This is a genomic window from Corynebacterium sp. (assembly GCF_030532195.1).
Taxonomy (GTDB): Bacteria; Actinomycetota; Actinomycetes; order Mycobacteriales; family Mycobacteriaceae; genus Corynebacterium.
In genome coordinates this window covers 1-57671 of the sequence record NZ_JAUNLP010000001.1, presented here as the reverse complement: position 1 = coordinate 57671, position 57671 = coordinate 1, and the positions used below count along the sequence as shown (strand labels likewise).

Annotated in this window: 47 protein-coding genes, 1 tRNA gene and 1 pseudogene (1 of these 49 running past the window's edge); 14 read left to right on the top strand and 35 right to left on the bottom strand. The window is 58.6% G+C overall.

What is annotated here, in order from left to right; translation table 11 throughout:
* Positions 1 to 795: the 3' portion of a 3-methyladenine DNA glycosylase gene (locus Q4E11_RS00245; protein WP_303162652.1), read on the top strand. It extends 93 nt beyond the left edge of the window; 795 of the gene's 888 nt are visible here — the last part of the coding sequence; its start codon lies beyond the left edge, outside the window; the stop codon is at positions 793 to 795.
* A 103-nt stretch (positions 796 to 898) separates the two neighbouring features.
* The gene (locus tag Q4E11_RS00240) at positions 899 to 2473 is read left to right on the top strand and encodes a hypothetical protein (RefSeq protein WP_303162650.1); all 1575 of its coding nucleotides are present in this window, start codon (positions 899 to 901) and stop codon (positions 2471 to 2473) included.
* Positions 2474 to 2589: 116 nt separating this feature from the next.
* On the opposite strand, the gene Q4E11_RS00235 is transcribed toward Q4E11_RS00240, so the two are convergent.
* The 5 genes from Q4E11_RS00235 to secA2 all read right to left on the bottom strand — a co-directional run bounded on the left by Q4E11_RS00235 (position 2590) and on the right by secA2 (position 8029).
* Entirely contained in the window at positions 2590 to 3087 is a 498-nt protein-coding gene (locus Q4E11_RS00235) for a MerR family transcriptional regulator (protein ID WP_303163448.1), read from the bottom strand.
* A 382-nt stretch (positions 3088 to 3469) separates the two neighbouring features.
* The gene (locus Q4E11_RS00230; RefSeq protein ID WP_303162647.1) at positions 3470 to 4078 is read right to left on the bottom strand and encodes a bifunctional nuclease family protein; all 609 of its coding nucleotides are present in this window, start codon (positions 4076 to 4078) and stop codon (positions 3470 to 3472) included.
* 30 nt (positions 4079 to 4108) lie between these two features.
* Positions 4109 to 4867, bottom strand: coding sequence for a MerR family transcriptional regulator (locus Q4E11_RS00225; protein WP_303162645.1), 759 nt, complete (start codon positions 4865 to 4867; stop codon positions 4109 to 4111).
* Between the two features lie 172 nt (positions 4868 to 5039).
* Positions 5040 to 5465, bottom strand: coding sequence for an oxoglutarate dehydrogenase inhibitor Odhl (gene odhI, locus Q4E11_RS00220; RefSeq protein ID WP_303162643.1), 426 nt, complete (start codon positions 5463 to 5465; stop codon positions 5040 to 5042).
* Positions 5466 to 5749: 284 nt separating this feature from the next.
* Complete coding sequence (gene secA2, locus Q4E11_RS00215) at positions 5750 to 8029, bottom strand: accessory Sec system translocase SecA2 (RefSeq protein ID WP_303162641.1); 2280 nt, start codon at positions 8027 to 8029, stop codon at positions 5750 to 5752.
* A 201-nt stretch (positions 8030 to 8230) separates the two neighbouring features.
* On the opposite strand from secA2, the gene rraA reads away from it, so the two are divergent.
* Positions 8231 to 8704 carry a ribonuclease E activity regulator RraA gene (gene rraA, locus Q4E11_RS00210; protein ID WP_303162640.1) on the top strand — a complete coding sequence of 158 codons (474 nt, stop codon included), beginning with the start codon at positions 8231 to 8233 and terminating at the stop codon, positions 8702 to 8704.
* 1 nt (position 8705) lies between these two features.
* Here rraA and Q4E11_RS00205 read toward each other — a convergent pair whose 3' ends face one another.
* The 7 genes from Q4E11_RS00205 to Q4E11_RS00175 all read right to left on the bottom strand — a co-directional run bounded on the left by Q4E11_RS00205 (position 8706) and on the right by Q4E11_RS00175 (position 16471).
* Positions 8706 to 9341 carry a DM13 domain-containing protein gene (locus Q4E11_RS00205; RefSeq protein ID WP_303162639.1) on the bottom strand — a complete coding sequence of 212 codons (636 nt, stop codon included), beginning with the start codon at positions 9339 to 9341 and terminating at the stop codon, positions 8706 to 8708.
* Positions 9342 to 9597: 256 nt separating this feature from the next.
* Positions 9598 to 9674: transfer RNA gene (locus tag Q4E11_RS00200), tRNA-Pro, on the bottom strand.
* Positions 9675 to 9760: 86 nt separating this feature from the next.
* Complete coding sequence (locus tag Q4E11_RS00195) at positions 9761 to 10774, bottom strand: PASTA domain-containing protein (protein ID WP_303162638.1); 1014 nt, start codon at positions 10772 to 10774, stop codon at positions 9761 to 9763.
* A gap of 139 nt (positions 10775 to 10913) precedes the next feature.
* The gene (gene der / locus Q4E11_RS00190; protein WP_303162637.1) at positions 10914 to 13211 is read right to left on the bottom strand and encodes a bifunctional cytidylate kinase/GTPase Der; all 2298 of its coding nucleotides are present in this window, start codon (positions 13209 to 13211) and stop codon (positions 10914 to 10916) included.
* Between the two features lie 51 nt (positions 13212 to 13262).
* A complete protein-coding gene (locus tag Q4E11_RS00185) occupies positions 13263 to 14225 on the bottom strand; it encodes a pseudouridine synthase (protein ID WP_303162636.1) in 963 nt (320 codons plus the stop codon).
* A 180-nt stretch (positions 14226 to 14405) separates the two neighbouring features.
* Positions 14406 to 15095, bottom strand: coding sequence for a dethiobiotin synthase (bioD, locus tag Q4E11_RS00180; RefSeq protein WP_303162635.1), 690 nt, complete (start codon positions 15093 to 15095; stop codon positions 14406 to 14408).
* Between the two features lie 56 nt (positions 15096 to 15151).
* Positions 15152 to 16471, bottom strand: coding sequence for an adenosylmethionine--8-amino-7-oxononanoate transaminase (locus tag Q4E11_RS00175; protein WP_303162634.1), 1320 nt, complete (start codon positions 16469 to 16471; stop codon positions 15152 to 15154).
* Between the two features lie 116 nt (positions 16472 to 16587).
* On the opposite strand from Q4E11_RS00175, the gene Q4E11_RS00170 reads away from it, so the two are divergent.
* Positions 16588 to 18087 carry a peptide MFS transporter gene (locus Q4E11_RS00170; RefSeq protein ID WP_303162633.1) on the top strand — a complete coding sequence of 500 codons (1500 nt, stop codon included), beginning with the start codon at positions 16588 to 16590 and terminating at the stop codon, positions 18085 to 18087.
* A gap of 153 nt (positions 18088 to 18240) precedes the next feature.
* On the opposite strand, the gene scpB is transcribed toward Q4E11_RS00170, so the two are convergent.
* The 6 genes from scpB to Q4E11_RS00140 are packed head-to-tail and all read right to left on the bottom strand — an operon-like array spanning position 18241 to position 23929.
* Entirely contained in the window at positions 18241 to 18840 is a 600-nt protein-coding gene (gene scpB, locus Q4E11_RS00165; RefSeq protein ID WP_303162632.1) for an SMC-Scp complex subunit ScpB, read from the bottom strand.
* A 47-nt stretch (positions 18841 to 18887) separates the two neighbouring features.
* Positions 18888 to 19730 carry a ScpA family protein gene (locus tag Q4E11_RS00160; RefSeq protein WP_303162631.1) on the bottom strand — a complete coding sequence of 281 codons (843 nt, stop codon included), beginning with the start codon at positions 19728 to 19730 and terminating at the stop codon, positions 18888 to 18890.
* 4 nt (positions 19731 to 19734) lie between these two features.
* Positions 19735 to 20610, bottom strand: coding sequence for a ParA family protein (locus Q4E11_RS00155; protein ID WP_303162630.1), 876 nt, complete (start codon positions 20608 to 20610; stop codon positions 19735 to 19737).
* A 60-nt stretch (positions 20611 to 20670) separates the two neighbouring features.
* Positions 20671 to 21600, bottom strand: a complete 930-nt coding sequence (xerD, locus tag Q4E11_RS00150; RefSeq protein WP_303162628.1) for a site-specific tyrosine recombinase XerD — start codon at positions 21598 to 21600, stop codon at positions 20671 to 20673.
* Complete coding sequence (locus Q4E11_RS00145) at positions 21597 to 22250, bottom strand: NUDIX domain-containing protein (RefSeq protein ID WP_303162627.1); 654 nt, start codon at positions 22248 to 22250, stop codon at positions 21597 to 21599. The genes xerD and Q4E11_RS00145 overlap by 4 nt, the downstream gene beginning before the upstream one ends.
* Positions 22251 to 22297: 47 nt before the next feature.
* A complete protein-coding gene (locus Q4E11_RS00140) occupies positions 22298 to 23929 on the bottom strand; it encodes a CTP synthase (RefSeq protein ID WP_303162626.1) in 1632 nt (543 codons plus the stop codon).
* A gap of 203 nt (positions 23930 to 24132) precedes the next feature.
* Between Q4E11_RS00140 and Q4E11_RS00135 the strand changes: the two genes are divergently transcribed.
* Entirely contained in the window at positions 24133 to 24651 is a 519-nt protein-coding gene (locus Q4E11_RS00135; RefSeq protein WP_303162625.1) for a type 1 glutamine amidotransferase domain-containing protein, read from the top strand.
* A 141-nt stretch (positions 24652 to 24792) separates the two neighbouring features.
* On the top strand, positions 24793 to 25896 hold the full coding sequence (locus Q4E11_RS00130; protein ID WP_303162624.1) for an Abi family protein: 1104 nt from the start codon (positions 24793 to 24795) through the stop codon (positions 25894 to 25896).
* 16 nt (positions 25897 to 25912) lie between these two features.
* Here the strand turns inward: Q4E11_RS00130 and Q4E11_RS00125 are convergent, their stop codons facing one another.
* On the bottom strand, positions 25913 to 26668 hold the full coding sequence (locus tag Q4E11_RS00125; RefSeq protein WP_303162623.1) for a GntR family transcriptional regulator: 756 nt from the start codon (positions 26666 to 26668) through the stop codon (positions 25913 to 25915).
* Between the two features lie 321 nt (positions 26669 to 26989).
* Here Q4E11_RS00125 and Q4E11_RS00120 point away from each other — a divergent pair, with 321 nt between their 5' ends.
* The 6 genes from Q4E11_RS00120 to Q4E11_RS00095 all read left to right on the top strand — a co-directional run bounded on the left by Q4E11_RS00120 (position 26990) and on the right by Q4E11_RS00095 (position 33717).
* Positions 26990 to 28126: a TIGR03364 family FAD-dependent oxidoreductase gene (locus Q4E11_RS00120; RefSeq protein WP_303162622.1), complete on the top strand. Its 1137-nt coding sequence runs from the start codon at positions 26990 to 26992 to the stop codon at positions 28124 to 28126.
* Between the two features lie 210 nt (positions 28127 to 28336).
* The gene (locus Q4E11_RS00115) at positions 28337 to 29293 is read left to right on the top strand and encodes a phosphate/phosphite/phosphonate ABC transporter substrate-binding protein (protein ID WP_303162621.1); all 957 of its coding nucleotides are present in this window, start codon (positions 28337 to 28339) and stop codon (positions 29291 to 29293) included.
* Positions 29294 to 29379: 86 nt separating this feature from the next.
* A complete protein-coding gene (gene phnC / locus Q4E11_RS00110; RefSeq protein WP_303162620.1) occupies positions 29380 to 30225 on the top strand; it encodes a phosphonate ABC transporter ATP-binding protein in 846 nt (281 codons plus the stop codon).
* Between the two features lie 4 nt (positions 30226 to 30229).
* Positions 30230 to 31990, top strand: coding sequence for a phosphonate ABC transporter, permease protein PhnE (gene phnE / locus Q4E11_RS00105; protein WP_303162619.1), 1761 nt, complete (start codon positions 30230 to 30232; stop codon positions 31988 to 31990).
* On the top strand, positions 31987 to 32655 hold the full coding sequence (locus Q4E11_RS00100) for an HAD-IA family hydrolase (protein ID WP_303162617.1): 669 nt from the start codon (positions 31987 to 31989) through the stop codon (positions 32653 to 32655). Before phnE ends, Q4E11_RS00100 begins: the two co-directional genes overlap by 4 nt.
* A gap of 15 nt (positions 32656 to 32670) precedes the next feature.
* On the top strand, positions 32671 to 33717 hold the full coding sequence (locus tag Q4E11_RS00095) for a zinc-binding dehydrogenase (protein ID WP_303162616.1): 1047 nt from the start codon (positions 32671 to 32673) through the stop codon (positions 33715 to 33717).
* A 47-nt stretch (positions 33718 to 33764) separates the two neighbouring features.
* On the opposite strand, the gene Q4E11_RS00090 is transcribed toward Q4E11_RS00095, so the two are convergent.
* Positions 33765 to 35435, bottom strand: a complete 1671-nt coding sequence (locus tag Q4E11_RS00090; RefSeq protein WP_303162615.1) for a hypothetical protein — start codon at positions 35433 to 35435, stop codon at positions 33765 to 33767.
* 362 nt (positions 35436 to 35797) lie between these two features.
* Between Q4E11_RS00090 and Q4E11_RS00085 the strand changes: the two genes are divergently transcribed.
* Entirely contained in the window at positions 35798 to 36484 is a 687-nt protein-coding gene (locus Q4E11_RS00085; RefSeq protein WP_303162614.1) for a hypothetical protein, read from the top strand.
* Between the two features lie 55 nt (positions 36485 to 36539).
* On the opposite strand, the pseudogene Q4E11_RS00080 reads toward Q4E11_RS00085, so the two are convergent.
* The 15 genes and pseudogenes from Q4E11_RS00080 to Q4E11_RS00010 all read right to left on the bottom strand — a co-directional run bounded on the left by Q4E11_RS00080 (position 36540) and on the right by Q4E11_RS00010 (position 57080).
* A pseudogene (locus Q4E11_RS00080) lies at positions 36540 to 41546 on the bottom strand (DEAD/DEAH box helicase).
* Between the two features lie 431 nt (positions 41547 to 41977).
* Positions 41978 to 43159 (bottom strand): hypothetical protein, encoded by a 1182-nt coding sequence (locus tag Q4E11_RS00075; protein WP_303162613.1) that lies wholly within the window; start codon positions 43157 to 43159, stop codon positions 41978 to 41980.
* A gap of 626 nt (positions 43160 to 43785) precedes the next feature.
* Entirely contained in the window at positions 43786 to 44784 is a 999-nt protein-coding gene (locus tag Q4E11_RS00070; RefSeq protein WP_303162611.1) for a copper transporter, read from the bottom strand.
* A 21-nt stretch (positions 44785 to 44805) separates the two neighbouring features.
* Positions 44806 to 45990: a putative cytokinetic ring protein SteA gene (gene steA / locus Q4E11_RS00065; protein WP_303162609.1), complete on the bottom strand. Its 1185-nt coding sequence runs from the start codon at positions 45988 to 45990 to the stop codon at positions 44806 to 44808.
* Positions 45991 to 46015: 25 nt separating this feature from the next.
* Entirely contained in the window at positions 46016 to 47755 is a 1740-nt protein-coding gene (recN, locus tag Q4E11_RS00060) for a DNA repair protein RecN (protein WP_303162607.1), read from the bottom strand.
* Positions 47756 to 47787: 32 nt separating this feature from the next.
* Complete coding sequence (locus Q4E11_RS00055; protein WP_303162606.1) at positions 47788 to 48753, bottom strand: NAD kinase; 966 nt, start codon at positions 48751 to 48753, stop codon at positions 47788 to 47790.
* Positions 48746 to 49585, bottom strand: a complete 840-nt coding sequence (locus Q4E11_RS00050; protein WP_303162605.1) for a TlyA family RNA methyltransferase — start codon at positions 49583 to 49585, stop codon at positions 48746 to 48748. The genes Q4E11_RS00055 and Q4E11_RS00050 overlap by 8 nt, the downstream gene beginning before the upstream one ends.
* 5 nt (positions 49586 to 49590) lie before the next feature.
* Positions 49591 to 49854: a hypothetical protein gene (locus Q4E11_RS00045; RefSeq protein ID WP_303162604.1), complete on the bottom strand. Its 264-nt coding sequence runs from the start codon at positions 49852 to 49854 to the stop codon at positions 49591 to 49593.
* 6 nt (positions 49855 to 49860) lie between these two features.
* A complete protein-coding gene (locus Q4E11_RS00040) occupies positions 49861 to 50901 on the bottom strand; it encodes an HAD-IIA family hydrolase (protein ID WP_303162603.1) in 1041 nt (346 codons plus the stop codon).
* A gap of 99 nt (positions 50902 to 51000) precedes the next feature.
* Entirely contained in the window at positions 51001 to 52167 is a 1167-nt protein-coding gene (locus Q4E11_RS00035; protein ID WP_303162602.1) for a tetratricopeptide repeat protein, read from the bottom strand.
* A gap of 105 nt (positions 52168 to 52272) precedes the next feature.
* Positions 52273 to 53190 (bottom strand): ribonuclease H, encoded by a 918-nt coding sequence (locus Q4E11_RS00030; protein ID WP_303162601.1) that lies wholly within the window; start codon positions 53188 to 53190, stop codon positions 52273 to 52275.
* Between the two features lie 80 nt (positions 53191 to 53270).
* The gene (locus Q4E11_RS00025; protein ID WP_303162600.1) at positions 53271 to 54029 is read right to left on the bottom strand and encodes an ABC transporter ATP-binding protein; all 759 of its coding nucleotides are present in this window, start codon (positions 54027 to 54029) and stop codon (positions 53271 to 53273) included.
* A complete protein-coding gene (locus Q4E11_RS00020; RefSeq protein WP_303162599.1) occupies positions 54026 to 55069 on the bottom strand; it encodes an iron chelate uptake ABC transporter family permease subunit in 1044 nt (347 codons plus the stop codon). The genes Q4E11_RS00025 and Q4E11_RS00020 overlap by 4 nt, the downstream gene beginning before the upstream one ends.
* Positions 55062 to 56009: an ABC transporter permease gene (locus Q4E11_RS00015; RefSeq protein ID WP_303162598.1), complete on the bottom strand. Its 948-nt coding sequence runs from the start codon at positions 56007 to 56009 to the stop codon at positions 55062 to 55064. Before Q4E11_RS00015 ends, Q4E11_RS00020 begins: the two co-directional genes overlap by 8 nt.
* Before the next feature lie 63 nt (positions 56010 to 56072).
* Positions 56073 to 57080, bottom strand: coding sequence for a siderophore ABC transporter substrate-binding protein (locus Q4E11_RS00010; RefSeq protein ID WP_303162597.1), 1008 nt, complete (start codon positions 57078 to 57080; stop codon positions 56073 to 56075).
* Between the two features lie 367 nt (positions 57081 to 57447).
* Between Q4E11_RS00010 and Q4E11_RS00005 the strand changes: the two genes are divergently transcribed.
* The gene (locus Q4E11_RS00005) at positions 57448 to 57624 is read left to right on the top strand and encodes a hypothetical protein (protein ID WP_303162596.1); all 177 of its coding nucleotides are present in this window, start codon (positions 57448 to 57450) and stop codon (positions 57622 to 57624) included.
* The last annotated feature ends 47 nt before the right edge of the window (positions 57625 to 57671 follow it).

Genomic DNA, 57671 nt, shown 5'->3' with positions numbered 1-57671 from the left:
GGCCAGCGCCACCCGGTGTGGGACTTCATCTTCGACTACTACCCCATCAAACCCGGTCAGCTGCGCCGCTGGTCACCGGGCATCGGTGTGGATTTGCCGGGTGCCACGGCCGCTGATATCCGTCATCTGAAGTACTTCACGCTCGACAGTCAGGACGCTGTCGCCGACACCGCTACCGCGACGTCGACGGCGCGCATGGATGTTGCGGCGTACGTCGTAAAGCGGGGTAAGACGGTGGCGTACATCGGCAATTTGCTGCGTGCGACGCGTGCGAACCCTGCCCATTTTGACTGCTTTGGCCTGCATGAATGGGCGATGGTGTACCGTCAGCCGGAGCATCGTCATCCGGAGCCGTTGCGCCTAGGGCAGGCAGGCACGGACGAGGTCGTAGACGCTCACACGGTTCGCTGCACGCACTTTGATGCATTCCGCTTCTTCACGCCGGACGCGGTGCCACTCAACGAGTTCGCACCGACGCGTGCCACACAGCCGAACTGTGAGCAGATGGGATGTCTGCACGCCAACATGGATTTGTACAAGTGGGCGTCCAAGCTCGGCGAGGCGGTACCTGGCGAGCTCTGGCTGGATACGTTCGAGCTCGCGTGCGCTGCGCGTGAGTTGGATATGCGGGCGGCTCCCTATGATTTGCGGGATTGGGGTTTTGATCCGATCCGTATCGAGACGCCTGAGGGCAAGGCTGAGTACGTCCGCCAGCAGCGCGAGATCAGTGCGCGCGCCGATGTCCTGCGCGGGCGTCTGCTGCAAGTAGTAGATGCCGTACTCGCCGCGCAGTAGAGTTGGCAGCAACTGCAGGACGCATGTTCGCTTTACGACGAGCACTTGCGAGTTAACCTAGGTGCGCGACACACCTGGGCTTTTAGAGAGGGCTAACACGACCATGGCACGACACGCCTCAGGCGAGAAGAACTATCGAGTGGCCAAAGGGCCTTTCATTGCTGTTTTAGCCGTGATTGTCCTGGTGGGAGCCATTGTTTTGTGGGTCAACCTGCGCAGTGACAACCAGGAGGCAATTGATGCCGACCGCGCGCAGTGTAAAAACGGTGACCTGACGCTGGTGGTGACATCCGATCCGGCTGCGGTGGGCTCTGCGCAGAAGCTGGTGCAGGCCTACGGCGAGTCGAATCCGGTGGTCAAGGACTTCTGTGTGAAGCCGCAAATCACGGTGGCGGGCTCGCAGGAGGTTGTCGGGGCGCTGACTGGCGCTGGTGGCGCTAATGGCGCGGGGCAGAATCCTGGTGAGAACCCCGGCCTGATGACACCTGGCGTGTGGATTCCCGCCGATATCTCTTTTGTCGATCAGGCGAAGGGCTCCGAGAAGGTCAAGGTCAACGACCCGAAGGTTTGGCTGTCTCCGATTAAGTCCGGTGTGGCCTTTAAGTCTGACCGCGCCGAGGAGCTGAAGAATGCCTCCTGGGCAGAGCTCGCAGGCCTGCAGGTTGCCACACCCGGTGGCTCCGATGCCGCACTGTCCTCTGTGGTGAGCGCAAAGATGGGCGGCGGCCCGGATGCGGCGCGCGGTCGCGCTGAGCTCGGCCAGCAGTACACCTCCAACACGCTGATGACGATGCTCGGCCAAGATGCCGCGGGCTTCGACGGGGTCGCTGCCACGCAACCGATGCTGGACATGGCCGGTGAAGGTCTCAAGCTGGTCTCCCCTGCCGATTCCCCTGAGCTGCACGCGCCGGTTGTCACCTTTGGCTCCGGCGGTGCCATCGATGAAAATGTTGCCCGCGCAGCCGAGGACTTCCGCGACTTCGCCGCACAGCACGGTGCCGACGGGCAGGCCGCTGAAAGCAGTTTTAGCCCCGAGGTATCGGAGAACTTTGGAGTGCTCTCGCAGCTAAAGACCGACTCCTTTGCGCTGCCGCCAGAGCTGGAAGGCCCCGATGCGCAGCAGCCCGCAACGCCGGTTGGCTCAGCCATTCTCGTCGCTGATACGGCTGATGGCATCGATGTTCCCGCACTCAGCCAGTCTGTGACCGCCGCAATTGATGCCGCGCCTGGAGGTCGCTACGGTCTGTGGGCCATGGCACCGGAGGCAACGCAGCTGGTCGGTCTGCCAGGTGCAGAGGGCGACAACGGCGCGGAGGCGACCAAGACGGCGTTGGGTCAGCTGCCAGTCGGTGGCGGTGCGCAGTTGTGGCCAGCGCTTATCGATGCCTTCCGGGCAGCCCGCGATGCGTATGCCCCGGATAAGCCGAATCGCATTGTCGTGCTCACCTCCGGCAAGGATACCTCGGGGGCAGACGCCGCCGACGCGGTCAAGCAAATCCAGGATCTCATTGATCCGGTCCGCCCCGTGTCTATTGAGGTCATCGTGCTTCCGGACGGCGACAGCAACAACTCCGAGCTACAAGATGTCGCCAATATGACTAATGGTGCCCTGCGCATCGCCGCTGATTACGGTGAGGGACTTGCCTCCCAGCTGGCCGCTGCGATTGGGCGTGGTTAACGCCCCACAGATACACAAAAACCGCCTCTAGCATGATCGTTCCCCTCCCTCAGTGACCTCGGGAAAGGCACTGAAGGGGCGAAAATCTACTGCTAGAGGCGGTTTTCTTATGCTGCCTAGGAGATGCGGCGACGACGACGCTCAGCCAGCTCGTCCACACCCTCGTGGGTCTGGGTGCCATCAACACGCTCAGACGGGAACGAGGCGATGGTGCCGGTCAGTTCCTTCATGATGCCCGGCACTGCAATACCAAACACACCCTGGCCGCCGTTGAGCAAGTCGATAACCTCTTCATTGGAGCGGCACTGGTAAACGGTACGACCGTCAGAGACCAGAGTAATGGTAGCTAGGTCATCAACACCGAGGTCGCGCAGGCGGTCGACTGCCAGGCGAATATTCTGCAGGGAGATGCCGGTATCCAGCAGGCCGCGGACAATCTTGAGAACCAGGATGTCGCGGAAAGAGTACAGACGCTGAGTACCAGAGCCCTTAGCGGTGCGGATGGATGGCTCCACCAGTCCGGTGCGTGCCCAGTAATCCAGCTGGCGGTACGAGATGCCTGCTACCTGGCATGCAATGGGAACTCGGTAACCAACTTGCTCATCCGGACCCATGTCGAACAGGGATTCTTGGACCGCGCGCGGCTCTTCAGACTGAGCCGGGCGGAGCTCATTGTCACCAAAGAGCGAACCGCTGTTGTCGTCGACCATAAAAATTCTCCCGAGGTAGTTTCACTGCCGTTATTTATCTTTCGCCAAGGTTAATCGGCTGTCAATACATCTAGGGCAGACACGCCGAATGTCTAAACCTAAAGTTTAGGTTTAAAGTTCACTCCTGCGATTTACGCAGCTCAACCACACTACGGGCAATAAAAGCCCAGGATGGAAAAATTTATCCCCATCCGAAAACTACCCCATAAATGGGGAGATGCAAGAAAAGCTATTGACCTCAGGAGCTAACAATTACCCCATCGAGTCACAGTAATTAACTACTGTCTCAGTCATCGCGGTCCGATTTACCATCGGAGTCTCCGCTTGGACCGCCGCTTGAGTCGTCTCCGAAGTCATCCTCCGGTGCACCATGGGACTCCGCGAAGTAATCGGCATCAATACTGTCGAGGAATTGCGCAAACTCCGACACCGAGGCTTCCACCGAATCGCTCTCTGCATCGTCGGCAAGCGAACCGCCGTTCGTCGCGACCAACCGCGCCGGCACTGATGACATATCCAACACATCGCGCGCGATATAAAGCGGAACCTCCAGCTCAGCGGCAATCAACACGAGATCTGACGGACGCATATCAATTTCCGTGCCACCCTCCAGCACCAAGCTGGCGATGAAGCCCCCCTCATGCACACCGGTGATTTGCCCACGCAACGCGCTCTGCCCGACCAAGTCGAGCGTATCCGCGAAGACCTCATGCATACCCGGGCGACGCTGCGTCGTGCCGGTCTCACGGGCGGAGTACTGCGTCGCAGAAGTCACATCAATCCAAATCGGGACGATGCGATTGACCTCTTCGGCGTGCAGTAACAACACTGGATCATCCTCTGGCGGATGCGTCATCCAGTCTAGAAACTTGACTTCAACGAGTTGTTCGTCCATAACAGCGAAGACTATACCGTGCCCGGAAAACTACTTCCCCAGGTCCTTGTTGACCTGGCGCTTGACCAATGTGCCGTGCAGCGTGACCATCAGCGCGGTCATCTCACGGCCCATCTCCACAGCCTTCTGCTTGCCACTTGCCGCACGCGACTTGCTCATCGGGCTGGCGGCGAGCGACACCAAGTCCGCCTCACGGGACGCGGCAGTGCGCACCGTCTTCAAATGGCGAGCATCAAGGCCAAACTCGGAGAGCTTCACAGCAGTCTCTGCAATCAGCAGGTCGTCGCCATCGAACATGTTCAGCGTGTCCGGAGTAATCAGACCAACACGAACCAGCTCAGTGATGAACTGCTCGCTAGCACCTGTGCGCTCTGCCAGCTCGACCTGCGTCAGCGAGACAACCGCGGCCTCACGGAACTGATCTGCCGTGACCAGCGGAGTGACCGATGCCAGGCCGTCCCCGGCTGCATTGCCCGCATCAATTTCATCGAGCTGTTCCTTGATGACCTTCAGCGGCAGGTAATTATCCCGCTGAACAGTCAGAATGTAGCGCAGGCGATCAATGTCCGCTTGGCTGTAGCGGCGATAGCCCGACGAGCTTCGCGACGGGCACAGCAGCCCCTCCGACTCAAGGAAGCGAATCTTCGACAGCGTCACGTCCGGAAATTCAACTTTAACTTCCTTCAGCACAGCACCGATGGTCTTCTTCTTGCCCACCGAGCGCGCCTGCTTCGCACCGCTTTCCGACGACGTCGGCTGCGAAACCGCTGATTTGTGTACTGCTGCCACTGCTTTTCTGAGCCTTTACAAAGATTTAAGGGATTAACTGCCTAAAAGAAAACATACACGGGGAGGCTGAACAATAACACCGTCACAATAAAACTGTCTTTGCAACAATTACTGCTCAGCGCCTTGCCGTGCACGCATTTCTTCCACGTCGGCGAGATACGCCGACAGCCGCTTAGTTAGCGGTCAGGAATACCAGACGGAACTTGCCCACCTGTACTTCATCACCATTGGCCAAAACAGCGGAGTTCTTCGGCTCACGGTTAACGTAGGTGCCGTTCAGCGATCCCACATCAACGACCTCGTATGCGTCACCGTTCTTGCGGAACTCTGCGTGACGACGAGAAACAGTCACATCATCGAGGAAGATGTCGCTGTCCGGGTGACGACCAGCGGTAGTAACTGCCTGATCCAGCAGGAAACGAGAACCGGCATTCGGTCCACGCTTGACGACCAGGAGCGCCGATCCTGCCGGCAGTCCTTCAACACCGGAGACCGCAGAGTCCGCATTTGAGCTGGACTCCATTTCCTTCAGCAAATCTGCACGGAAGACCGAGGTGGTCTCGACCGAAGCCTCTGGCTGGCCGCTATTGCTAGTCATATCTTTCCCTCCGGATAACCTTGGGCGATTTACCTGTTACTTGATAGATAATAGCGCCCCCGTGGGATTGCGTGTTGCCTCGCACACACAACACCCCGGTGACGCAGCTCACATTCCACCTGGTCACAACATGATTGATATGCGTAAACGGGGAGAAATGAGGGCTCTCCTCAGCGGGTGTACCTAAACCACCCCGAGGACAAAAATAATCAAATTGTTATCAATGTCTGGTCGTTTGCCGGCCGAAAACCAAGCTCGGCGTAACAGAACCATTGACCGAACTATTAACGGAACATCGCCACAACAGACCCAATGACCGAGCCACCGCCGTTGCTGAGCGGGTTGTCGTTGACCATGTAGGTCCACGTCGAACTTGGACGCGCCAAGCCAGCGTCTTCCAAGTGTGCCCCGTCTTCGTCGATGTCAACTTCCTGGAAAGTCTCCACAGACTCCGTCACGGCATTGTTCACCAAATTCTTAAAGGCGCCGATAGCCGCGCGGTGGAATTCATCAATGGGGCTTTCCTTGGCCAATGCGCGCAGGTGAATGGACTCGCGCAGGTCATCGAGGTCAGCCAAGTGGTCCGACCAGCCACGGTCCAAGTGGAAGAGCATAATCTCGCGTGCTGCACGTACAGCAACGTCCTCGCCCACTGCTGCTTCGACTTCCTTGGCACGTGCCGATGCCCGCTGCTTGAGCTCCTCCCACGCAGTCTGCGTCGTCAGCAGCTTCTCACGGCGCTCGTCCAAAATCTCGCGCTGATCACCAATCAGCTTGTTGTACTTCCACGTCGTCGCATGAATCGACAGCATGGTCGCCTCTGTCACGCGCTGTGCACGGTCCACAAACTGGTAGGCCTTCTTATCCCGCACGCGACCGTCGTCCTCCGGCAGCACGCTGAGCGTCTCGCCCGCGGCACCTTCGGAAATCACCGGGTCATCCAACGAGACAAAGAACACCGAGGAGCCAGGGTCACCCTGTCGCCCGGCGCGACCGCGCAGCTGATTGTCCAGGCGATCCGTGCGGTGCTTACCCAGGCCAATGACGCACAGTCCGCCGCGCTCCACCACAGCGTCGCGGTCGTGTTCATCCGCACCGCCGAGGCGAATATCGGTACCACGGCCAGCCATCTGTGTGGATACCGTCACGCGCCCGATTGCACCGGCCTCTGCGATGACTTCTGCTTCCAGCTCATCGTTTTTCGCGTTGAGGACCGCCGACTCGATGCCGCGGAGTACCAACGCATCGGCCAACCGTTCCGACTCCGCCACATCACGGGTGCCAACAAGTATCGGCCGACCAGTGCTATTGATCTCCACGACTTCGTCGACAAGCGCGCTAAACGCGTCATCGGTGGTGGCGTAGATGCGGTCGGGTTCGTCGACGCGGATGCACGGCACATTTGGCTCGATGACGGAGACGTGCAGGCCGTAGAATTCGCGGAACTGGTCGCCTGCCGACGTTGCGGTGCCCGTCATGCCGGCGGTGATGTTGTAGCGGCCGATCAGCTGCTGAATGGTCATGGAGTCCAGGATTCGGCCCCCCTCGGAGACCTGCAGGCCCTCCTTGGCCTCTACGGCTGCTTGCAAGCCGTCCGGCCAGCGCTGCAACTCCGCCACGCGGCCACGGGAGGCATCAATCAGGGCTACCTTGCCATCGCGCACAATGTAGTCAACATCTCGCTGCAGCAGCTCATGGGCGTGCAACGCAACGTTGACCTGTACCAGGGTGGAGCCGACATGTTCTTCGTCGTAAAGCGAGCCGATGCCGAGATAGCGTTCTACGCGGGCGGCGCCGCGGTCGGTGAGAAAGACGTTGCGTCGGCCTTCGTCGACGGTGTAGTCATCACCCAGCTGCAGGCGGCGCACCACGTCCGTGATCTGCCCGGTCGGCGCGGTGCCCGGCTCACTGCCGGCGAGCACGAGCGGGACCAGCGCTTCGTCGACCAGCACGGAATCGGCCTCGTCGATAATGACGACGTCCGCCGGCGACTGCACGCGGTCTTCTATTGCTGGGGCGCAGCGGTCGCGCAATACGTCAAAGCCCAGCTCGTTGACAGCGGCGTAGACGATGTTCGCCGCATATGCTTGGCGACGCTCATCCGAACCATCCTGCGGCGAAATAGCCGCGACGGTGAGCCCGAGGAAGCTGAACAACGGCCGCATCCACTGCGCGTCGCGGCCTGCCAGGTAGGAGTTCACAGTCACGCTGTGTACGCGGTGACCGCGCAGCGCGAAACCGGCGGCGGCCAGCGCGCCGGAGAGAGTCTTGCCCTCGCCGGTGGCCATCTGAATAACGTCACCTTCCATCATGGCCAGAGCGCCTTGAAGCTGGACGTCGAAGGGGCGCATATCCAGCGCGCGACAGGACACCTCACGCAGTGCGGCGAGCAGCTCTGGGGCATCATCGGCGTGGTTGCGAGCGTAGTCGGCTAGGTCGGTATCGGATAGCGATTGCAGCGTCGGCTCCAGCTCTTTTGCCTTTGCCACCAGCCCCACGCTGCGCTTCTGGTTGCGCCCCTGCTTGCCGCCCAGAGCTTTCCAGAACCAATTCAACCCAGCCATTTTTTCCTTTCCTACGCACGAGTGGTTGTCGGCGCGTTCTGACTTCCCAGAGTAATCAATGAACCTCACACATCGGAAAGTGATTCGCGGTCAGCGTATTTGCACCATATGCCGTTGGTCACACTCGCGGTCTGAAACAATGGAACACACATAAATGCAGCACCATTTACTGGATATGACTTTTTCGGAAGGACTTTTAGCATGACCATCGAATTCATCCCGACCGCTGACCTTGTCGACGAAATCGGCCCCGACGTCCGCTCCTGCGACACCCAGATGCGCAACCTCGGCGGGCGTATCGAGTTCTGCGGCACAATCTCCACGGTCAAGTGCTTCCAGGACAACGCCCTGCTGAAGAAGGTGCTCTCCGAGCCCTCCGACGGCGGCGTCCTCGTCATCGACGGCGACGCCTCGGTCCACACCGCGCTGGTCGGCGACGTTATTGCAGGCCTGGGGAAAGACAACGGCTGGGCGGGCGTGGTGGTCAACGGCGCCATCCGCGATTCCAAGCTCATCGGCCAGATGGACTTCGGCTGCAAGGCGATTGGTACCAATCCGCGCAAGTCCACCAAGACTGGCGAGGGCGAACGCGATGTCGTCGTCTCCTTCGGCGGCATCGATTTCGTCCCGGGCGAGACTCTTTACGCCGACTCCGACGGCATTGTCGTGCGCTAGGTCAGCTCTGCTGTTTCAGCTCTGCTGCGCCGAAGGACACATTGAAGTCATCGCACCACAGCACCACCGATGTCCACTGCTCTGGTGCGGGCTCTGGTGCGGACTCTGGCATAGCTCCTGTGAGCACTTCGTAGACCTGGTTGCCGCGGTTGCCCTTGATTGCCCCGAGGTCCAGGTGCTCGTGCTTGCCGGCAACAAACCAACCGTCCTTGCCTTCCACGACGGGGGCCTTGCTCAGCCATACATGCACATCCGGGCCATTGGAGGTCTCCAGCCCAGTCAAGACCACCTGGTAGTTACCGGTCTTCTCATCCTTGACCAGCGATGCCGTGCCCTTGGTTGAGTGTTCATGGGAGATGAACTCCCCCTGCTTGACCAAGGTGACCTCATTTCCTTCTTTTCCTTCTTTTCCTTCAGCGGTCTTCTCCATGGCGCGCATCGCCACCACCTGCGGGATGTCCTCATTGACTTCCCGATCAACAAACAGCAGCCACGGCTTGAACACCGCACCGGCAACCGCCACCGCCACAACTGCCACGGCCGCAACACCGGCACCAATCAGGATGCCGCGGCGCTTTTTCTTTGCTGCTGCCTGCACCTGCTGCTCATCGTGGTTGAAAGCTTCGTTTTTCTCCATCGTGCCTGGTCCTTTTCTCTGTAGACATCATGAACCGCCGACGCGAGAACGTGTTCCCGTCGTCAAGCGTCATCTATTGCTACGGACTCCAAGCTCGAATGGATTGGATACTCGCCTTCTGCCCGAGAAAGTGACTAGGCTTATGGCAGTTTCTGCGTGAAAAATTCACTCTAAATTGCTATAAACCTAGTCACTAACCTGGGGCAAAAATAAAAACCGCCGCCCCGGGAAAACCCCGGAAGACGACGGCGGTATGTGGTCGGGCTGACCGGATTTGAACCGACGACCCCCTCACCCCCAGTGAGGTGCGCTACCAAACTGCGCTACAGCCCGGCTGCACCAAAAGTGCAACGAACTATAGGTTACATCATTGGTGTTTGAAGGCGAAAATCGCCTCCGCTAACCCCAACCACACGGTATTACTGCAGGTAAATGGTGACCGGCGTGTCGGTTTCAGCCATCTGACCCTCCGGCGGATCAATCGAGGCAACCTTGCCCATAATCGCCGCAACGGAGTTAGTCGGGTTGCCCTGCGCGTCGACAACTGCGACGTTCTGGTAGCCGTTGGTACGCAACTCCACCTCGACGGTGGCCGGACTCTTGCCCACAACACCCTGCGGAATCGTGCCCCAGCCCGAGCCACGCTCGCCCGGCCCCGGGATCGCCGGCGGCGCCTCGCGGAGGTTGTTCAGCTCATCCTCCAGACGCTGGCGCGTGTCCTCAATAGGCGACGATGTCTCCTCCGTCTCCGTCGGCGTTGGCTCCTCCGAGGTCGTCGACGTTGGGCTCGGGGTCGACGACGTGCTTGACGACGTCGCCTGCGTCGATTCCTTATCCGAATCCGAGCCACCCGATGTGAAGCTGAGCACCAGAGCCACGATTGCGACGACGGCAGCGATGGCGACAATCGCTACGGACTTGCCTCGACCACTCTTCGAGCCGCCATTGTTGTTGCCATTGCCCGAGCCCACGGGACCTCCAGGATTGCCGCTGTTTCCGTAATTGCCATTGCCAGCAGCGCCATACTGCTGAGTCTGGTTGGCCTGCCCCCACGCCTGGGCCTGGTTGGCCTGGTTGTAGCCGCGCTCTTCATCGCTGAGCGGCGCCCAGTACTGGCCACCGCCGTTCGCGTTGCCACCATTGCCCCGCTGTCCGCCCGAACCATTCTGCGGGCCAGCCGATTCAAAGCGAGTCTCTGCGGTGGAATCGCCGAAGTACTGCGTCGGTTCATCGCCTGCAAAGTCGGCATCCGGGTTGTAGCCCTGATTGCCGTCTCGGTAACCACCCTGGTAATCGCCTTGATTACCGCCCTGGTCTCGCGGGATGTAGCGCGTGGCGGAGTCATCGCCAGAAGGGCCAAAGGGGTCGCGCCCGTAGCTATTGTCGCTGCGATCGTTATTAGCCCTGTCACGGTTATTGCCGCGGCTGACCATGGTCAGATCTCCTTATCAGTGGTAGGCAATATCCTTTGGCGGATATTCTCGTTGAAATTCAAAAATGCCAGCAAAAAGCCCAAAATGCAATTGCCGAAATCACATTTTGGGCTGCTAAAGCACTGCAAAAAGCAGTGTGCTAGTGGCGCTTACGCTTCTCACGAACACGCACCGCGATGCGCACTGGCGAGCCTTCGAAACCGAATTCTTCACGCAGCTTGCGCTCCAAGAAGCGACGGTAACCGTGCTCCAGGAAACCGGTGGTGAACAGGACAATCACCGGCGGGCGCGTGGATGCCTGGGTGGCAAACAGCACGCGTGGCTGGCGACCACCGCGCAGCGGCGGTGGGTTCTGCTGCAGGATTGCGCGCAGCCAGGTGTTCAGGCGACCAGTGGAGATGCGCTGATCCCACGAGTGCACAGCCTCCAGCATCGCTGGCTCCAGCTTCTGCACGGCGCGACCAGTCTTGGCCGAGATATTCACTCGACGAGCCCACGGCACGTGCGAGAGCTGCTCTTCAATTTCGCGCTCGAGCATGTCACGGCGGTCTTCGTCCATCAGGTCCCACTTGTTGTAGGCGACAACCAGTGCGCGACCGGAGTCCAGAATCATGCGCAGCACGCGCTGATCCTGCTCACTGATCTGCTCGGAGGCATCGACCAGGAAGATGACAACCTCAGCGTTGTCGATGGTCGCACGCGTGCGAAGCGAGGCGTAGAACTCGTGGCCCTTAGCGGTCTTGGTCTTCTTGCGAATACCCGCAGTATCCACAAAGCGCCACATCGCCTGGTCCATCTGCACCAGCGAGTCCACCGGATCCACCGTGGTACCAGCCACGTCGGAGACCACTGCGCGGGTTTCGCCAGACAGCTTATTCAGCAGCGAGGACTTGCCCACGTTCGGCTTGCCCACCAGCGCCACACGACGCGGCCCTGCCGGCAGCGACTTGGCTCGCGGCACCTCTGGGAAGGCTGCCACGACCTCATCGAGCACGTCGGCATTGCCGCGACCGTGGAGGGCCGAGGTTGGGTGCGGCTCACCGAGCCCGAGGGCCCAGAACTCCGCGACGTCGCCAAGCTGCGAATCCGATTCAAACTTGTTAGCGGCGAGAATGACTGGCTGTTCAGCGCGCTGCAGACGGCGTGCCATGACCTCTTCCGTGGCGGTGATGCCGACGTTGGTGTCCACGACCATGACAATCACGTCGGCGGTCTCCATGGCGGTCTCCGCCTGACGAGCAATCGCCGCGTGCATTCCCTTGGCGTCCGGATCCCAGCCGCCGGTGTCCTGCACCCAGAAGCGCCGTCCGCCCCATTCACCGAGGTAGGAAATGCGGTCGCGGGTGACACCGGGGAAGTCTTCGACAACCGCTTCACGACGGCCAATGAAACGGTTGACCATGGTGGATTTACCAACATTCGGTCGTCCCACAATGGCCACGGTCGGAAGAGCTTCTTCCTCCTCGTCGCTGACACCGAGTGCCGCGAAGGCGTTTTCCAGCTCGTCCCAGTCTGCATCCTCGTCGATGTGGCCGGTCTCGGCACGCGCAATGGCCTCTTCGATGACCGTTTCGTGGTCGGCAATCGTGCGGTCGATCATCTCGTCGGCATGAGCGTAGGAGCCAGCGGTGCCCGGCGCGTTTTCGGCTTCGACATCGCGGGACTGCTCGCCTGCGTCGACGGTGGCAGCGTCTGAGGCTGCGTCGAATTCCTCGTTGTCGACATCGTCCCAGTCCATGGTGGAGCCTGGGTAGCCTGCCTCGACCACATCGAGAACGTGGTCGACGACTTCGTCGATATCCATCTCCGAGGTGTCCAAAATGATGGCATCGTCGGCTGGCTTCAGCGGAGAGGTGGCACGGTTGCTGTCGAGTTCGTCGCGGCGGATGACGTCGGCAAGCACGGTGTCGAAGTCGGCATCACGGCCAGCGGCGATGTCCTGGTCGTAGCGGCGCCGCGCGCGAACCTCGGCAGAGGCGGTCATGAAGATCTTGGCTGGAACGTCCGGCAGCACGACGGTGCCGATGTCGCGGCCTTCGACGACGCAGCGGCCAGCTGAGGTAGCCAGGTCGCGCTGCAGTGCGACCAGATTGGTGCGCACGGCCGGAATTGCGGAGACCGCAGAGACATTGCGGGTGACCTCAGCACCGCGGATCTCACCGGAGACGTCCTCGCCGTCCAGCAGGACTGCGGTGGAATTCGGGTCGTCGGAGACCTCCAGCGGCAGTGCTGCCGTGGCCTTGGCGACGGCCTCTGCGTCTGCCGGGTCGATGCCCTGGCGCAGTACCCACAGGGTGGCCACGCGATACATCGCGCCGGTGTCCAGGTACTTTGCACCCAGCTCGGTGGCGACCATGCGGGAGACAGTGGACTTACCAGTGCCGGAGGGGCCATCGATGGCAACCAACAGCTGGTCGTTATTTTGCGCTTCGCTCATGTGGGCTCCTTCAGCTTCCTTGCTTGGTTCGTTTTTCTTCACTAGTGCCATTTAGAGCCCCACTGCGTTGTAGAGCGAGGTCAGCTCAGAGCGGTTCAGGGCGCGCAGTGCGCCTGGGGTCTGCTCTCCCAGCTGAACGGTGTGAATCTTCGTGCGCACCAGGCGCTCGACTGGGTAGCCGGCGGCCTTGAGCATGCGACGCACGATGTGCTTGCGGCCCTCGTGCAGCTCGATGCGGACGATAGAGCGGCCCTGCCAGATGTCGATGATCTGGGCCATGTCGGCCTTGGCAATGCCGTCGTCAAGCTCGATGCCCTTTTCCAACTCGCGCATGACCTTGCCGTCGACCTCGCCGACAACGGTGGCCATGTAGGTCTTGGTGACCTCGTAGCTTGGGTGCATCAGGCGGTTGGCCAGCTCGCCGTCGTTGGTGAGCAGCAGCAGGCCCTCGGTTGCCGCATCCAGGCGGCCGACGTGGAAGAGACGCTGACCAGCGGTGATCTTCTCGCCGATGATGTCGCCGACGCAGGGGCGGCCCATGTCATCGTGCATGGTCGACTGCACGCCACGCGGCTTGTTCAGCACGAAGTACTGCATTTCCTCGTTGACAATCACGCGGGAGCCATCGACGCGGATGACCGCGTTGTTCGGGTCCACGCGAACGCCCTGGCGAGTGATGACCTTGCCGTCGACCTCAACGCGGCCTTCATCAATCAGCTTTTCCGCCATGCGACGCGATGCCACACCAGCCTGTGCGAGCACCTTCTGCAGGCGAATGCCCTCGCCGGCCTCGCTATGGCCGCGCTTACCGGAGCTACGGCGCTTGTTTTCTACATGCTGGTGACGCGCCGGGCGTGCGTTGGAGACATAGATGTCCTTGGCGTGGACATTGGAGACCTCCACATTCGCCCCGCCGGAACGACGGTTGCGATTGCGCTGCGCGTTTGTGGAGTGGTTGTGATTCTTACGGTTCTTGTGTGCCGGTGTGCCGTCACGGCGAGCGGGTTTAGCCACTTTGACCTACATCCTTATTTCAAGCGTTGGAGAATTGTTCTAAGCCAAGCGTCACGAGACGCCTTCATCTCCCCCGTGGGCCCAGGTGGCCTATGGAAGCAGGGATTGTAAGAGAAAGCCTCGCGCCTTGTCTTCGGGTCACCTTACCATATTTTCCACAAAACGCCAGCTTAACGACGCTTACAGCGCCACAGCCCAGTCGCCCACACCCGGCAGCCATCCTGCGGCACGCGCCACGAATTCCTCCTGGCCGAGCTTGCCCGCGCCAGCCTCCACCGACCCCAGCAGCGGCACTTCCGTAATCCGCGGCAGTTCCTCCAAGTTGGTCTGAACAATCGGGTCTGGGTTCTTAGGCAAGGAGCCGCCCACTAGCGCGGTGACATTTACGCCACGATTGCGGGCGACCTCCACGGTCAACTCCGCTTCATTGAGACACCCCAGGTCCAGCCTGGTGACAACCACCATCTGGTGTCCCGGCAGCACGGCTGCAAGCTCCGGCATGGCCCAGTCCTCGCCGAGTCGCACCAGCAGGCCACCGGCACCTTCGACCAGTACGACGCGCCCAGGACCATCAATCCGCTGAATCTTCTCGGCGATCTCCACCACACTCGGCAGGCGCATGCCCGCACGCTGCGCCGCCGCCACCGGCGCCATCGGCTCGGGGTAGCGTTCAAAACCATGCAGATTCTCAATGCCTGTCAGCTCTGCGACAGTGTCTAGGTCGCCGCCCTCAGGCCCCGGAAAACCGGTCTGAATCGGCTTGACGACGTGCACCTCTTTACCCTGCTTTTCAAGTGCGACCGCCAGGGCTGCCGTGCTGATGGTCTTGCCAATATCGGTGCCCGTTCCGGTGACCAGGACGATGCTCATTGTTGAAAAATGCTCCTTATCGTGTTGTCGGTATTTATGTTGTGGTCTCGACGTGGCTAGCTGCGCTTTTCTTCGGCGGCAACGATGGCGGCGATGGCCGCACAGATGCGGTCTACCTCGTCATTGGTGCTGATGTATGGCGGCATGGTGTAGACCAGCTTGCCGAATGGCCGCAACCACACCCCGGCCTCAACAGCCGCGTCGGTAGCCAGCCCCATATCGACTGGACGTTTCATCTCCACCACACCAATGGCACCGAGGACGCGCACATCGGCCACCGCCTCGCTGTCGGCCAGTGGCGCCAACTGCTTATTCAGTCGCGCCTCGATGCGTGGCACATCGTCGCGCCACTTACCTTCCTCAATCAATTCCAGCTGTGCGCAGGCCACGGCACACGCCAACGGATTGCCCATAAAGGTCGGGCCATGCATGATGCCGCCGCCTGCACCGGAGGAGATTGCCCGTGCTACCTCGCCGGTGGTGAGCGTGGCGGCGAAGCTCATAAAGCCGCCGGTCAGTGCCTTGCCCACACACATAATGTCGGGCACGATACCGGCCGCCTGCGTGGTAAAGAGGTCACCGGCGCGCCCAAAGCCAGTGGCAATCTCGTCTGCCACCAGCAGGATTCCATGGCGGTCACACAGCTCGCGGAGACCAACCAGCAATTCATGGTCGTGGAAGCGCATGCCTCCGGCTCCTTGGACTACCGGCTCGACGATGATGCCGGCGACGGAGTCGTCGATAAGCGATTCGAAGTGTTCGAGATAGCGTGCGCGTTGCCCTGGCGTTGCGCCGCGGGCGGGTGGTTTGTCGGCGAAGACCTGCGGGGTCCACTGGCCTTTCCACATGGCGTGCATGCCGCCTTCGGGGTCGCAGACGCTCATCGGCGCGCGGGTGTCGCCGTGGTATCCGCCGCGCCAGGTGGCCATGCGAGTGCGTTCTGGGTGCCCGATGGCCTGCTGATATTGCAGAGCCATTTTGATGGCGACTTCCACGGAAACCGACCCCGAGTCCGAGTAGAAGATGGCGTCGAAGCGGGGGCCGGCGAGGCCTAGGAGCTTTTCGGCCAGTTCGATGGCTGGGCGATGTGTCAGTCCGCCGAACATGACGTGCGACATGGTAGCGGCTTGTTTTTGTGCGGCTTCGACGAGTTTTGGGTGTGAGTGGCCGTGGCAGGCGGCCCACCAGCTGCTCATGCCGTCGATGAGCGTGCGGCCGTCAGCGAGATGCAGGTTGACGCCCTCGGCGGATTCGACCAGCTGCGGCGTAACTGGCGATGGGATAGGCCCGTAGGGGTGCCAGATGTGGTCGGCGTCGAATTGGGTGAGCGCTTGGATAGCGTCCGGCAAGGTGTGAGTATTTTCCGAGGTTGTCATGATGATTAAGCATAATACCTGCTTAACCCCATGCTTAAACACTGTTCAGGGGTAGTTGTGACGGTTTTACGCCCTCACGCTTTACGTTTGCGCAACCGAAGACCTAGGTTAACTTTATGCAGAAACTTGAACAGCGTTCTAGCGAAGCGCAGGAACACCCAGCCGCCAGACCCCAGAATCCGCGAGTCGCCATCCCCGCGCTCGTCGGCGTGGAAACGTGGGAGCGATTTAGCTACTACGGCATGCAGGCCATCATGGCCTACTACCTCTACGACACCGCGGTACACGGCGGACTCGGGCTGTCCACCTCCACCGCCACCGCGCTCATGGGCGCCTACGGCAGCTTGGTCTACCTCTCCACCATCGCCGGCGGCTGGATTGGCGACCGTCTCCTCGGTGCCGAGAAAACACTCCTCGCCGGCGCATGGCTGCTGGTCATCGGCCACTTGTGCCTGGCGCTTATCGCCGGCGCGCCGGGCGTGGCCATCGGTCTGGTACTCGTCGCGCTCGGTTCCGGCTCGCTGAAAACCTCCGCGCTGACGCTGCTCGGGCACGTCCGCACGCCCGAGGACCGTCGCCGCGATTCCGACTTCCAGCTGTTCTACTTCGGCATCAACATCGGCGCACTCGCAGGCCCGCTGCTGACCGGCTGGCTTGCCGACCGCCTCGGCTACCACATCGGCTTCGGCGCCGCCGCCATCCTCATGATCGCGGGGTTGACACACTACTACCTGCACCGGCGAGGGCTTCACGACGGCTGGGACACCGCCACTCGCCTGCTCGCCGAGCATCCCACAGTGCCTGCTTCACGACGAACCATCGGTGTCCTCGTTGCCGGAATTCTGCTGGTCGTGGCCACTATTGTCGTGGCCGTTGCCTCCGGCGTGGTGGAGCTTTCCAGCCTGGCCACCATCATGTTGGTGCTCACTATCGCTACCACTGCCGGACTTTTCGCCACCATGCTGCGTGACAAGTCACTCACCCGCGCCGAACACGGCCGCGTCCTGGCCTTTATTCCGCTGTTCATTGTCTCTGTCGCGTTCTGGGCCATTTTGAATCAAACCTTCGGCGCGCTGGCTGTCTATGCGGATGTGCGGGTCAACCGTGAGATTGGCGACTTCACCGTGCCGGCAGCCTGGGCACAGTCGCTGAACCCGATATTTATTCTGCTTCTCTCCGTGCCGCTGGCACTGCTGCGCACCAAGCTCGCGGCCCGCATGCCGCAGGCCCCGACGCAGATTGTGGCCGGTACCGCGTTAGCCGGCCTGGGCGCCTGGACTCTATTGCTGCACACCTCCACTGCTGCCGGTTCCGTGCCGATCGGCGCATTAGTGCTGGCCTACGGGGTGATCACCTTCGGCGAATTGCATGTCGGACCTGTGGGAATGTCCACGGCCACGGCCCTTGCCCCGGCGAAGTACGCCACGCGTTTTTCGGCACTGTTCTTCATGACTATGGCCATCGGCACCGCCCTAGCCGGTGTCATGTCCACCAGCTACGACCCGACCAACGCCTCCTCCGAACAGTCTTACTTCCTCACCGTCGGCGGCCTGGCCCTGGGACTTTCCCTGGTTGCGGCGCTATTCCTGCCGTGGATTAACCGCAAAGTTTCCTAATCCCTGCCCGCCGCCCCCGCACTTCACGACACCATTGGCACCTCATGCCACCTCCGCAGCTGGCACAAGGTGACGCTGGTGGCGTGAAGTGGACTCGTGGCCGCTTTATCGCTGGAGCCGCCAACCCACCGACACCCACCAACCCACCGACACCTATGCCAGCGGCTCATCAATCAGATCAACCTCTGGCAGTAGCGGAGCGAGGTCCGGCAACTGATCCAGCGAATCAATCCCCAAAAGCTCCAGGAACAGTGCCGTCGTCACGTACAAATGCGCGCCGGTTGCCGGATCTTCACCGGACTCTGCGATAAGACCGCGGGCGACCAGCGTGCGCATCACGCCATCGACATTGACGCCACGCACACCGGAGACCTGCGCGCGAGTGGCGGGCTGTCGATACGCCACCACCGCCAGCGTCTCCATAGCCGCGCGCGAGAGCTTGGACTGCGAGCCATCCAGCAGGAATCGCTCCACCGCGCTGGCATGTGCCGGTGAGGTGTAAAACCGCCAACCCTCATCGGTCTCGCGAAGCTCAATGCCACTGCGCCGAGCGCGGAACTCATACTCAATCTCGCGCAGTACATCGCGGACATCGCTTGCGGAAACATCCAGCGCCCGCGCCATATCCTCCGCCGCCACCGGCGTATCGACGACCAACAGAATCGACTCCACGCCCGCCCGCAGCGGGTCAATTGGAGGCAACGTGGGCTGAGAATTCTGCTCAATCTGCGAGTCAGGGCTGGTTTCGCTCATGCGCGTCAGATTACGCAACCGCGCGCGCAGGGCGCTAATTGGCCGCGCTACTCCCAGTTCGCAGCCGCCACCACAGCCGGATCCACATCCAGCCCAGTCCAGGAGACGTGGATTTCCTCGAGCGCCTCTTCCTGCTCGGCATCGATAGCCTTGGCACGGTAGAGCTCCAGAAGCGCCAGGAACCGCCCGACAACCTCCATGGACACGCGACATTCGCTGGTCAGCTGCGTGAATGTCAGCCAGGTAGCCTCACCGGCAAGTCGCAGGGCATCCAGAATCTTGCCCGCCTGCTCCGGCACGGATACCGGCACACCGTGAATATGGCCGACACCGACCTGCTCGGGTGGCTTCGGACGCATCACGGCCGCGGCAAACTCCGCAAACTGATTGACATTCATGCCCAGCCGCACCGGCGGGAGCAGATCCTCAAACTGCTTATCAGGCCCTACCGCCCGCGGGTACCGGCGCGGCGCAGTCTTTTGCCACTCCTCGAATTGGTCGGCCACTTTGCCGTAGGCCTGGTACTGCAGCAGACGGGCAAACAGCAGGTCGCGTGCCTCTAGCAGTTCCAGGTCCTCTTCGCTGTCAACGTCGCCACGCGGCAGAAGACGCGCGGTTTTTAGGTCCAGCAGCGTCGCTGCGACGACGAGGAACTCGGTGATTTCGTCGAGGTCACTGACGGCATCGAGGCTGCGCGTGTACGCGATGAACTCGTCCGTCACCGCCGCCAGCGCGACCTCCGTGACGTCCATTTTCTTGCTGCTGATTAGCTGAAGCAGCAGGTCAAAGGGGCCGTTGAAGTTCGCCAGCGCGACGCGGAAGCCGGTGATTTCCTCCTGCACGCCCTCGCTTGACGACGGCTCCGCTGCGTAGCTTTCCGGGGATGTCACTTAACTATTTGCGCCCCTTGCGCTCAATGACCTCACGAGCCAGGTTGCGGTACTGCGCCGCAGCTGGCGAGTTCGGCGCCCAGGAGGTAATCGGCTCACCGGCGACGGAGGTCTCCGGGAAGCGAACCGTGCGCGTGATGACCGTGTCAAAGACCTTGTCACCAAAGACCTCAATGAGGCGCTCCATGACTTCCTTGGCGTGGCGGGTGCGGCGATCAAACATGGTCACCAAAATGCCCGTGACTTCCAGATTGAAGTTCAGGCGGTCACGGACCTTCGTCACCGTGTCGGTCAGCAGCGCCAGACCGCGCAGCGAGAAGTACTCCGCCACCATCGGGATAATGACGCCTTCTGCGATGGTCAGGGCGTTGACGGTCAGCAGACCCAGCGACGGCTGGCAGTCAATGATGATGAAGTCGTAGTCATTCATCACCGGACGCAGCGCGCGACCGAGGGCCTGCTCGCGGCCGACCTCATTTACCAACTGAATCTCAGCGGCCGACAAATCAATGTTGGCTGGCACCAATTCCAGGCCGTTGACCGAGGTGCGGTGAATGGCATCGCGGACATCGGTGGTGTCGTCGACGATGAGGTTGTAGACGGTGAGGTCGAGCTCCTCATGTGGAATACCGAGCCCCGCAGATAGTGCACCTTGCGGGTCTAAGTCAACGAGCAGGACTTTACGGCCGAACTCCGCCAGGGCCGCACCGAGGTTAATAGTCGAGGTGGTCTTGCCCACGCCGCCCTTCTGGTTACACATCGCCAGAATGGTGGCCGGGCCATGACTGGACAGGGGTGCGGGGTCCGGCAGCTCACGCACCGGACGACCGGTGAGACCGAGTTCAACTCGATCGGCCTCAAACAACCCTTCTTCAGCCACAGTCAATCCCTCTTCCTTGAATAATTTCCATATACTTTACTGCGCAACATATTACCGCGCCTAGTCCGCCCGCGGGTGAGCCCCCGCCCAGACACGTCGCATATTCTCCGCAGTAATCATGGTGTAGATCTGCGTTGTGGTCACTGAGGCGTGTCCTAAGAGCTCTTGAACCACTCGCACATCAGCGCCACCTTCAATCAAATGCGTGCCAAAACTGTGCCGCAGCGTGTGCGGGGAAATCTTCTTTTTTATGCCTGCGCGCTCACCGAGTTCGGCCAGGGTATTTCCTGCGGACTGCCGCGACAACCTGCGCCCCAGCGAGTTGATAAACAGAGCTGGGCCGGAATTCGACCGCACCCATGTCGGCCGTCCGCGGGTGAGCCACGCATCCAATGCCGCCATTGCCGGCGACCCCACCGGCACAATGCGCTCCTTGCCACCCTTACCACGCAGGAGTACTAGATTGTGCCCACGGTCGACATCATCAATATCCAGCCCGGTGACCTCCGAGACACGCGCGCCCGTGGAATACAGAAACTCCACCAAGGCACGATTGCGCAGGTCAGTCACCGTTGCGGTCTCATCGTCTGGAATAGACTCAATGAGCTTTGTGACTTCCGGGATACTCAGCGCTTTCGGATACCGCGAGGGCTGCTTCGGCGGGGCCACTCGCTTAGCGACATCCACCTCCAGCACCCGCTCGCCTACCGCAAACTTGTGAAAAGACCGCACGGCCGACAGCGCCCGCGTCACCGATGTCGGCGCCAGCGCGGGCCTGCCCGCGGTCTTGTCTCCGCGCGCAAGATATGCCAGGAATCCCGAGACATCTTGCTCGGTGACGTGCGCCAAATCAGCCCGCCCAATGCCGCGCAGATACTCGCGGTACTTGTCCAAGTCGCGGCGATAGCTGGCCAACGTATTTTGTGACAGCCCCTTTTCCACCGCGAGGTGAGTCAGAAAGTCGCTGACAAGCGCATCAACGGAACTCATGGGACTTGTTTCAGGTCCGCACCAGCGCCCAGCTGTTCTGCGCGCCGCTTCGCCAGCCGTGTCGGACGAATCTCAAACGGCTCCGTAACCTCGCGCGGCGTGGCTCCGTGAACCAGCACCTGCGCCGCCAGCAGCACGCCAGCCAGCCCGATGCCATTGGAAATCTCGCCGCGCATCGCCATCGCCACCGCGTCCTCCACCGCAACCCACGACGCAGTCATGTCCGCTTCCTCATCGCTGGCTTCCGGCTTATCGACGGCTTCGAGACCAGTAGCCAAGTAAATACGAACTGCTTCCTCAGCAAAACCCGGCGAGGAATACATATCGGTCAAGAGCTGCCACTTGTCGGCCTTCAGCCCGGCTTCCTCCACTAGCTCGCGCTTGGCGGCTGTCAGCGGATCTTCATCGGCAATATCCAGGATGCCCGCAGGTAGCTCAACCAGGCGGCGCCCCGCGGCCTGCCGCCACTGATTGAGCAGGTAGAGGCGGTTGTTCTCATCGGCGGCAACGATTGCGACCGCACCGAAATGCTCTACGATCTCGCGGGCAGAGATATTGCCGCCCGGCATGCGCACCTGATCGCGGCGAACCGCGATAATAGGTGCTTCGAGAACGATCTCGGAATCAACTACGTCAAATTCGTGTGCCATGGGCTACACCTTAGTTGTTAGGCCGGATTGAGTTTGTCGGATGCCACCTACTTGCGCTTGAGGGCTGCGGCGATGAGACCGTCGAAAAGCGGATGTGCGTTGGTGGGACGCGACTTCAGCTCTGGGTGCGCCTGCGTGGCCACGAGGTATGGGTGGATGTCCTGCGGGTACTCGACGAATTCGACGAGCTTGCCGTCGGGCGAGGTGCCGGAGATAACCAGACCTGCTTCTTCGAGCTTGTCGCGGTAGGTGTTGTTGACCTCGTAACGGTGGCGATGGCGCTCGGTGACATCGGTGGTGCCGTAGAGGCCCGCGACGACGGATTCTTCCAGCAGCTTCGCCGGGTACGAGCCAAGGCGCATGGAGCCGCCCAGGTCAGCCTCGCCGGAGACCGCCTGGAGCTGCTCTTCCATCGTGGCGATGACGGGCTCTGCGGCGTTTTCGTCGAACTCGGTGGAGGACGCGTTTTCGATGCCCGCGGTGCGCGCGGCCTCGATGACAATGCACTGCATACCCAGGCAAATTCCCAGCAACGGCGTGCCGGTTTCCTTGGCGTATCGGATGGTTGCGATCTTGCCTTCAATGCCGCGCCCGCCGAAGCCACCCGGGATGACGATGGCATCGACACCGGCCATGTTCTTCTTCAGGCCCTCTGGGGTCTCGCAATCGTCAGAGCCGACCCAGCGGATGGTGGTTTTCACGCGGTGCGCGAATCCGGCGGCACGCACGGCCTCCGCGACGGAGAGGTACGCATCCGGCAGGTCAATGTACTTGCCGACCAGCGCAACCGTCACCTCACCTTCCGGGTTATGCACGCGTTCTAGCAGGTCACCCCACACGCTCCAGTCCATGTCGCGGAACGGCAGGTTCAGGCGGCGAATGATAAAGGTATCCAGGTGCTCGTCGTAGAGGACCTTCGGGATGTCGTAGATACTCGGCGCATCCGGGCAGGACACGACACCCTCGCGGTCGATGTCGCACATCAGCGCAATCTTGTTTTTGAGGGCATCGGGCACGTCGCGGTCGCATCGCAAAACGACGGAATCGGGAACCAGACCAATCGAGCGAAGCTCAGCCACCGAGTGCTGCGTGGGCTTGGTTTTCAGTTCCTTGGACGGGCCGAGATACGGAACCAGCGATACGTGCAGGTAGAAGACGTTCTCGCGGCCGACGTCGTGACGCACTTGGCGCGCGGCTTCCAGGAATGGCTGCGATTCGATATCGCCCACGGTGCCGCCGATTTCAGTGATGACTACGTCGGGTTTTTCGCCGTTTGCGTCCGGGGTGCCCATGGCGACGATGCGGGACTTGATTTCGTCGGTGATGTGCGGGATGACCTGCACGGTTTGGCCGAGGAATTCGCCGCGGCGCTCCTTGGCGATGACCGATGAGTAGACCTTGCCGGTGGTGACATTGCCGCCGGCGGAGAGGTTGCGATCTAGAAAGCGCTCATAATGCCCCAGGTCGAGGTCAGTTTCTGCGCCGTCTTCGGTGACGAAGACCTCGCCGTGCTGGAAGGGGTTCATGGTGCCCGGATCGACGTTGAGATACGGATCGAGCTTTTGCATGGTCACTTTGAGACCACGCGAGGTGAGAAGGCGGCCGAGCGAAGCCGCGGTTAAGCCTTTGCCGAGGGAGGAAGCCACGCCTCCCGTAACGATGATGTATTTCGTAACCACGGGACTTCAGAATAACTTGTGCGCGGGTTTACACGCAAGCAGTTTTTCACAATGGCGGATTTAGTTTTACATTTGAGTAACTTTTTGGCCTGTTGTGGTGCCCGGACAGGTGTGAGGAGAGGCATAACCACGTCTCTGCAGGTGTCCATGCAGGTGTCAGCAGAGGAATGCATAACCGCAGAAGTGTCGTTACCCTCGGGGATATGACTGATTTAGCGAATAAGACCATTGCAGTATTGGCCACTAACGGTTTTGAGGACTCCGAGCTGACCAGCCCGGTAGAGGCCGTAAAGAATGCCGGTGCCACGGTGCACATTATTTCCACTAAGGAAGGCACTATTGAGGGCAAGAACGGCACGACGGTCGACGTCGATAAGCTCACCAGCAAGGTTTCTGCCGATGATTACGATGCTCTGATTCTGCCCGGTGGCACCGTAAACGCCGACCAGATTCGCATCGACGAGGATGCCGTTGAATTGGTAAAGGGAATCAACGCAGCTGATAAGCCGATTGGTGTCATCTGCCACGGCGGCTGGATTCTCACCGATGCGGACGTGCTCAAGGGCCGTAAGATGACTTCCTTCATCAGCATCAAGACCGACCTGATCAATGCCGGTGCTAACTGGGTTGACGAGGAAGTTGTCGTTGACGGCAACCTGATCTCCTCTCGTACCCCGGCCGACCTTGAGGTCTTCAACAAGGCTCTGGTGGAGAACTTCTAAGTAACTTGTGCGCGGTTGCGCGGGTGCCCGGGTGCATGACTGAATGCGCACCGGCGCACGTGCGCGCGTACCTGAGCTAGAGTCCCCCAGTGGCGGAGTGAATCTGCGTTACTGGGGGTGTTTTGTAGGTTTTGCAGACTTTTGGGGCGTTCCGCTCTCGCACCATTTTCAAAAGGTGTCATAAGAGCTGGATGGACTTCACTTTCCCAATCGGATAAACTAGCATCAATCGTTCAGCCCGCCCCGATAGTTTTCGGGAGTGGGCTGGATCTCTATTTAGGGGCGGGGATTTTGGTGCCGAATCGACCAGTCAAGCCAGCAACAACAGTTAAAGAGCAGATTGGCATCTTGCGCAGTCGCAACATGACAGTTTCTGATGAAACCGCAACGCAATGGCTCCAAAACGTTAGTTATTACAGATTGTCGGCGTATTGGTATCCGGCGCGGCTACCACTAAATAACGGTACAAGAAGCGATATTTTCGCCGATGGTACATCATTTGAAGATGTAGTTAATTTATACGAAGCCGATCGCAAGCTACGAACACTGGTTCACGATGGTATGGAGCGCGTTGAAATTGCCATGCGCACTCGGATTAGCGAAGTAATCTGCGAAATTGATCCACTCGCTTATACGGACGAACTTAACTTTCGCCCATCATTTAAACACTCTGAATGGGTAAGTACTGCCACTCGACGCATAAAAAGAGCATCTAGAACTAATGATTCTATACGGCACTACCAGCGCGAATATGGAGGACAATACCCATTTTGGGTACTTGCGGAAGTCCTCGATTTTTCTGATATCTCCAAGATTTTCCAGGGCCTAAGTACGGCCAAGCAACGGAGAATCTCTGAGGATCTTGGAATTTTTATCGAGCTGAGCAATCTCAGCAAAAACCAGCAGCAGAAAATCAAAAAGAAATCACCATTAGCGGCTTGGCTCGAACAATTGACGATTGTCCGGAATACGTGCGCACATCATGGTCGACTGTGGAATAACTCATTTATTCCTGTTCCCACAGCCGCTCTTAGAACTCAAGAGAATTTCGCCTTACTACCAGAAGGCCAAAGCGAGAAGCTTTTCGGTGCGCTTTTATTGATGGCACACATCGTCCGAAGAACCTCCCCCGGGACCTCATGGCCAGAAAAGGTCAAACGCCTAATCGCGGAGGATTTTCTAACAAACCCTTTGGTCACGCCTTCCGCCCTAGGAATTCCCTCGGTTTGGGAAGATGGCTCCTAAAGGGGTCGGGGGTTACCTACCGCACCCCATCCCCAGCCTGCAGCGAAATCGGCGACGCATTCCCCCGCGCTGTCGTCACCGAGAAGTTCGCCTTGCTGGCCAGGTAACGGTCATCGGAGGCCTCAACCGGCACACCATCCAGCGTGAACGCACGACGTCGAACACGCAGCAAAGGTGCTCCTACCTGTACCTTTAGCAGTGCCGCATCCTCCTCATTCGCCGGCACCGCATCAATCGTGCGCGTCGCATATGCAATATCAACGCCGCTATCCAGCAGGTGCCTGTAAATGGAACCGGAGTCCGTGTCGAAGGTCAGAATGTGCTTGCCGACGTCCAGAGGGTAATTCAGCCTCTCGACCATAGCGGGATCCCCATCCATAAGCCGCAGCCTAAAAACAGAGACAACCTGATCCGTGTCGGCGATTTCCAAATGCGCCGCCAACTCCGATCCTGCAGGCTGACGGGTTACCCACTGCGTCTTCTGGCCGGGCTCTGCACCAATCTTCTGGCACCACTGAGTAAAGGAAATCACTGCGTCAAAAGAGAAAGTTGGCACGGTATCCAGCACGCGAGTGCGCCGCCCCTGACCAGAGGAAACGAGTCCTTCAGAGCGCAAAGTGGCGATAGCCTGCCGAATTGTGCCACGGGCTACGCCAAACTTCCGGCCCAGTTCTGCCTCTGATGGGATAGCCGAACCAGGAGGCATGGAGCCGTCGCGAATTGCCTTACGCAAGTACGAGGCAATCTCCTGGTGCTGTTGCTTGCGCGCCACGGTGGCAGCATCCTTTCATCTCTTCATCACTTAATCGGGCCAACACTTGACTTGATTCGGCCAATACTTGATCGAACTGATCCACGTTAGATTCGGTTATGTCTAACCAAGTTCGACTCAACTCAGCCTTGATTTTGACCATCTACAGAACATGTAGAAGACCTGATAACTAAGTCTAAACACGACTTCCGCCCAAAATAGCCCTCACAAGCGGAACTTTACCCGTACAAGAAGTTAACTAAACGACAACTTGGCAAACTTTCCGTTAAATACCCCATTCCTGTCTAGACAAGTTGACCGACCGGCCCCACAATGAATGGCATGCAATCAGACATGCACACCGATTTAATCGTCGTCGGCGCAGGCATCCTCGGCCTCGCCACCGCATTCCGCGCACGCCAACAAGGACTGTCCGTTCGAGTCATCGACCGCGCCGAGCGCCCGGTCGGATCTTCCATCATGAACTTCGGCCATGCCTGCTTCACCGGCCAGGCCGATGTCATCCAAGATGTCGCCATGAGCTCCCGCTCTGGCTGGGCTGCAGCCGCCGACAAGACCGGCCTGTGGGCTGCCACTTCGGGAACCTACATCCCGGCCGTCACTGAAACCGAAATGCAGCTGCTTGAAGAGTTCGCCGACCACCGCGGCTCCGCGCAGGTCAAGCTGCTGACCAACACTGAGGTCGCAAACGCCATCGGCAACCCGGACCTCGACTGCGTCGGCGGTGCGCACCTGCCACTGGACATGCGCGTCAATCCGCGCGAAGCCGCCCCACGCTTGGCGAAGTGGCTGGAAGAACACGGTGTCATCTTCAACTGGCGCCACGAGGTGAAGGCCGTCGCTGGCGGACGCGTCGGCACCAACCGTGGAAACTTCCAGGCAGAGCGTGTCATCTGCTGCCCCAACTTCTGGCTCACCAACTTGTTCCCGCAGCTTGCCGACGAACACGAGGTGCGCGTCTGCACCCTGCACATGGCACTCATTGAGCGCCCCACCAACATCCCGAAGGACATCGCTCTTTTCACGGGCACGTCACTGGCGCGTTACGACGGCTTCACCAGCCTCCCAAGTGCAGCAGCTCTCAAGGAGGAGCTGACTCAAAATTCTCCTGAGCTGGTCAACTGCGTGGCAAACGTCATGTCCACTGGAATCGACGAAGGCCTCTTCATCGGCGACTCCCACGCCTACGACCTCTCCCCTGACCCGTTCCTGGAGGAAAAGACCTCCAACCTCCTGTTGGACACCGCCTGCGACTACTTCGGCATCACACAGCCGAAGGTCATTCAGCGCTGGCAGGGCCGCTACTCGGACTCCACCAAGACCAACCTCATCCTCGAGCAGCCGGACTCGCAGACCACTGTCGCCGTCGTCACCTCTGGCATCGGCATGACCTTGTCCTTCGGCATTGCTGAGTTGGCTCTACAAGGCGCAAAGCCGGCTGAACTCGCCGACTTCTAAGGCCGCGCAACAACGCGCCCGCAGGCCACGCAACAAGCCAACAAAGTAAACCCCAAGTGACCTGTATATGAATTTTTCCAACTCGACTAGACAGGTTGCCCGATTGGCTTAACAATCGACTCGGAACTTTTCATTCGGAACCTTTCTATCCGGAATCAACCCAAGCACTCCAGCATCGCCCTCCGCACAGAAAGCCAAGAAAGCTCAGCCATGTTCAACAACCTCAATAACTCCCGCACCCGCCGCAAGATCGCACAGTCCCTCGCCCTCGTCGCTCTGACCACCCCGTTCCTGGCGGCGTGTGGCTCCAGCTCCAACGAAGCTGCTGAAGACACCATCACCGTCGCCGCCGTCCCGGCCGAATCCTCTCAGTCCCTGCAGTCCGACTACGACAACCTGGTCAAGCTGATTGCCAAGGAGACCGGCAAGAAGGTCGAGTTCCAGAACGCCTCTGACTACGCTGCCGTCGTCGAGGGCCAGCGCGCGGGCAAGATCGACATCGCCTCCTACGGTCCGTTCTCCTACGTCATCGCGCACGACTCCGGCGTGCCGATCGAAGCCGTCGCCTCCCCGACCAACGACAAGGAAAAGGCCCCGGCGTACACCTCGCTCGCCTACGTGAAGGAGGGCTCCGACATCAAGTCCCTGAAGGACCTCAAGGGCAAGAAGGTCTGCTTCGTCGACCCAGCCTCCACCTCCGGCTACCTGGTCCCGACCAAGGGACTCATGGATGAGGGCCTGAAGCCGGACACCGACCTCGAGCCGGTCATGGCGGGCGGTCACGACGCATCGCTGCTCACGCTTAACGACGGCGGTTGCGACGTAGCTTTCGCTCATGACTCCATGCTCAAGACCCTGGAAAAGTCCAACCAGGTCAAGCCTGGCGCATTGAAGTCCATCTGGGAATCCGACCCAATCACTGAGGACCCAATCGCACTGAACACCGACACCATTGCACCGGAGGACCTGGACAAGATCAAAAAGGCCCTGACCGAGAAGGCCAACAAGCCGGCACTGGTCAAGGAAGGTATCTGCACCAGCGAGGACGACTGCACCCTGCCGGAGGAAATCGAGTGGGGCTACCTGCCGGTCACCGACGCTGACTTCAATTCCATCCGCGAGATCTGCGAGACCACCAAGGCTGATGCCTGCAACGCGGTCTCCTAAGGCCAAACTGCAAACCCGACTAACCCAAAACCCTACAGGCCGCACCTCAACTCCGGCCCACAATTAAAACCTAAAAGGACTTCGCTATGCCCTCTAACGCTGAGAAAATGACACCGGAACTGCAGCGCGCCATTGACCAGCAGTTCGCAGTGCAATTCCACAATGTCACCAAGAACTTTGGCTCCACGCTCGGTCTCGACAACGTCAAGCTCGGTATCCGCACCGGCGAGATCACTGTCCTTTTGGGACTGTCGGGCTCGGGTAAGACAACTTTGCTCCGCCATATCAATGCGCTGCACACTCCGTCGTCAGGCACGGTACGCGTGCTGGGGCAGAACCTGTCAGACCTGAAGAAGCGCGAGCTGCGTGAGCTGCGCAAAGACATCGGCGTGATTTTCCAGAGCTTCAATCTGGTTGGTCGGATGTCGGTGCTGGAAAATGTCTGTACAGGTGCGCTGGGAGACCTGACAGGACCGCGCATTTCCCTGCTCGCCTACCCGAAGCGCGTCAAGCAGGAGGCGCTGGAAGTTCTCGACCGTGTGGGTCTTGCTCACCGCGCTCATCAGCGCGCCGATACCCTCTCGGGCGGTCAGCAGCAGCGCGTCGCCATTGCGCGTGCGCTGATGCAGCACCCGAAGATTCTGCTTGCCGACGAGCCCGTTGCAGCCCTTGATCCGGTGTCATCTAACCAGGTCATCGGGCTGCTGGAGCAGATTTCGCGCGAGGACAACCTCACTGTGATTTCGTCTCTGCATCAGGTGCAGCTGGCCGTTGACTTTGCGGACCGCATCATTGGTCTGCAGGCAGGTCGCGTGAAGTTCGACCGCGAGACCCGCGGCATGACTGCAGAGACCGCCGCCACCATTTACCAGTCGGTATCGGAAGCTGACGCGGACACCTCCAAAAGCGCATCGATCAAGGCGGAGGCGTAACTAAATGACTGCTCCTGCACTCACGAAGCCGCGCACGCCGGAACCTGAAAAGAAGCCCCGCAATTACAACTCCATCGCCGCGACGGCCGTGCTGATTCTGCTGGCAGCCATCGGCGCGTGGTCGGTTAACTCGATTGGCATCAACCTCGTCACCATCAGCGAGTCCGCCGACAATGCCGTGAACTTTGTCTCGCGCATGTTCCCGCTGGAATTCCCGCCGATGGGCGAGCTGCTCAGCCTCATCGCCGAGACTCTCGCCATCGTTTTCCTCGCCACCGCGCTGTCGGTGATTATCTCGGTGCCGCTGGCCGTCATCGCCGCGCGCACCACCACGTTCTCGCCGACCAGCCGCTGGATCGCCCGCGCGCTCATCGTGCTCGCCCGCGCCATCCCCGACCTGGTGCTGGCCATCGTGTTTATCCGCATGTTCGGCATCGGCGCCATCGGCGGCATTCTGGCCATGGGCTTCCACTCTGTCGGCATGGTCGCCAAGCTCTACGCCGACGCGATCGAAGAGCTTGACGACGGTCCCCGCGAAGCAATCGAGTCGGTCGGCGGTAGCCGCACGCAGCAGATTGTCTCTGCTATCCCGCAGGCGCTGACCCCGCAGCTCATTGCCACTGCCCTGCACCGTTTCGATATCAACCTGCGCACCTCTGTGCTGCTGGGTTATGTCGGTGTCGGCGGCATCGGTATGGCAATTGCGGACTCGCTGCGTACCCTCAACTACCGCGAGGGCATGGCTCTGGCGTTTGTGGTCCTGCTGCTGTGTATCTTCATGGAGCTGCTCTCCGGCTCGCTGCGTGCGCTGATTATGCGCAAGTCCGACTCGTCCCTGCTGGCCGGCACCTGGGTTGACCGCATGTGGGGCACGAAGGTCAAGGACAAGCGCGATGCCAAGCAGACTGCCGCCGCAAAGTCCGACGCTAAGCCATCGATTACCCCGCCGTGGACTGCCTCTCGCGTCTCCCGCGTGCTGACCACCGTGGCACTTGTCATCATCACCATCGCCGCCTTTGCCGAGGCCAAGATCTCCGCCAAGGACTTCTTTACCGGTCTGGCCGACCTGCCGGAAACCATGGCGCTGTTCCTGCCGCCGTCCTCCGGCGGTATCGCAGGCGAGTTTTTCCAGCTGCTTCTCGATACCCTCCAGATCGCCTTCGCCGCCACCTTCCTCGGCGCCATCCTGGCCATCCCGATTGGTATCCTGGCCGCTTCCAACGTGGTCGCCAACAAGTGGGTGCACGGCTTCTTCCGCGTGCTGATCGTGGTCATTCGCGGTATCCCGGAGCTGATTCTGGCCATCATCTTCGTGGTCATCTCCGGTCTCGGCCCGGTCGCCGGTACGCTCGCGCTGGCTCTCGGCGCGGTGGGACTGCTGTCCAAGCTGGTCGCCGACTCCCTGGAGGAAACCGACACTGACGTCCAGGAGGCGCTCCGCACCACCGGTGCCACCGAGTCGCAGATCTTCTTCGCCGCCACCGTCCGCCAGGCCATCCCGGCGTTCATCGCGCACTGCCTCTACCTGCTGGACACCAACATCCGCTCGGCCACGCTGCTCGGCGTCGTCGGCGCTGGCGGCATCGGCTTCCAGCTGCTCAACGCCTCTCGAGTCAACCAGTTCGACGTGGTCACCTACATCCTCATCCTCATGGTCATCGTCGTCCTCGCCGTCGAGGCTCTGTCCATGTGGCTGCGCGCCGCCGTCCGCCAACCCGCTCGCCCTCCAGTCCCCGTCCCTCTACCGAAAAGGAAAACTCCATGACTTACCAGCTCGCTATCTTCGACATGGCTGGCACCACCATCAACGACCGTGACGAGGTCTACCGCGTCCTCCGCGAAGCCACCGAACGCGAAGGCGCCCGCTACTCCAACGAGACCTTCCAGCACTACATGGGCACCGAGAAGTTCTACGCCATCGGCAAACTGCTCCGCGAAGGCGGCATCGAACCGACGCCTGAGGTCCACAACCACGCCTGGGAATTCTTCCGCGCCGAGCTCGCCCGCACCTACAAGGACAATCCCCCGACCCCGCTGCCAGGCGTTGAAGACATGCTGAACGCACTGCACGACAAGGGCATCAAGATCGGCTTGACGACGGGCTTTGCGCGCGAAATCGTCGATATCATTCTGGCCTCCATGGGCTGGGACAACGGCATCATCGACACCGTTGTCGCCGGTGACGAAGTCGAGCACGGCCGACCCGAGCCCGACCTGATTCTGGCCGTCATGGACAAACTCGGTGTCACCGACAAGACGGCCGTGATTAGCTCCGGCGACACCGAATCCGATGTTCGCTCCGCCCAGGCCGCAGGTGTGACCAGCGTCGGTGTGCTGACCGGCCACCTGACCCGCGAGAAGTTCGAATCCCTCAGTGCCGACTACGTCCTGGATTCCGCTGCGGCTCTGCTGGACATTATTGAGAAGTAAAACGAGCCTACTGACATGTGCCCAGCGACCACGAGCCCAGCCACTACCGCCCGCGCCCTGGTGTGGCATGGCGGCGGTGACTTCCGCATCCACGACATTCCCATCCCTGAGCTTCAGGATGGCGAAACGCTTGTCGAACTCACCACCGCCACCATCTGCGGCTCCGACCGACACACCGTGCTTGGCCGCCGCAGCGCACCGTGCCCCAGCATCCTGGGCCACGAGGGAGTCGGAATTGTCCGCGCCACGCGCAACCCCAAGCTGCAGGTTGGCCAGCGCGTCGTTTTCTCCGTCACCGCACCGTGTATGGAATGCGACCGGTGTGTCAAGGGCATGACCGCCAAGTGCCGGAATCTGAAAAAGACTGGCCATGAGGCCTTTGATAGCGACTGGGCACTGTCCGGCACCTACGCCTCCCACATTGTGCTGCGTAACCACCAGCCCGTGGTTGTTGTCCCCGACTCGCTTCCCGATGCCGCCGCCTCCATCGCCACCTGCGCCGGCGCCACCGTCATGGCCGTCATGGAGCAAGCAGGCTCAGTGGCCGGCAAACGAGTCCTGGTCATGGGCATCGGCATGCTCGGCCTCATTGCCGTTGAGGCCGCTGTCCGTGGCGGTGCCACAAAAGTCGTCGCCATTGACCGCGATGAGACACGACTGGAGTGGGCACGACGGTTGGGTGCGGTTGCTGCTGACTCTTCGGCGACTGACATCGATGCCGAGCCAGAGCTTTTCGATGTCACCCTCGAATTCTCCGGCAGCGAATTCGGCGTCACCACCTGCATCGAGAGCCTCGACATTGGTGGCCGAGCCGTCCTCGCTGGCAGCGTCGCCACCTCCCCTGCCTATGCCCTCGATCCCGAGTGGCTTGTCCGTGGCTGGCGCACCATCACCGGCGTCCACAACTACGAGCCTCGTCACCTTCAGCAAGCCGTGGAGTTCCTTGCCGACTCCCAGATTGACTGGAACACGATCGTAGCTGCACCGATTGCACTTGATGAGGTGCCTGCGGAGGCGCAGGCCGCGCGAGGTACTTTCCTGAGAGCTGCGGTGAAGTTCTAGCAAGAACGGTCTCCGAATGTGAACAGTCTGAAGGCGAATTGAAAAACTTATTCTCCGTTCTCGCCATCTCTCGGCATCAACCCGGCATCGCGAAGCGCGGATTTCATTCGCGCATCGTTGCATGTCTGAGAAATAAATTCACCGAGAAATTCATCGAAGGCCTCTGTCTCTTCCACGGTCTCGGCTAGCTCTTTGACGTCTACCAGATGCTCGGCGATGGTCTGTTGATGGTACGACGGGAACAAGCGATATTCACTCTCGATTGACCCTAAACCAAGATTGATGGCTGTAAGCGGCATGCTGTGCTGCAGACGATTGAAAGCTATCCAAGACTGCATGTTATCGAGCTTTGCTGCATCTGATCGGCTAATTAGAGCAGCTCCTCGCTCGGGTTCAGGACCGAACGACTTTAGAATCAACTGGAACAAGAGCAGCTGCTCGCTGTCTAAAACGTCTTTAGCTTGAGAAAGATATGTCGCTTCTTCAGCTGCCGTAATCGAGTTGACTGATGCCACTGCTCTCAGCGATTCCCACGGATAGCGCGGATCAAAAAGTGCTAATGCCATCTCTTCATACAGCGTCTGCGCTTCCTGCGAGTCAGAATCTAAAAGCCATTCCAAAACAGGCTCTGCTGAATAGGTTTCTGCACTGCTCCTGCCGAAAGCGAATAATCCTTGTTCAAAGAAATTACGGATATACGAAATCCGCTCAGTAGTAGAGCTCTTGTGTAGGACTCTGTCGGCCGCCAAATTCCATGCCGCCCGAGGTACGTGCAACATCTGATGTCTGCAAACATCGTCAAGCCCCAACTTCTCGGAAATCGAGATTGTGCGTTCCCAGGTCTCTATCCGATCGTCATTCTGTGCACGAAGCCAATCAACGAGCTGTCGGAGCTGATCATCTCCGAGCAGACTAAAAATCTTATCCAGGGTCAGGAACTCTTGGCCTGGTTTTTCGTTTTCGAGAGTTTCCTCAACCCATCCGACTAACTGTTCTTTCGCCGGGACCGAGCAGGCCTTGACTAAGTCAACCACTGAGTCCCAAGTTGAGTACAGCCGTTCAGAAGGACCAATTTTCTGGATTAGTTTCTGAATATTAGAGGCTGCTTCCATCACAGGCTGCACTAACCGCGGACCATATCCTGCCTGTTGGAATGGTGTGACCACATTAATGAAGTTCTCAACAGCAACAATCAGGGCATCGGAATCTCCGGCAAATCGATCGAAAACTTCTGCTGCGCTTCTGACCGGAGCAAATCGCTCGGTGTCATCAGGACCGTATGGAACGGTCAAAGATTGCTCAGTCTGCTCGCGCAGGCGCAAGGCGATACCCAAAGGAATTGTCGCTTCCAGCTGAGACAAGAGAATCTCACGCAGATCTTGCACCGGTAGCGAGTTGATGATTTCCGTCGGGGATAAACTGTCGAGTTCAGAATCTAATTCAGCTTCCTCTGGCATGCTTCCGCGCCCAAGAACGATGACGGCGACAGCAGCAACATGATCGCAGAAGTGTCTAACCGTGAAGTCGTCACAAGTACATGAAGTGACACCAGGTAACATCATCGCGTCATACTCAATGCTTTCACCGTCGACCTCAGCCAGATAGGTGCCGATACCTTGACCGGTGAGCACAACGTCTAACGCCATCGGAAGACAGCGCCGAACCCTCTCGGCACCAAATACCTCTACCAAATCCTCAAAACTATTCAACGGCTGCATGCAGAAGTCCATAGCCCCATTATGCCTGCGACCAGCCATTTCAATTCCAAAATGAGATATTTGCCTCAATTACTAGCAATTTAGCTGGCTGAGTTGAGCATGAGCGGTGTGGGTTACATTGCGAATCGAAGTCCACATACAGCAGTCCGCATCCAATCCTCTATTTGTGTAAAATTCACTTCCTGTTAGGCACTTAGATGAAAGTTGTTTACGTAAGCTGTCCAAACCAACGGGTACCTCCTACTTTCAGAAGTAATCGCTTATAAACAGCCGACAGTTTCCGTGAAAAGTCCCTCTTGATACTGCTGAATTTGCAATGCTTTCAGTAGGTATTTTTCATTCACTGTTTTAGGGGTTTGATTGTGTCATCCATTCCGATTGGCTCTGTTGGAGAACTCGCCGGTGCAGTGGCATCAATCGTGGCAACGCTCATCAGTTTTTTCGCACTAAAGATGTCAAAAGAGGCCAGCGAAGACGTAAACCGCATTGAGCAGCGAAAACAAGAGTTTGAAACTGACCTTCATAACCAGAAAATGGACTTCGAACGGCAAAGGGCCGAATGGGAGCACCAGGCAACAATCGCAGCTCACGAACAGCAGCAAAGCTTTCAGGAACTTCAAAACCGCTGGCATATCAGCAATGCGAAAAGAGATGAAGATCGCAGAAAACGAGAAGCAGTTGCCGGTGTAACTGCATGGTGGGGTATTAGAGAAATTGGCGCCCACAAGTCTTGGGGCCTTGTAATTGTGAACGAAGGACCCTACGCCGGACCGCTGGGAACTATTTCGATTAAAGCGAAAGGAAAAGGGACGCACAAGGAACCTGTGTCCCTCCAGTTACTTCCTCCAGGCCAATATTTTGTAGAGAGCCAATCAGGCAGCTCAGGTAGTAAAAAGGAAAAATGGGGCAAGCCAGAGCTCATCTCCGCAAATCATGTCATCACGCCTTTGACGTATTCCAAGAATTTTGTAGTGGAAGAGTTCACTTTCCGGGACCACATGGGGCAACAATGGCAGTGGAATTCAAACGACGGGTGGCATAACTGCTAAACGCAATTTGTCACCATGGATGCCCGATTTAACTGATGACCACCTGTAGCTACTTTTATAAGCTATCGGCAATCCGCACCGTCTCCATCGCTACGCGGACCACGCGCCCAATGAGTTCCGCGATGTAGCGTGGGTTGCCTACCTCATCGGCCCAGTCATTCGGGTCATTAATGATTCCTGAGGCCTTGTCCTTCTTTACCTGGTACCGGTCGATCAACCATGCCACTGCAGATCGTGAACCTAGCATGTACTCGTCGGCCTCAGCAGGAATACCGGCGATAGTGACCTTCTTGTTGTAGATGAGCTTGGTCACGTCATTAATGTTTTTACCGGTCTCCGGATCCTTACGTTTAGCCCACTTCATCTTGAGCACACGCCAGGTCTCGCGGTCCTTCTCATCACCCTTGACCTGAACGTCCAGTGGTCACGGTTCCACAGACTCATAGTTCACATGCAGGTCCATGAGCTCCGCACCCGCAGCTGCGAACTTATCGAACTCTACCCGCGAGCTCGGTGTCTCAATGTGCGGGAGCATCTTCTTCAGATCCGCCGCGTACTTCGTGCGGTACGCAGGGTCGTGCAACTTGCCGTAGACAAAGTGGAAGATGTCATCACCCGTGATGTCCTCGCCCAACGTGTCTCGGTAAATCTGTTTAATCTCATCTGTGATGTTGTCCACGCGCACGTAGCCATCGACCACTTCGCCAACCTGGCCGTAAACACTGGGTTCGCCTTGCTTGATTACATCGTCCTCCCCGAACAATCCATTATCCTCTGCCTCGGCGGGCGTCCAGGTGAATCGGGAGAAGAACTGACTCGTCGCAATTATGTGCAAATCCGGCAATAGATTCGTTGCCAGTGTCGCCGTCCCAACTGATTCTCCAGCGCCAACTACTACAAAACCAATGTTGTGATGCGCTGGAGTCGGGAACATCGACGGCAACTGATACTGGCGATCGTTCAAGGACGGCTCGAAATACGCACGCATCGATTTAAAAGGCCGATATAGAGAGGTATAGATTCGCTCAGGTTTGACCACCACGTCCACGTTCTTGACCGCAAGGTTTTTAAGAATAGTCGTCCAAGAAATCTTTGTAGTATCAGCAAATTGTGGGTTATGTTGCAGGAACTTCGTGACATCTGCTTCCCTCGGCTTTGTGATGCCTTGCTCTGAAATCCACTTTTGAAGTGCGACTGTTGCCTCCGTATAGGTTTCAGTGAGCATTGCTAACTGAGCGAGAAGCTGCTCATCAGTTTGTGCATACACCCACGCATCCCGGGCAGTCGAAAGTCCACGTGAGTGAACATCAAAGAACTTCGTGCTGTTGCCCTTCTTTTCACCGATGACCGGCCAGGTTGCGAATTCCTCGGAACGCTGGTTAAGCCAGTCTCCCTCTTTGTTCGGGGTGATGGACTGCCAGTCAATAGATTCGACGGTAGAGGTATCGACAATCTTGAGCTTCTCTTCCGCAGTCAAGTAGTCGCCGATGTCTCGGTAGTGCAATTCAAAGCCGGACTGGGCGGGGTTCTTGATGCCGATGGTGATGGTCACGTTTGTGCGGCTACCTGCTCCGAAGACGTTTCCTCCTTCTTGGCGACGCTGCTCACCGGCGGTTCGCGCATTGCCTCGCAGGTTGAACACGTATAGGTCCGTAAAGTCCTCGGCCATCGACAGACGCACACCATCACCAGTGTTGCCATCAACCCATCCGCCATTGGAGACGAATGCCACGACGCCTTGTTCGCCAATGCGGTCGGTAGCCCAGCGGAAAGCTCGCAAATAAGAGTCGTAAAGCGAGTTTTTATTGGTCGCTGTCGACTTTGCCGCATAGGTCTCGGCAATCCGCTTGTCCAGGCTCGGATATTTCAAGTTCGCATTCAAATCGTTCGCCGACTTCTGCCCCGAAGAGTATGGCGGGTTACCGATGACCACATTGATTGGGGCCGCCTTCTGCCGCTCAATGGTGGCGTTGTTTTCCCGGAAGATGTTGAGATCTGGGATGTCGCCTTCCTCATGAATTTGGAAGGTATCGGCAAGTGCAATGTTGTTGAAAGGGACGTAATCCGGTTTTGGCTCGACATTACGCAGAGCTGCTTCCTCGCGCAGTGCGTTGAAGGTTGTCTCAATGTTGACAGCGGAGACGTAGTAGGCCAGCAGCATAATCTCAGTGGCAAAGAGCTCGCTGGCGTATTTGCGGGCGAGATCCTCCGGCTTGATAATTCCGGACTGCAATAGGCGCACGGTAAACGTGGAGGTGCCGGCGAAAGGATCGAGGATGCACACGCCTTCGTCGGTAAGCCCCTTGCCAAAGTGCTTGCGGGAGACATCATCGGCGGCACGGAGGATGAAGTCGACAATCTCTACTGGCGTATAGACGATGCCGAGGGACTCTGCCTGCTTCTTGAATGCCTTTTGGAAGAAGCGCTCATAGAGCTCCTTAATTACCTGCTGCTTACCGGAAGCTGAGCTCACCTCAGAAGCACGAATCCGGACAGACTCGTAGAACTTCTCCAAGGATTCGGTCTCTGTGTCGAGGTTGGCTTCAGACAGTGCGGAAACCATCTTCTCCATTACCTGTGCCACGGGATTGTGTTGGATGAAGTCGTGATTCTCAAAAAGAGCATTGAACACCGGCGCGGTAATCAAGTGCTGCGAGAGCATCGAGATGGCATCGTCTTCTGTGATGCCTTCATTCAGGTTGTTGCGGAGGCCCTCAACAAAGTCATCGAATTCGCCGCGAAGGTTGGCATCCGCGCCGTCGACAAGCGCCTTGATGCGGATGATTTGGTTCTGGGCGATGGTAGCGACGTCGTCGGCCCAATCTTCCCAGTATGTGCGGGTGCCGACCTTGTCAACGAGCTTGGTGTAGATGGCTTCCTGCCACTCTTCCAAGGAGAACAGTGCGAGCTGCTGAATTACCTCAGTGTTATCAGCCAGTGGCTGCGGACTCTTCGCCGAATCGGCTTCGGCATCGTTAATTGCTTCTGTGGGAGAAGTCTGCTCATCGGTGGTGTCAGCATCAGCGGCTTCGGATTTTTCGTTACCGATGTGGTCGACGTCTATCGACAATTCTTCGGCGGGATTCGTGCCGTTCAGTGCAATGGAGTTGACCTTGGCGTTGAACCGGTCATCATGCGCGCGCAGTGCGTTCAAGATCTGCCAGACAACTTTGAAACGCTTGTTGTCATTGAGCGCCTGCGATGGAGAAACGTCCGGAGCGACTGCGACCGGCAAGATGATGTAGCCGTAATCCTTGCCTTCGGACTTACGCATGACTCGACCAACGGACTGGACCACGTCCACCATGGAGTTGCGGGGGTTGAAGAAGATGACGGCATCGAGTGCCGGAACATCGACACCTTCGGACAGACAACGAGCATTAGTGAGCACACGAGTGTGCTGCTCTACTGCTGGCGACTCCAACCATGAAAGCTTGGTGCCGCGCTCGAGAGCGTTCATGCTGCCGTCGACATGCTGCGCGGAGATGGACACGTCCACGTTGTGTAGTGAAACATCATTGAGAATTGCTTTTTCTTCCAGCAACTCTCGGTGCATGTTAATCAGCTGCGGGAAGGAATCCGCAATAGTCTTTGATGTCTTGATGTCGCGAGCGAATGCGACGGCTCGTTGCATGGGTGCAGCGTCTTTGTCGAAGCCGCCCTTGTGGCCTTGCAGAGAGCCAGAGCGTTTCGCCAGACCATTCCATGCGCCAATCATTGCGGACGCAAGGGTGAGGTCGATCTGATTGTTCTCGCTGCGAGCCATGGCATCGGCGGCTACGGACTCGTCGACGGTCATGACGAGAACCTTGTAGTCGGTGAGGAGCCCCTTCTCTACGGCCTCGCCGAATCCGAGACGGTAGAATTCTGGGCCGTAAATGGCCTCGTCATCCATAGAAGCGAGCTCGGCTGAGTGTTCCTGTGCCTTGCCCTTGACGGAATCGTCATACAAGCGCGGAGTAGCCGTCATGTAAAGACGCTTCGTGGCCTTGATGTAGTCGGCATCGTGGATGCGCACAAAGCTGCTGGAATCTTCCCCGGCGAGGGTAATACCAGTGGTACGGTGCGCCTCGTCGCAGATGACTAGGTCGAAGTCGTCGAGTCCTTGAGCTTGAGCCTCGTGCACTGCCGGAAGTGACTGGTAGGTGGAAAAGACAATGTGCAGGCCTTTGGCTCGTTTGCCTGATTCAAATCGCTTGGCGATTTCGGTGCCGTTAGTTGAGACCGGGACTTCTAGGTCATAGGGCGCGATGTCTTCAGCCTTACGGGAGACCTTTGAGTCCGAGCAAACTGCGAAGGTACGCATGTCGAGGCGTCCCTGTGCTGTCCATTCTTTAAGGGTTTGCGACAGCAACGAGATTGATGGCACGAGGAAAAGGACGCGGGCTTTACCACCGTTTTCTTCAGCAACCCGCTCTGCAAGACGAAGAGCGGTAAAAGTCTTGCCTGTGCCGCAGGCCATGATGAGCTTGCCGCGGTCGTGTGCAGCAAAACCCGCCATGGCACCATCAATGGCCGCCTGCTGATGCGGACGAGGCTCGAAGGTCTCGCGCTGGGAGAGATTGATTTGGATCTCGGAGCCGGGGAATGAGACATCCCAGTTGATTGGAGATTCAGAAATCGCTGCCGTACCAATACGACTGGTAGGAATTAGCTGGTTTGCTAGAGCTTCTTCTGCATGCGAGGACCAGTGGTCAGTCGTGGAGATGATGATGCGACTGGCAAAGTGTTCAGGGCCAGATTCAGTGTTGAAGGCGCGACCAGAGGCTTCAAAAAATGAATCTAGGTCGGCTTTTGCAAGACGGGTGGTAGGCATATAGAACTTGCACTGGATTGCCACCCACGAACCGTCGTCAATGCGACGTGCTACTAGGTCGATGCCGGTGTCGGGTGCTCCCCCGTTGTATTTCCAGTCGGACCAACGATAGACCTCGTCGAACTGAGCTTTCAGAGTTGGATCAGTACGGAAATAGTTGACCATGAGCTTCTCGAAAGCGATGCCGTACTTTGCCTTCGGCTGATTCTCACGTAGCTGCTCAAGGACCTCTGAAAACTTGGACATAGTGGATATTATGCCCTATGAAAGCTGCTGTACATGTCATAACATTCAGCGCGTTCAAGCAATCAGTCTTACTACCAACCCTTCTAACCTACAAAAGGTCCATATGTTTTAAGCGACGCGAGACATATAAAACGCGCACCTCCGCACTCGGCCACCGAACAAATCAGCACCCGCAAATTCAGCAAAATTTTCACGTTGCAGTAATTGGACATCCAGGAGGCACCGAAAATAATACGTTGGTCCGTTAATTTAGGCAAACACTCACTAAAAGGCAATAGCATCCTTTTAGACGAGACAGCTCGAAACAACGGTCATCAAGAATTACAAATAATTACTACAAGAACTTAGCGGTTACAGCATGTTATTCCCTCTACTGCAATTACATTAGGCGTCACACTATTCCAAAAACTCAACGAATACTAAATTCTGTCTTAAATCTGAAACTCGAAACCGCCTTTTATCTCAATCAACCTATATTTATCAAGCATTTTATTACGATTACATAAGGCATTCCATAGCTTACACCAGTCAATCAATGCACCAGGCTTTTCGACATGCAAATCGCGCAATGCAGACACATGAGCCTCATAAATACCATCAAATAAATAAAAACCTGATGATTTATTTATAGTGGAGTGCAGGTCACGCAAGTCCTCTTGATCCAATTCGAAATCAACATTACGTGCACCTCTGCTAAAAATATTTCCTAATATTAAATTTAAAAACACAACCAATCGTAGTAAATCGCCCGTTAACTGTCTGAGCTCAATCTTATTACCATCCAGTGAACATGCACTACTATCAGCTATGTTTTTGGGCAAATCAACCTTAATAATTGACCGAAACCCACAACCCAAATAGTCGAATACTGGCTTTAAAATCTTGCGGATTAAATCTAAGGTTTTCTGTATATCACGGTTAGTACCGATGATCTTATTGGTCCCCACTGCTTCACTTGTGCCAATGTCAATAATTGTGACTTCTCCTATCTTCAAATTTCCAATTGGCAACCCCATGCCGTCAGATAATTTTTCCGGCATTATAGTATCATCAATCGCAATAATAAGATTTCCGCCATGTAAATCGCCATGAATAACGTCTCTTCTATGAAGTTCAGAAATTGATAATAAAACATTTGACGCCACATATAATGATTGGGCAATGGGGGCAGTCATAAATGTAATGTCTCGTTTTCGCGAATTATCACTCCGACATAGAGCATCATATTTTTTATTGCGCTTCATCAACCATTCTTTTAATGTCCAACCATTTTCTGCGACTTCCATAATCGAATAAAAACTATTAACAGGTTGGAAAATATGGCCTGCATCATAAGCTAATGCTACAACTCCTGCTAAATCACGATTCGCGTTTTTTCTAGCCTCCAGAACAGCTTTCTCAAAATCAATTTTAGTAATACTTTTCCAAATTTTCACCGCAACCCTAATTTTCAGTATTGAATGCTCAGCTAAGAAGACTATCCCGTTGGCCCCACTATTACTGATAGGTGTGTTATCAAAACGATACCTGTAAAATGGATAAATTCCTTCTTCACCATAAACTTCATCAGAACCATAAATCAGTCTATCGTTCTTAACAGAAAAATTAGCCATTCCTAAAGCCCGCTCCTCTTTTATTGACATCAATCCGATATCATTTTTCAGATAAATCTACATATGGAATACATTAGATTAGTTTACTACATACTTCCACTCCAAGTGCCATAACAACAACTTCTCACCGATTCTTGGCTATTATTAATTTTTACTCGGAATTCTGAACTTGTCTTGAAAGACTGCGCATTAGGGATAAGTCAATGGTGCTTTACCGTTAGCAATGGATGAATTGTCTGATCAATATTGGTTTATCGAATATTTCGTGAACCACTAATATACAACAAGAATGGCGTTCGCTTTTATAGAAGCTTTGTAATATATTGCCTTTTCGGGACAAATTGACTACGCCGTACAATTACATCTCAATCGACTGCATAGAAGCTCTCTCTCTCCCCCTCCCAGGTTGTGTGTCAACGCCCTCACCTCGGGGCTTTAAAAATAAACAAATGTGGCAGACTTTTAGTTTTAGTCCTGATGGCTGACCAGACTTCAATCTCCTTAAGCCCGCATTTAATATTTTCATCACGATTCCGGGTAGTACAACTAGAAAAGCCACTTATAGTTTTCAAATTGCCCCCCGCCACAGTATTAGGATGATCGAATTAATGTTCCATTATATATAGTTATATATACAGCTGCGTGCCATCCGCGATGACGTTTACAACCTCAACCTGCCCCGCCGAGTCCGAAACTACCCCCACACGCTTGACCGCAGCGGCAGAATCTCCACGCTCCTCAAGCACACCGAACAGCCAATTCTTTGCAGCACCCCCGGTCTGATTAGGCGACGAATCCATAGCATCGTCACCAGCGGCATCATCCCCCTCCGGTGCCCCAGCAACATCAGTCCCCACAACAACATGACCAGCCGCATCCTCACCAGAGCCAAAGCCCTCAGCAAGCGCCACTGCCAGATCCGCAACCAGGCCAGCACCGAATGCCGGGTCCTCACCCTTATCAATCGCAGCCTGCGATACAGTGCCGTGATTACCAACAATTACAATGCGGGCAGCAGGGCGCAGCGTCCCCTCGGCATAGTCAATGAATCCCCCGCCCTTGAGGGCTTCCAACAGCAGCTTTCGGTCAGCAGCGCTGGCCTGCTCTCCCCCATTCTTGTCCAGCTCTAGCACCGGAGCCATCGCCTGGCCAGCCTGGTGGCCCGGCTCGCGACGCTCGGGGTCCAGCTCCACATTGGCGGGCAGAGAAGTCGCGACGGTGTCCTTCAGCTCATCGGCACCGGCAGAGGAGAGGAACTTATCGGTCAGCTTCAGCACACCCGCATCCGGAGCACCGGCAGCGCGCAACGTATCGGAGACACCATCCAGCTGCTTCTCCGTGGCATCGGGAGTGGCGATAACAAGAACGGGCACATCCTTCAGGGTGTCTTTGACGATCTCACCGACGATGGGCTCGATGATGCGGTTGGCTTCATCGGCACGCGCTTGCTGGGCGTCGGCACGTGCAACCGCCGCGTCGCGTTCGGAGGCTGCACCAGTGCCAAAATCAATGCCGGCACCAGCGGGGTTGAGCACATACGCACCCAGCGCGGCACCAGCCGCCACACCGAGGGCAGCGCCCGTCACACCGGCCGTAAACTTTCCGCTCCTGCGCTTCTTCCCCATCGCTCGTACTCCCTAGAAAAATTACTTAAACAGTCCCTGGAACCACAGAGCAATGGAGTTCCAGGTATCAATAAGATTCTCACTGACAGAACCATCACCGGAGGTACCGGCAATAGCGAAGATCACGGCAATCGCCACGAAAATGGCCAGAATCGCCCAGGCCACACCGAAACCACGGCTATTGACCTGGTAGAGGTCGGCGACCATGCGCCCGTCGACAAGCTTCTCGCCGACCTTCAACCGCGACAGTAGCGCAGACGGCAGCCCCGTCTGATCGGTGTCGTGGTAGACGGAGTCAATGTTCTGCGGCGCGCCGACGGAGACAACCATGTCGGCGTTGTGATGCGCGGCGAAGACGAGTGCCAGGTCGGTGGCGGAATCGGACAGCGCCGGGAACGTCATGGCGCCGATGCCGAGGTCCTGGATGCGCTCGAGGCCGACGGCGTGGCCGTCCGGGTCGGCAGGCAGGATGACGCAGCCGGCGCTGCGCAGCGCCTCGGAGTCGATCTTCTCCGGATCACCGATGATGTAATCCGGGTGGTATTTGAGGTCGAACAGCGTGTCGGCACCGGCATCGACACCAATGAGCAGTGGCTCATACTCGCGGATGAAGTTCTTTAGATCCTCGAGAGTCTCGCGATGTCCCTCACCTGGGCTGACCACAACGACCTTGCGGCCGGACAGCGGCTCGGTCTCATCGGGAATGCCCAGGCCATCGATGTAGAGCGGCGATTCCGTCTTGGCGAACTCCACCAAGTTGCCACTCAGCGCCTCCAGGCGGTCGACCATGCTGGTGCGGCCCTCATCAAAGGCATTTTCCAGCTCGGTCTGGTCCACCACGTCGCCATCGGCTACTAGGCGGTCACCGTGGTAGAGCTTGCCGTCGTCAAGTCGTCCTGACTTGCCATCCTTGACCTTGTCAAAGACCTCGTCGCCGACGTTTTGCACCATAACAATGTCCGCGTCGAACATCATCTGCGGCCCGTAGTTCGGGACGAAACCGGTGGTAAACGCGCCGGTGTTCACCACTGCGGCGACCTTGGCGTCAATTAGCTGCTGTGCGAGCGGCAGGGAGATATCCGGGGCGTTGAGCACCACGATATCGCCCTCGCCCATGCGCTTGAGCGTACGCTCCAGACGCGAACCGTCACGCACGGTTCCTGAGATGCCGGGAAGATCTTTTTCGTTCCGAGAGAACAGACTCATGGCACTTAGTCAAACACAACCGCCGTTACTTGGCCGCGAAGGCGCGCCGAGCCTGCGCAAGAAGATCCTGAGCGTGCGCGCGTCCCGAGTCCGAATCATCCAACCCCGCCATCATCCGCGCGAGCTCCTCAATCCGCTGGTCATCGCTAAGACTGGTCACCTTCGACGACACCGCCCCAGAGCGCGCATCCTTGCTGACCACCAAGTGAGTATCCGCAAACGCCGCCACTTGTGGAAGGTGCGTGACGACGATCACCTGGTTATTCGCCGCCAACTGCTTTAGGCGCTTGCCAATTTCCACGGCCGCGCGTCCACCTACACCGGCATCGACCTCATCGAAGACCATCGTGTGCCCGGCCTGTCCTTCGGCAAGGACAACTTCCAGAGCCAGCATGATGCGGGAGAGCTCACCGCCGGATGCGGACGAGGCCAGCGGGCGCGGCTCGGCTCCCTCATGGGCGCGGAGCTTGAATTCAATATTGTCCAGGCCAGCCGGGCCAAAGGTATCGGCCTTGGTGATCTCCACCACCAGCGAGGTGTGCGGCATGGCCAGGCCTTTCAGCTCCTTGGTCACGGCCTGTTCCAGGTGTTTTGCGGCTGCGGCACGCGCCTTGGAGAGCTTGCGTGCGGTGGTGCTGAGCTTTTTCTCCGCGGTTTTGATCTCCGCGGTGAGTTTGTCCAGCGCTTCGCCGGAGACATCCAGCGTAGCCAGCTTGCGTTCCGCCTTATCCCGCCAGGCCAGGACCCCGGCGATGTCCGGGGCGTACTTGCGAGTAAGGTTCTTGATCTCCACCTGGCGCTGCATGAGTTTATCCAGCGACTCAGTTTCCTCCGGCAGGCCGGAGAGAAACGCGCCGAGGCCAGCGGAGATTTCGGAGAGCTGGCTGGTTAAGTCATTGAGCTGGTTAGAGAACTCGGTGAGTTCGTCATCATTGGCGGCGGCAAGTTCGGTCGCGGCGGCGCCGAGGAGTTCGGCGGCACCGCTATTGTCGGCTGCCGCGTCCATGGCTGTGGCATCCACGGCGGCAGCACCATCGATGGCGGCCAGCGCCGCGGCTGCGGCATCGCGCAGACCGTCAAGGTCCTGCATGCGGCGGATTTGCGAGGCCAGCTCCTGGTCCTCATCAGGCTCCGGTGAGACGGTATCGATTTCTTCGATGGCGAAGCTGAGCTGATCGGCGCGCATAGCCAGCTCGCGGCGCTTGGAGGTCTTCTCCTCCAGTTCTTTGACCAGCTCGCGCCAGCGTTTGCGCTGCGTGCGGTAGGTATCCAGAATCGGCGCGATGGTCTTAAAATCCATGCGGTCGATGGCCGCGCGCTGCTGGTCGGCGCTTTGCAGGCGCAGCTGATCATTTTGACCGTGGATAGCGATAATCCTGGTGGAGACATCGGCCAGCGCTGCCGCCGAGGCGCTGCGGCCGCCAACCCACGCCCGTGAGCGTCCCTTTGCAGAGACCTGACGTGCGAGCAGGTACTCGTCGTTCTCATCGCGCTCGCCGCCGAGTTCTGTGACCACCGCATCGATGGTGGCGGACTCATCTGCCGAGAGGTGTTCGGTGGACACGCGGCCTTCCACCAGGGCTTTGTCTGCGCCGGTGCGCACGCGACCGGCATCAGCACGCGCACCACACAGGAGTTTTAAGCTGGTGACCACCATGGTCTTACCCGCACCCGTTTCACCGGTGAGAACGGTCAGACCAGGGCTGAATTCAAGCGTCGCGTCCGGGATAACGCCGAGGTCGCGGATGGAAATCTCAGTGAGCATAGCGCGTGCAATCAGTCCTTCCCTTGATTGGTCTACTCTGCTCCGGCGGGGCCGCGCCACCCGGACGTCGGCAAGCGGAACTTGTGCACCAGACGATCGGCGAACGGCTGATTGTCCAGCCGCACCCAGCGCACCGGCTGCGCGCCGCGCTTAATTTCAATGCGGCTGCCCGCGGGCATCATGATGGGACGGAAACCGTCGAGAACCGCCACCGCGTCGGTGGTTTCGTGGTTGGTCTCAATGGCGATGGTCGAATGCGGCGAGATTACCAGCGGGCGGGAGAACAGCGCGTGGGCGTTGTTGGGAACCACCAGCATGGCATCCAGCTCTGGCCACAGCACCGGCCCACCTGCGGAAAAGGCATAGGCGGTCGAACCGGTTGGTGTCGAGACCAACACACCATCGCAGCCATACGAGCTCACCGGACGCCCATCGACCTCCAGGATTACGTCCAGTACGCCGCGGCGGTTGATATTTTCCAGGCTGACTTCGTTCAGCGCCCAGCCCGAGCCAATCACGCGGCCGGTGGTGTCGCGGACGGTGGCGCGAATGGTCATGCGATCTTCGACTCGCCAGGAGCGCTCGATGACGCGGCTAATCGCCTCGGTCATGGACTCCTGCTCCCACTCGGCCAAAAAGCCCACGTGCCCCATGTTGATACCGAGCACCGGCAGATCCGCCGAGTGCGCGATATCAGCGGCGCGCAGGAAGGTACCGTCACCGCCGAGGACAAGGACAAGTTCGCATCCCGACGCAGCTTGCGGCGAGTGCCAATACCGTGGGTATTTGCCCAGCGTGGGGTGCGCGGCCAGCGCCTCCGGGTTCTTGCCAGCCAGCACGCGGATATTAATGCCCGCAGCTTCCAGCAGCTCCGCGGCCTCGGCTGCCATCTCCAGGTTGGCGCTGCGGCCGGTGTGCGGGACCAGCAGGATCTCGCGTTTTCCGGCCGTGGTCTCCGACGGTTTGCGTGCCTGATTGGTCGGTGACTGATTAGTCATTGTGAGGGCCCTCCTCGACAGCCTTTGCAATGGTCGCAGCCATGGCCTCATCCCCAATATCGCTGGCGCCACCATCCTTGACCAGCCAGAGGAAAAACTCCACGTTGCCGCTCGGCCCCGGCAGCGGGCTGGCGACGGCATCGCGGAAGGACAGCCCCAGTGTGCGGGCGTATTCCGCCACTTCCTGGACGACTTCCTGACGCAGGGCATCGCTTCGGACCACGCCACCGGAGCCCAGGCGCTCCTTGCCTACCTCGAACTGAGGCTTGACCATAGGCAGTAGGTCCGCGCCCTCATCGAGGCAGGACACAATTGCCGGCAGCACCAGCTTTAGAGAGATGAAAGACAAGTCCCCAACCATGACGTCGGCTGTGCCGCCGAGGATCTCCGGAGTCAGCGTGCGGACATTCGTGCGGTCGAGCACCTCCACGCGCGGGTCATCCTGCAGGCGCCAAATCAGCTGGCCATAGCCCACATCGACGGCGTAGACCTTCTCCACATCGCGGCGCAAACACACATCGGTGAAACCACCGGTGGAGGCACCGGCATCGAGGACGCGGCGACCCTTGATGGACAGCCCCTTCGGCTCAAAGGCCTCCAGTGCGCCGAGCAGCTTGTGTGCTCCGCGTGACGCCCAGTTTTCATCTTCTTCCAGGCCAGTGACACGAATAGAGACGTCCCCTGTGACCGCAGTTGCGGGCTTGGATGCGACAAAACCGCCGACCTCTACTCGGCCGGCTTTGATCATCTGCACCGCTGTCTCCCGGGAGCGGGCAATCTTGCGTCGCACCAGCTCAGCATCGAGCCTGCGCTTCGGTGCTTTCTTAGCCACCGCGTTCACTTTCCTTCCCTGCGTGACGGGCCCAGAGCTTCATACAGAATCTCATGAGCCCGCTCAAACTGCGCGACACGCTCCTGCGGAGTCGGCGCAGGTGCGGACAATGCCTCTTCGACCTGGCTGCGCACCATCTCTGGGGTTATCTCCCGCGCGCCCGGCATCGCGGCTGGGCTCGGCTTCGGGCTCGGCTTCGGGCTCGGCGCTTGTGAAGGCTTCTTGCCAGTGTCTGCTCCCGGTTTCGGTCCTGGCGTGATGTCACTCATCAGCTATCACATCCGCCACGCCGCCAGCGCCGCTGCTGCAGCTGGACCTTCCGTGCGCACCTGCGAAATCTCCACCGCGGCCTGCTTGCCCGCATCCGAGTTCCACACCACGTCCACCACGGTCAGAAGTGCTGCCACCGCAGCCTCCTTCGGGTCGGCCAATCGAGGATCATCCACGTTACCGCCAGAAAGAACAATGACACTGCTGTCCGTGTCGTCGTAACGCGCACTAAACCCAGCCTGCGGGCCGGGGCGTGCGGCATCGATCTCGCGATTGAGCGCCCGCATGTCCGCGCCGATGAGGCTCGGGCGAAACTCGGGGGCGGCGGTGACGACATCCATATGCGTGGACACGCCCGTGACCACCATAAACGTGTCAATCTCGGCGGCGTTTCCGCCCGCGATGTCCGTATCCAGGCGGTCACCAATCGCCAGCGGTTTGTTCGAGCCAATGCGCTCGGCGGCCTTGATAAACATCGGCGGCTTCGGCTTACCCGCCGACAGCGGCTCCACGCCGGTGGTTGTCGTAATCGCCGCGGCAATCGCGCCATTGCCCACCTGAAAACCGCGCTCGGACGGCAGCGTCGTATCCAGGTTCGATGCCAGGTAGCGCGCGCCACGCGAAATCGACAGCGCCGCCTCCGACATCTGCTTCCACGTCATCTCACGGTTAAGACCGTGGAACACCGCCGCCGGCTCATCGTCCGCGGAATCGACCACGGTGTAGCCCGCCTCACGAGCCAAATCCTTGAAAGCCTCCGCGCCCAGCACGTAGACGTTCGAGCCCGGCTCAATGATGTCCGCCGCCATCTCAATCGCCGCCTGCGCCGAGGTCATCACGTCCTCCGCCTTGACGTCATAGCCCAGCGAATTGAGCTGATCTGCCACCGTCTGCGGCGCGCGCGAGGCGTTGTTCGTAATAAACACCATCGGCAGCCCCGCCTCAGTCAGCCCCTCAAGCGCATTCGGAATCGCCGCGCCACCTTCATAAATCGTGCCGTCGAGATCCAGCAACGCAGCATCGTATGCCTGAGCGACTGAGGCCATAAGAACTCCTTACGTGTGGGGCTCGGGGTCGCTTTACGACGAACCGAAGGTGCGCAGCCCCGATTGGGTTAGCGGTGACTTAAACTGCCGAGGTAACTGTTACGACAGCTCCTCGATGCGCTCACGAGCATCCAGCAGCTCGTCGACATCAATCTTGGCGCAGCGAGTGAACCAGACCTTAGCCTCGTCCTTGCGGCCCGCCTCCACCAGTGCGTCAGCGTAGGCGTAGAACAAGCGGGAGGCCTCGAAGTCCTCGCGGTCCGGGTTCAGATCCTGGGTCTCCAGCTCAACGAGAGCCTCATCAATCTGGCCCATATCGCGGCGAGCACCGGCTGCGACGATGGCCAGCTCGATCTTGGACTCCTTGTCCAGCTGCTTGGCTTCCTCGGAACGAGCCAGCTCGATGGCCTTCTCCGGGCGGCCGAGGCCGCGCTCACAGTCAGCCATGACAGCGAGCATGCCCGGGCCGCCGGAGATGCGACGTGCGGCACGCAGCTCGGACAGTGCTTCCTTCCACTCACCTGCGTGGTACGCGGTGACACCGGCGGTCTCACGAACAACACCAACGCGACCAGCGCGGTCCTTTGCTGCACGAGCATGCTGCAGCGCGCGCTGCGGGTCTTCTGCCAGCAGCACGGCAGCCATAATCATGTGACGAGCGACCTTGTCAGCATTGTCCTTAGCCAGGCTCTTCAGATCCTGGCGCACGCTCGGGTCGAGCTCGTCAGCGCGAATGTCGTCAGGAATCGGCGGCTCATTCTTGCGGGCCTCCATGCGCTCCTCGCGGAAGCCTGGACGCTGCGGACCAGTGCGGTGTGTGCGCTTTTCATCCTGGAAACGACCACCGCGGTTGGAGCGGCGAGGCTTGCCACCGCGACGGTCAAAGTTGCGGCCACCCTGGCCACCACGTCCGCGGCCGCCCTGGCCGCGACCGCCCTGTCCGCCTGGACCGCGACGATCATTGCGGTCGTTGCGGTCGCCACGCTCGCCGTACTGGCCACGGTCGCCGCGCTCCCCGCGGTCGCCACGCTTAAAGTCGCGATCATCGCGATCATCACGGCGGAAGCCACGAGAGCCCCGCGAATCGCGGTTGCCGCCACGGCCACCACGGCCGCCTTGACCACCGCGCCCCTGGCCGCCGTGGCCTCGACCGCCGCGATTGCCGCCCTTGTAGCCGCCCTCACCACGACCATGGGAACGGTTAGACCCGTGGTTTCCGCGATTTCCTCGGCCTTCGCCGGAACGAGGACCTTCGTGCTCAGCCATGAAGTCGGAGCTCCTTATATGTAATGAATAAAAAGATTTACGCGTTTTCAGGCTACCAGCATCACCAATGCACAGGTGCGCTACCTGAAAGACCAAACTTCCATATTACTGCCACGGCCTACCGACATTCCAACCCACCAACCGAGCTGCATTCTTGGTACCCGAAGCAGGTGCAAAACCGGCAGCCTTCCCAGCTCCCACCGCGCCCGACAGATCCCACACAGCCATGGCAACCCAACCGTCGCCTTCGAACTGCGCAATGGCGGTCGTACCTTCAACGCGGAGCTGGTGCTTCGCCTCCGACAGGCCTTCTGGCACGGGGAGGTCGGTGCCGATGACGTCGTGAAGCAGTGTCTTGAGCGCGCGGTCGCTGCCCTTATCCGCGCGACGAGCTGCACCACGCAGAACGCTCAGCGCCTCGCGGGCGGCGTCCTCAGGTGTGACCGTGGTGTCGGCGGCCAGGTCGAAGAGGCCTTCTTGTTCAAAGAGCGCGGCCTGCGGCTCGGGCTTCGGCTCGGGCTTCGGCGCTGCCTTTACTGGCGACGGTGCAGCACCTTCGCCGTCGAAGCCGGGGCCGGTCGGCACCTCGGTGGACTTCTGGTAAGCGGTAGCGGCGGCGCGGGCGCGCTGGTCAGCGGCCTCATTCATCTCATGGCCGGAGTGTCCCTTGACCCACTTGAGGTTCACCGTGCGGCCGACCATGAGCTGGTCGATGTCCTTCAGGATATCGACGTTGAGAACGGGCTTGCCGTCGCGCTTCTTCCAGCCCTTGCGCTTCCAACCCGGCATCCACTTGGTCACAGAGTTGATCACATACTGCGAATCGCACAGCACATGCAGTGGCTCATCCGGGATGTGTGCCGTGGCGCGCAGGAGCTCTGCCAAGGCGGTGAGCTCACCGCGGTTGTTGGTGCCATCCTTCCACCCACCGGCGGCCCAGCAGCTGTCGTCGATATACCAGCACCACCCTGCAGGTCCCGGATTGTGCAAGGCGGAGCCGTCAACAGCAGCAGTAATAGTCATGAGGCTAGATTCTATCCGCTCTCACGACGCACACAGGAATTGGCCGGTCGCGCGGGAACTGGCTGCCGCGGGACAATTAGTTAGGAGCCGTAGCAGGCCACGGGACCGTGCGGGCCTTGGACAATATCGATCTGAGTGTTGAAGATTGGGCTCAGAATCTCCGAGCGCATCAGCTTCTCTGTCGGGCCGTGCTCCACAATCTTGCCGTCCTTCACCGCACAGATGTAATCAGCGTAGCGAGCCGCAAAATTAATATCGTGCAACACCACCACCATCGTGCGCCCCAACTCGCGCACTGCAGTGCGCAGGTGCGACATGATGTCGACCGAATGAGAAATATCCAGGTTGTTCAGCGGTTCGTCGAGAAGCACGTACTCGGTTTCCTGACAGAGCACCATTGCGACATACGCGCGCTGGCGCTGCCCGCCGGAGAGCTCGTCGAGGTAGCGGCCCTGCAGCTGCTCGAGGTTCAAAAACTCGATGTACTTGGAGATGATGCGCTCATCCTCGGCCGTCAGGCGGCCCTGGCTATACGGGAAGCGGCCAAAGCTGACCAGCTGGCGGACGGTGAGACGCGTGACAAAGTGATTGTCCTGGCGCAGGATCGACAGCACCTTGGCCAAGTCCTTCGACTTGGTGTTGCGGACGTTGTACGGGCCGACGTTGATTTCACCGGAGTCGACGGCCAGGAGACGGCCAATCATGGTCAAGAGTGTGGACTTTCCAGCGCCGTTCGGGCCAATCAGTGCCGTGATGGAGTTGGTCGGAATCTCCAGGTCAACCGGCCCAATGGAGACCTCACTGGTGTAACTCTTGCGCACATTATCGAGGAGAATCATAGCCGTCCCTTCTTCAAAACGACGTAGAGGAAGATCGAACCGCCAACCAGCTCGATGATGATTGACACCACGCCCTGGGCGTAGAAGATGTGGTTGAGAACGAAGTACGCGCCCGCCAAGGTGACGTACCCAATCAGCGCCGCCATCGGCAGCACGTAGCGGTGGTCATAGGTGTCCGCCGCCTGGTAGGCAATGGTCGCCACCAGGAAGCCAAGGAAGGTCATCGGGCCGACCATCGCCGTGGACACCGCCATCAGCACAGCCACCGCAACCAGCACAGTGATGGAGCTGCGCTGATAATTCACGCCGAGGTTGGTAGACACTTCCCGTCCCAGCGACATGACGTTGAGCACCCGTGAGTGCAGCGCGATAACAATCACCGCAATGATCACCAGCGGAATGGCCACCGGGAAGAACTCCGGATCGGCGTTGTTGACCGAGCCAAACAGCCGTGCGGTCAGCAGGTCAAAGTCCGACGGAGTCAGCATGCGCTGCATGAACGTCGACAGCGACGCCAGCCCACCGCCGATGACGATGCCAACTAGCAGCATGGAATGCATATCCGCACCGCGCCCGGTCAGCAGCCAGGTGTACAGCACCAGCGACAAGCCCACCATCAGCGCGAGCTGCAGCGCAAACGCGCCTACCGAGCCCGCCTTCATCAGTCCCGTCGCACCGAAGAAGTACACCGCCGCAGTACTGATCGCCACATAGAGCGCCTCGAAACCCATGATCGACGGCGTGATAATCCGATTGTTCGCAATCGACTGAAAAGCCACCGTCGCAATCGCATGACAGCACGCAACCACGATTATCGCAATCACAGCGTCGAAACGCCGACGCGCGATCAGCCAAAACCCTTCCGTACCGAAGGGCAACGGGTTGTCCCACGCCAACAGGCCTGCGGTGAACACCGCCGCCATCCCCGCCAACGCGGCGAGGATTATCCAGTACCGACGTCGTGCGCGGTCATTGCTAAACGACGTCGTTTGCGGCTCCACCTGCTTCGGCAATGTGTGAGTTGAAGTGTAATCAAGCACGACGACGCTCCACGATCAGATAGACGAAGATAATGGCGCCCAGCACACCGAGAATCACCGACACCGGAATTTCAAACGGCGCGATAATGGTGCGACCAATCAGGTCCGCGGCCGTGACAATGCCAATGCCCACAAGACAAACCCATGGCAGGTTCGAGCGCAGGTCATCGCCACGGAACATTGACACGATGTTCGGAACCACCAGCCCCAGGAATGGCAGATTGCCGACGACGACCGTGACCAGGCCCGTTGCGATGGCAATCAGGCCGGTGCCGAGGAACACGATCCGGTTATAGTTCACTCCGACATTGGTGGCGATGTCCTTGCCCAGACCCGCAACAGTGAGGCGATCACTGAAGACAAAGACAATAGCCACGACGATGACGACCAGCCACAGGAACTCGTATTGGCCCTTGTAAATATCAGCGAAAGAGCCGGTAAACCACACGCTCAGTGACTGCAGCATGTTGGTCTGCAGCGCGAAGAACGTGGAAATGGAGCTCACCACCGCGCCGAGCATGATGCCCACAATCGGCACAATGAGGCTGGACTTCAGGCTGACCCTGCGCAGAAACAGGAAGAACACGGCGGTGCCGATGAACGCGAAAAGAATCGCACCTGCCATCCTTCCCAGCAGCGTGGCCGATGGGAAGAAGTACATCACGAAAATCAGACCCAGACCTGCCCATTCCGTCGTGCCTGTGGTGGTGGGTTCGACGAACTTATTGTGGGTCAGCAGCTGCATGACCAGACCACACATGGCCATCGCCGCACCAGAGAGCACCAGCGCCACTGTGCGTGGCACGCGCGTGGTCAGAAACATCTGCCAGCCATCGTCGGCATTGAGGATGTCGTATTGGCCAACAAACAGCGACGCAGCCACCAGGGCTGCCACAGCGGCAACCCCAATGGCTAGTCGGGCATCCAATAACTTCTGCATCGCTTTTGTGAGGTACTCCTGTGACCAGCCGGTTGAGGCTGGTCCGTGGTTGATTTTTTACGATTAGGCCTGCTCGAATGCGTCGGCAAGCTCGTTGAGAATCTCCGTGTAGGTGATGATGGACTCGTTGGTGTAGGTGTCCTCCGGGGCGTAGTAGATCTTGCCCTCCTTGACGGCCTTCACGTTCTTCAGCGGCGCGGCTTCCTCAACAACGGACTGCGCCGAGCGGTACTCATCGGTGCCCCGCACCGAAGTGCCGGCATCGCGGTCGAGGACCATGATGAAGTCCGGGTTGGCCTTGGCGATGCTCTCTGCAGAGATTTCATCGCCCTGGTGGTCATCGCTGGCCTTGCCGATTTCCAGAGCAGACATCATACCGACCAGGTCAAAGATCGGACCGAAGGTACGGCCAATCGACGGCGCGATGTAGCCCAGCGTGCCTCCCGACGAGTTCAGCGCCATGACCTTCATGTCCGGGTTGTAAGCCTGACGAGCCCGCTCGAGTGCCTTATCAAAGTCCGCAATCAGCTTGTCTGCCTCGGCTTCCTTGCCGAACACAGTGCCCAGCCCCTTGGCGTGGCGCTTGAGCTCTTCATCCAGCGGTTTGCCCTCGCGCGGCTCGAAATCAACAATTGCGGAGTTCGGAGCCATCTTCTTCAAGTCCTCGTAGTACTTGTCAAAGCGCTGGCCAGTGACAATCAGATCCGGGTCGGCTGCTGCCACAATCTCCAGATTGGGCTCGCGGTGATTGCCAATGTCCTGGACCTTCGGGTCATCCTTGTAGCTGGAGATAGTGAACGGGATGATTGGCTTTGGCGCCGCAGTCAGTGGAATTCCCCACTGCTCGAGGATTTCGAAGGAACGGTTGTCCGTTGCCACGACGGTTTCAACCGATGCCGGCACGCTCTGCTCACCGTGGTTATCGGTAACAGTGACAGTTGCCTCGTTGCCTGCGGCTGCAGACTTTTCCACATTGCCGCCGTCGGCAGAACATGCGCCCAGCACGAGTCCGAGGCTAGCTACAGATGCGGCTACGAGATTGCGAATACGGCCGGAGTTAGAACGCACCACTTACAGGCATCCCTTCGGTCAGAGCAGGATTGACCAACACACGTCGCGTGGACGTCGTTACCCAATCACATACTTAGGTAATCATTACCTCGCTAATACTAGGCTAGGTAGCCATATTTAACAAGCAAATCCTTCACAAATTCCCGAAAATTTAGGGCATATTTTGCCTTTAAATTAGCCATAGCTAATTTCTGCAGCATATTAGGGGTTTTAACTACATTTAGGCGGTCCAATTTTGAGCTGTATTAACAAGTAACTACTTGACCTTCGTCGCAACGCTATAGGCTTTGCTTGATTAACAAGCACCTTCCGCGATGCAAGACAAAGAAAGTTGCCGACAACCTGCAACCTACTAGCCTCAGTGATCGTGAATAAACCCAATCAGTGCCACGCCAGCAACGCGTATCTCAACCACAAAAATGGCGTGTACAAGGGATGGCTGCAAATGTCGTGGAACGCCATTGAGGAAAACTACGGTACGTTGGTCAACTTTGTACGAAACGGCAAAGGGCTTTACGACGCTGTGTGTAGCCGTGTGCACTAGCAGCAGCTCATCACATAGTGAATCACTACAACCAACAAAGCTACCAC

What these genes read in the sequence shown, in the direction of transcription:
- phnC (WP_303162620.1), top strand. Translation starts at nt 29,380, where the DNA reads ATGCCCTCTAACGCTGAGAAAATGACACCGGAACTGCAGCGCGCCATT.
- Q4E11_RS00045 (WP_303162604.1), bottom strand. Translation starts at nt 49,854, where the DNA reads ATGAGTGACATCACGCCAGGACCGAAACCGGGAGCAGACACTGGCAAG.
- Q4E11_RS00100 (WP_303162617.1), top strand. Translation starts at nt 31,987, where the DNA reads ATGACTTACCAGCTCGCTATCTTCGACATGGCTGGCACCACCATCAAC.
- Q4E11_RS00015 (WP_303162598.1), bottom strand. Translation starts at nt 56,009, where the DNA reads ATGCAGAAGTTATTGGATGCCCGACTAGCCATTGGGGTTGCCGCTGTG.
- Q4E11_RS00205 (WP_303162639.1), bottom strand. Translation starts at nt 9,341, where the DNA reads ATGGAGAAAAACGAAGCTTTCAACCACGATGAGCAGCAGGTGCAGGCA.
- secA2 (WP_303162641.1), bottom strand. Translation starts at nt 8,029, where the DNA reads ATGGCTGGGTTGAATTGGTTCTGGAAAGCTCTGGGCGGCAAGCAGGGG.
- steA (WP_303162609.1), bottom strand. Translation starts at nt 45,990, where the DNA reads ATGAGTCTGTTCTCTCGGAACGAAAAAGATCTTCCCGGCATCTCAGGA.
- xerD (WP_303162628.1), bottom strand. Translation starts at nt 21,600, where the DNA reads ATGAGTTCCGTTGATGCGCTTGTCAGCGACTTTCTGACTCACCTCGCG.
- Q4E11_RS00135 (WP_303162625.1), top strand. Translation starts at nt 24,133, where the DNA reads ATGACTGATTTAGCGAATAAGACCATTGCAGTATTGGCCACTAACGGT.
- Q4E11_RS00070 (WP_303162611.1), bottom strand. Translation starts at nt 44,784, where the DNA reads ATGGGGAAGAAGCGCAGGAGCGGAAAGTTTACGGCCGGTGTGACGGGC.
- Q4E11_RS00115 (WP_303162621.1), top strand. Translation starts at nt 28,337, where the DNA reads ATGTTCAACAACCTCAATAACTCCCGCACCCGCCGCAAGATCGCACAG.
- Q4E11_RS00195 (WP_303162638.1), bottom strand. Translation starts at nt 10,774, where the DNA reads ATGGTCAGCCGCGGCAATAACCGTGACAGGGCTAATAACGATCGCAGC.
- bioD (WP_303162635.1), bottom strand. Translation starts at nt 15,095, where the DNA reads ATGAGCATCGTCCTGGTCACCGGAACGGGCACCGATATTGGCAAGACC.
- Q4E11_RS00170 (WP_303162633.1), top strand. Translation starts at nt 16,588, where the DNA reads ATGCAGAAACTTGAACAGCGTTCTAGCGAAGCGCAGGAACACCCAGCC.
- Q4E11_RS00240 (WP_303162650.1), top strand. Translation starts at nt 899, where the DNA reads ATGGCACGACACGCCTCAGGCGAGAAGAACTATCGAGTGGCCAAAGGG.
- der (WP_303162637.1), bottom strand. Translation starts at nt 13,211, where the DNA reads ATGAGCGAAGCGCAAAATAACGACCAGCTGTTGGTTGCCATCGATGGC.
- Q4E11_RS00145 (WP_303162627.1), bottom strand. Translation starts at nt 22,250, where the DNA reads ATGGCACACGAATTTGACGTAGTTGATTCCGAGATCGTTCTCGAAGCA.
- Q4E11_RS00120 (WP_303162622.1), top strand. Translation starts at nt 26,990, where the DNA reads ATGCAATCAGACATGCACACCGATTTAATCGTCGTCGGCGCAGGCATC.
- Q4E11_RS00025 (WP_303162600.1), bottom strand. Translation starts at nt 54,029, where the DNA reads ATGATTCTCCTCGATAATGTGCGCAAGAGTTACACCAGTGAGGTCTCC.
- Q4E11_RS00235 (WP_303163448.1), bottom strand. Translation starts at nt 3,087, where the DNA reads ATGGGTCCGGATGAGCAAGTTGGTTACCGAGTTCCCATTGCATGCCAG.
- Q4E11_RS00090 (WP_303162615.1), bottom strand. Translation starts at nt 35,435, where the DNA reads ATGCAGCCGTTGAATAGTTTTGAGGATTTGGTAGAGGTATTTGGTGCC.
- scpB (WP_303162632.1), bottom strand. Translation starts at nt 18,840, where the DNA reads ATGAGCGAAACCAGCCCTGACTCGCAGATTGAGCAGAATTCTCAGCCC.
- odhI (WP_303162643.1), bottom strand. Translation starts at nt 5,465, where the DNA reads ATGACTAGCAATAGCGGCCAGCCAGAGGCTTCGGTCGAGACCACCTCG.
- Q4E11_RS00175 (WP_303162634.1), bottom strand. Translation starts at nt 16,471, where the DNA reads ATGACAACCTCGGAAAATACTCACACCTTGCCGGACGCTATCCAAGCG.
- Q4E11_RS00040 (WP_303162603.1), bottom strand. Translation starts at nt 50,901, where the DNA reads ATGGCCTCAGTCGCTCAGGCATACGATGCTGCGTTGCTGGATCTCGAC.
- recN (WP_303162607.1), bottom strand. Translation starts at nt 47,755, where the DNA reads ATGCTCACTGAGATTTCCATCCGCGACCTCGGCGTTATCCCGGACGCG.
- Q4E11_RS00230 (WP_303162647.1), bottom strand. Translation starts at nt 4,078, where the DNA reads ATGGACGAACAACTCGTTGAAGTCAAGTTTCTAGACTGGATGACGCAT.
- rraA (WP_303162640.1), top strand. Translation starts at nt 8,231, where the DNA reads ATGACCATCGAATTCATCCCGACCGCTGACCTTGTCGACGAAATCGGC.
- Q4E11_RS00095 (WP_303162616.1), top strand. Translation starts at nt 32,671, where the DNA reads ATGTGCCCAGCGACCACGAGCCCAGCCACTACCGCCCGCGCCCTGGTG.
- Q4E11_RS00055 (WP_303162606.1), bottom strand. Translation starts at nt 48,753, where the DNA reads ATGACTAATCAGTCACCGACCAATCAGGCACGCAAACCGTCGGAGACC.
- Q4E11_RS00035 (WP_303162602.1), bottom strand. Translation starts at nt 52,167, where the DNA reads ATGGCTGAGCACGAAGGTCCTCGTTCCGGCGAAGGCCGAGGAAATCGC.
- Q4E11_RS00030 (WP_303162601.1), bottom strand. Translation starts at nt 53,190, where the DNA reads ATGACTATTACTGCTGCTGTTGACGGCTCCGCCTTGCACAATCCGGGA.
- Q4E11_RS00075 (WP_303162613.1), bottom strand. Translation starts at nt 43,159, where the DNA reads ATGGCTAATTTTTCTGTTAAGAACGATAGACTGATTTATGGTTCTGAT.
- phnE (WP_303162619.1), top strand. Translation starts at nt 30,230, where the DNA reads ATGACTGCTCCTGCACTCACGAAGCCGCGCACGCCGGAACCTGAAAAG.